The following is a 57,671-nucleotide window of genomic DNA, read 5'->3' on the forward strand; positions in this document are numbered from 1 at the left end:
ACTAGTCCTAAAAAGGTCGATTATGATCGTTTAGCTAAATATAAAAAAGCCATTGCTAAATTAGAAAAAGTAATTAACGAGACAAATAGAACATTGAGTCGGTTACATTAGATTATTAGTAAAAATGGTTATCTTTAACAATATCGGAATCTCGTTTATTTGCCTTTTACGATCAACTTTCGAAAAATTTTTAACATCTTTATAAAAGCGAATATCATGTTAAATTATTTTAATAATTTAACATAAGGTATTATGGAATGAAAGAGCAATTGGATACTTCTATTTCATAAACTTAACATAGTAGTATTTTTCAAATGGCATACTTAGGTAGCCTAAGTATGCCATTTGAAAAATTGATATATTTAGTAACTTATGGGAGAGATTTGTCCATTGAAAGAACTCATATTTACAGGTGTAATAGTGAGCCGTTTATCCCTTAGGATGGATGCATGTGTTGGATCACCGCGGTCCATCGTTTCATATAAAGATAAAAAGAGAGAGTGAAAGTAATTTTAGCCCTTTTTTTAGTTGCGTTTAGCAATAGAGTATTTCCAGACCTTGACTAAATAAAAAACAAATGAAATAATATTCATATGATTATATATTCATATTACAGGAGGAAAAACATGGGAATAGGGACTTTTGCATTAATAGGCGCAGCGCTCTTTTATTTGATTTATCTGATAAAAGGATTATTGTTGAGAAAACAGGGAATTAATGTGAACTTGTTAGGAGATAAAGATCATTCACGAGAGAAGTATTTTGAGATCATTCTAAAGGTTTTGACTGGGATCGGAGGTATTCTTCAGATTGCGACACCATTTCTATTCGATATCAATAAAACAGGCTGGGCCTATGTGGGAGTGGTTCTAATTTATTTTGGCGTGTTGTTGTTTTTAATTGCGGTTAGAGCGATGGGACTAAATTGGCGTGCTGGTTACAATGAAAAACAAAAAACAGAACTGGTTACTTCGGGAATCTATCGTTTCAGTCGCAATCCGGCCTTTGTCGCATTTGATTTATTGTATCTGGGATTTGCAATGCTTTTTCCTAATATCCTAATGCTTTTCATGGCAGTAATCGCGGTAGTCTTGTTTGACCAGCAGATTCGTGGCGAGGAGAAGTTTCTGCTGATGGCATTTGGTGATTGTTATCGTCAGTACCAAGCTGCTGTAAGAAGGTATTTTTAGAAAGATTATTTTAGAGATCAATGACATTTGATGATATGCTTCTACGCAATATTCAGACTTTTGAACAAACGCGGCTCAAAAATATATTTAAATTAAATGATATTTAGATTAGAATGAGGAGTAAATAACAGTTATTTCTAGTTTGTTTGTTCGTGTTGTTTTGAAAGCGGATAAAAAATTAGGTAATTGCTGAAAAGGAGTGTGGTGTCATATGAATGTAGATAAAAACGGACAAGTCGATTTTTTTTCTAAAATTTCTGAATACCAGATAACCGCCCGTGAGTTCTTTAGTTCTACTCTTTTAGAATATATAGAAAAAAACTTTGGTTGGGATCGAGTCCTTATTTCTTATTATGATAAAGAAGGAAAGTTTTTATCATGGACTAATTGGAACGGTCAATTAGTGAATTATAAAAAACACCCTTATCGAAAATTTGTCGAGGATGATGAGATTAAGCAAAAGATTTTTCAGGAGGCTCTAAGGGATCACCTGACTTATTTTAATGTAGTTCCCAGATTATATAAATCCACTGAGGTTCTAGGGATCAAGGACTATGAAAAAACGTCTTATGTTCGATTCATCGAAAAGAATTTTGATCAACGATACAGTGTGACCATGGCTTTTGGGATCAATGCCTATATTCAGGTAACCTTTTTTAAAAGTGCTCAGCTGGGAGATTTTACTGAAAAGGAAATTGAAGATTTAAAGGGAATCTATGTTTATCTAGCTAATTCATATAAGAATTTTAAAAAATATGAGCAGTCTAAAATAATCCAAAAAATTCAGAATGAAATCATTCTTTCTGGAGAAAAAGCATATTTGATTACAGATGATTTTACCCATGTAATGAATTATAGTCAGGCGGCAATCGACTGTTTAAGTGATATTTTGGGTCCTTTAGCATCCGAACAGATCAGTAGTACAGAACCTTGCAGCTGGCTTCCTTTTTTATTAGGTGATGAAAATCAGAATTGCTCTAAGTTAGCTCGGACTAGGATTGTTAAGAACTATATCTTTAGGATTTATACATATGATCGAACATATTCGAATGGAATTATTGATCGATACCACTGGATAACAATTTCAAAAAAAGACAAAGAAAAAAAATCTGAAAAACTTGAGATCAACTTACCATTAACCAGTACAGAGCTTAAAGTAGCAGAGTTATTGCATAAGGGACTGACGTATAAGGACATTGCAGACAAGATGGTCATTAGTTATCACACTGTGAAGAAACATGTTCAGAATATATACAGTAAGTGCAATGTAAATAGTCGATATGAGTTGTCACAACTGTTTGACAATAAAAAATGAATCGCATAATGGGGCCTAGACGGATGTTTAGGCTTTTTTGCTGTCCCCAAAAGGAACTCTATATAGGGAACATTCCCTATATGAAAATACTACTAATACCTAATTCTTATGCAATCTCAACTTTGTTAAACTTTGAACATAAAAACGCTTTCTGTTTAAGCTTAGGGGAGGATATGGTTGTCAAATAAAGGAATTGTGTTTAATATACAACGTTTTACTCTTCACGATGGTCCCGGTTTAAGGACAGAACTCTTCTTAAAGGGTTGCCCGATGACGTGTGATTGGTGTGGAAATCCAGAAAGCTGGTCTACACAAATTGAGCTGGGTGTTTATAAGAAGAAGTGTATCTCTAAAAAGAAATGTGGACTATGCGTGTTGGCGGAACCGAATGAAGAGGCCTTGTCCTTTCGACGAGGAAAATTAGAAGCGATTGATTCCAAAAAGGTTTCTAATCACTCTGGCTGTGCATTAGCTTGTCCAGCAGACGCGATAAAGCAATGGGGTGAGGAGCTGTCTGTTGAAGAGTGCATGGAAATCATTCGTAAGGACAAGGAATACTATGATCAATCTGGCGGAGGCGTTACTGTTTCAGGGGGTGAAGCGCTGCTTCAAAGTGACTTTGTAGCTGAGCTGTTTGTTGAATGCAAAAAAGAAGGGATACAAACATGCTTTGAGACGACTTTTCATTCAAATTGGAAAAAAGTAGAGGTTTTATTGCCTAATACAGATATTTGGATATCAGATATTAAGCACATGGATACGAACATTCATCGTGAGCGCACAGGAGTAGGGAACGAAGTGATTCTGAATAATTTGAAAAAGATAACAGAGCTTGATCGTGAGTTAATTTTGAGGATTCCGGTGATCCCCGAATTTAATGAAGATATGGGAAATATCGAGGCGACGGCAGATTTTATTCTAAGTGAATTGAAAGGCAGGGTGCGAACGCTTCAATTGTTGAGCTTCATGCGATTGGGTGTTGAAAAATACGAAGCTCTAGGGATTCCTTATGGGATGGAGGGAGTAAAGATTAATCGAAAATCTTTTCAAAAGCATGTTGAACGAATTGCTGACTACATGAATGGACGAGGGATTCACTGCCTTGTTGGAACAAAAGAAAAACAATGATTTTTATACAAATAAGGAGGACTTATTAATGAGTAACAAACACACAACAGCAAGAGGAACGGAGCCTTTCGATCAGATATACGGGTTAGGCTATCAGGTGAATCACGAAGACTGGTCACCGTTTCCACGAGTAAACCATTTGAGACAGACTTTTTTAGATCGACCTTATGATGTAGATGTCGAGAGATTACGCTTAATAACAGAGGCTTATCAAAAGCATGAAACCTGTTCGCGCAAATTGAAATGTGCGTATGCTTTTGAAAATATTTTATTAAATACTAGCTTATACATCTATGAGGAGGATTTGATCTTAGGAGAGATCGCGGCACCGGCTAAAGCTTCGCCAATTTATCCCGAATTTTCAGTTAATTGGATCATTGATGAAATCCTGCATTCACCGTTTGAGAAACGTCCAAACGATCAATTCTATATTAGAAATGAGGAGGAACGGCAAGAAATTCTTGAGCTGTGTGCATGGTGGAAGGGCCAGACGATTGATGACATGGTCAATGTGAGACTTGATGAGGATCAAACAAAGGGCTCTGAGGTTGGTGAAAAGATCTTCCAAACTAATCTCTACCATTATGCTGGAGCAGGCCATTTAGCAATTGACTATGCGAAGTTGATGCGTGAAGGCTATGTAGGTTTGATTGATGAAGCCAAAGCGCGTTTGGCCAAGCTTAGTAAACGAGATCCTGAGTATGCGGATAAGCGAGATTTCTATGAAGCAATGATCATTATGCATGAAGCGGCAAGAACGTATATCAAACGTTATGCTGAGCTGGCGGAGGAAATGGCCGCAGTTGAAATCGATGCGAAGCGCAAAGCAGAATTGGAAGAGATGGCGACAAACTGCTATCAGATTGCTTTGGGAGCTCCAAAAACTTTTTGGCAGGCGCTGCAGTTGTTCAATATTGCGACAGCGTTGATCCAAGTAGAAAGTAATGGACATTCAATTTCATATGGTCGGATGGATCAATGGTTGTACCCATTCTACGAAGCAGATATAAAAAATGGCACGATCACTAAAGAATTTGTTCTTGAGCTTCTGGAAGTTGAATACGTGAAGATGAACAACCCGACAAAGCTGAAGGATAAGGGCAGTATGGCTTTGCGAAATGGTCGGGGATTTGGTGGAGAAAGCTTAACGATCGGTGGTGTCGATCGAGATGGTAGCGATGCGACAAATGATCTGACGATGCTCATGCTGGAAGGTTCTGCTCATACACGAATGATGAATCCATGGGTATGTGTCCGTATGCATGAAAATACTCCATATGAATTAAGAGTAAAAACAACAGAATGCATTCGTGCTGGATACGGACATCCAAAGCTATTCAATGATGCACCGACGATCAAAGGAATGATGCGCAAGGGAATGACACTAGAAGAAGCCAGAGATTACTGCGTGGTAGGTTGTGTCGAAATTAGCTTGCCTGGAAAAGAATACGGTTGGCACGACGCGGCATACGTGAATACGCCTAAGATGATGGAAATGGTCGTAAATGGCGGTCGTAGTCTGAATACTGGCAACCAGCTTGGCCCAGATACCGGTAGCTTAGATACTTATCAAAGCTTTGACGAAGTATTGTCAAGTGTCGATCAGCAATTTGAATATTGGACCGATCAAATGTGCAGTAGCCTAAACGTGATTGATACGATCCATCGCGAACTGAAGCCATTACCATATGTATCAGCATTCTTCGAAGACTGCTTAGAATCAGGAAAAGATCTGACTGAAGGCGGAGCAAAATATAACGGTACAGGCCCTCAAGCCAGCGGAATGGCGACTTGTGCAGATTCACTGGCTTCAATCAAGCAACTAGTATTTGAGGAAAAACGTTGTACAGGTGCAGAGCTTCTACAAGCAGTAAAAGATAACTGGAAAGGCCATGAAGTCCTTTATTCATTAGTGAACAGTTCTAAGGTCCATCATTATGGAAATGACGATGACTACGCAGATGATTTATTCAAATACATGTTTGAATGCTATTGCAAGCATGTGGCAGGAAGAAAAAATGTACGCAGCGGAGAATTTAGCCCAGGTGTGTACTCGGTCAATGCCAATGTTGCGATGGGAATGAATACGAACGCTTCAGTAGATGGGCGTAAGAAGGGTGAAGCGATCTCAGACAACATGGGTCCTGTGCATACAGATGCGGGTTCACACGATGTGAGTGGTCCTACTGCCCTAGTAAATTCATTAGCTAAAGTCGATCACAGCTTAGCAACCAATGGGACTTTAATGAATTTACGATTCCCACAAGAAGCAGTAGCAGGTATTGAAGGACGAGACAATTTAATTAGCTTTATCGACGCGTACATGGCGAAAAATCCAATGCACGTTCAATTTAATATCATGAGTTCAGAAACCATGCGCGCAGCTCAGAAAAATCCCGAAAACTATAAAGACATGCTTGTCCGCGTGGCGGGGTACAGCGCGTACTTCGTAGAGCTTGGTAAACCGTTGCAAAAGGATTTGATCCAGCGGACCGAATTGAGTTTCTAAAAAAGAGAATGGGTGGGAAAAATGACATTTGAATTTAACTTTGTCCTCGTGGCATTGATGCAGATCATCGGATTTTTTGTACAGGGGTGTACAGGATTTGGCTGTACCGTTATTGCGGCGGCAGTAACAAATGGTTTGTTGGGAACGGAAGCGGGAGTGCCATATGGTACTCTCATCACCCTTCCTTTCTTATATTATTTAGGCATCAAAGCCTTCAAAGAGGTTTCATGGAAGGATCTCGCAAAGATCATCGGGCTGTGTATTCCTGGGATTTTGGTTGGGAATTACTTGTTTTATGCAATTAGCCCAAATATCGCTAAAATTTGTATCGGTGCGATGGTTACGCTAATCGCTTTAATGAATATCTATAAATATATCATCAAGCCTAAGCTTTCAGGCCAAAGCGAAGCAGATGAAGAAGTGGATACGACCGGAAAGAAAATCTTCCGATACGGTTGTCTAATCTTGGGCGGAATCGTTCACGGCGCCTTCAATATCGGTGGTCCGCTGATCACAGTCTATACAATCGAAGCGGTACAGGAAAAGGAAAAATTCAGAAATACCATGAACATGGTGTGGGTAATCTTGAATACCTGGAATGCCTTCTCGCAGTACCGAAGCGGCGCCTTTACACCATATATGCTGAGCGCGCTGGTCATCGGGCTTCCAATGGCAGCGATTGGATTTTTCTTAGGAATGGGCTTCTTGAAAAAAATCAATCGCGAACAGTTTTTACGGATCGTATATATCGTGTTGCTGTTTGTAGGCGGCAATATGTTAATAACAAGTTTGCTGTCAGTTATTTAGAAAATGGAGGAATTAGTCAATGAAGGATTTTACGTTTAAAGTACCGCAAAGCATAGAATTTGGAATGGGGAGTTTAAAAAAACTACCAGAGATATTAAAGGAGAATCAATCAGAGCATGTTTTCTTGATTTCTGATCGCGGGTTAGAAGGTCTTGGAGTAGTCAAAAAAATTCAGGACATTATTGAAGCTGGCGGAATCAGCTGTACGACCTATCTTGGTACGATTCCCAATCCAACGGTAGCTGTTGTCAATGAGTCTGCAGCTCTTTATAAGGAATGCGGTGCAACAAGTGTCGTTGCGCTTGGCGGCGGGAGCTCGATGGATGTGGCAAAAACGACAGGTGTTTTAGCCAAATACGGTGGAGAGATCACTGATTACGAAGGACTTTACAAAGTTCCTGGACCAATTGTACCGATTATTGCGATTCCAACAACTGCTGGCTCTGGCAGTGAAGTAACGGCCTCAGCGGTGATCACAGATGAAGCAAGAAATTATAAAATGTCCGTCATCAGCTATGAGATGCTGCCAAAATATGCACTTTTGGATCCAGAATTGATTATGACTGCGCCAGCATCAATTGCGGCTTCTTGTGGAATTGATGCATTGATTCATGCGATGGAGGCTTATGTTTCTAGAAATGCCTCACCATTTACCGATGCAATGGCTGAAAAAGCCATGAAATTAATTGGAGGAAATCTACGTCAGTTTGTCGCCAATAGACAAGATGAAGAAGCTGCTTGCGCGATGATGGTCGGCTCTACTTTTGCCGGTATGGCCTTTGCATGGGCGAAGCTAGGAAATGTCCATGCGATGAGTCATCCGTTGAGTGCGTATTTCCACATTGCACATGGAGTGGCGAATGCCATTCTTCTTCCAACGATTGTGGAGTTCAATGCGTTGGCGGATCGCGGACGCTATGAAACCATCTATAACTTTATTAGCGAAAGGAAAGAACCGGCAGCAAATTTTTCTCCTCAGTTGCTGATCGATGAGATTAAAAAGCTCAATACTGATTTAGGCATTCCAAGCTGTCTTTCTGAAATGGGCGTCACTGAGGATAAAATTCCTGAAATGGCCGAAGATGCAATGAAGAGTCCAAACGTAGCAGTTAATCCACGTTTGACGACTATTAAGGATATTATCGACCTGTATCAAAAAGCACTATAAAAAAACGACTAACTGTAGAAGGGAAAGGAAGATGGGGATTAGTGTAGATAAAAAGAGAGTGTTTTATTGGTTCATATGCTTGCTGTTTCCAATGATTATCGCCTTTATCCCAACGTCAGATGGATTCACGGCAAGTTTAAGACTGTTTTTAGTTCTGACCATATTTGTTATCTTGATCATTGCTTTAGAGTTGCTGCCAAGATTGGTCTCAGCGATCCTCTTGCCCTCTCTTTACATGATCACCGGATTGGTTCCTGCCGAGACAGCCTTCGCTTCCTGGACCAGTACCACTGTTTGGATGGTGCTTGGCGGACTGATTTTCAGTAATGTATTGGATGAAACAGGACTGCTGAAACGAATCGCTTATTATGTCATTCGAACATGCGGCGGAACCTACGCTGGGGCAGTATTCGGTTGCTTTTTTATCGGGATTATCTTGAACTTGATCACATTTTGTAATGGCTGGCTAGTAGCGAGCGCCCTTGTTTACGGCGTATGTAAAGCAATGGATATGAAGCCTTCGAAGGAAGCATCGCTGCTTTGCTTTGCCGGAACGATCGGTGCCACCGGTTGTACCGTTTGTCTGTATTATCCGGGCTATTTTTCCATGCTAGAAACAGCGATCAGGGAAGTGATTCCAGATTATCGGATGACGATGTTTACGTCATTTAAGTACAACGGCTTTTTTATCATTTGGTGCATTCTCAGTATTTTGATTCTAATGAAGGTCTACGATACAAAAAATATGAAAATCAATGTCAGCAAAAAGCTGTTTGACGAAAAATATGAACAGCTTGGAAAAATGAGCATTCGGGAAAAGAAAGCTGTCGCGATGGTAATCCTACTTTTAGCCTATTTATTTACTTCGATGTTTCTTGATTTGCCTGCGGCTTATGGATTTATGGCGATTCCGTTTCTAATGTATTTGCCGATCATAGGGATCGGCAAAGAAAAGACCTTGGAAAAGCTTAATTTCTCAATGGTATTCTTTGTTGCGACCTGCTTAGGAATCGGCATCGTAGGAGCCAATGTCGGCTTTGGCGATTATTTAACGGGTATCGCAGTTCCGCTGCTGGCAGGGAAAAGTACTTTAGTCGTCTGTGTATCGTTTCTGTTAATTGGTATGATTGCTAACTTTTTTATGACACCATATGCGATGTTGGGCGGATTAGCACTTCCTTTCGTACAAATCGCCGCGAGCCTTGGTATCAATCCAATTGCCGCGTGTATGTGCTTGCTTTATGCTTGTGAGCTGTTGTTTATGCCCTATGAATCAGCAGGAAATTTGATTATGTACGGATACGGAATGATGCCGATGAAGGATTTTGTAAAGCAAATGAGCTTGAAGGCGGGGATCATGCTTGCTGGATTTGTCTTAGTAATGTATCCGTTATGGAATTTATTTGGCTTGATTTAAAATGACTCTGAAAGGAAATCTTTCCTATGATAAAGCCTTTAGAAGAAAATCAGCGCAGCTCGAATATGAAAAGCTTGGTCAAAACATTAGCGATTCTGTCATCGTTTGATGAACAAAATCCTAGTCAGAGGACCTCTGATATTGCGGAGCGGCTGCAAATGAATATTAGTACGGTGTCGCGTCATTTAAATACAATGCTGGATTGGGGATTTTTGGAGCGGGACGAGTATACTGGTTATTATTTTCCAGGGCCAGAAATTGTTGCATTGGCGGGAAGATCGCTGCAGGCCAATGATGTTTATCGGCATGCCTTTCCAGAAGTTCATCGACTTTCTCACCAGTTTCACGTGTGCGGACACATGGCGGTTCCTCAAGAACGAGAAATCATCCATCTGATCAGTAGCTGTTCCCAAAATTTAACTGATTTATTGATTCCGATGGGGCATCGCCATCCAATGCATTGCTCTGCGATGGGACGAGTGATTCTGGCTTATTTACCACCCATTCAATCACAGGCTATTTTAAAAAGCAGCGACTTTAAAAAATACACCTTTGGGACAAAAAATGATATTAGTGAGATCAATCAGGAGCTGATTCTTACGAGACAAAGAGGGTATTGCAAGCTGATCAATGAGCTTGCGGAAGGTACTGGGTCAATTGCTGCGCCGATATTCAATCGCAATCGTGAACCAGTGGCTTCGGTGAGTGTTTCAATGAGTGCGCGCAGTCTCTGCAAAATAGAACGTGAGGAGGAGCTGGCAAAAGCGGTGATCACCTCTGCGGGACGAATTTCCAGCAAGCTAGGATATTATCCAAAATAATAAACAATTGTGAGATGTTGAACTTTTCGACATCTCTTTTTGTTGCATCCTGTGCAACTGGTTTTTGCAACACGCAAGTGAACTTCAGGCTCTGCAAGCTTATTTTACCAACCGAAACAAGTGGCAAAATGGATTGTGATTCATCAGCACTTCATTAAGATAAAGGAAACAGCAAAAATATTTTTGATTTGTTTAATGAATCAAGCATTCAGGAAGGAGTTATTATGAACACGACACGACGGTTAATTTATATTCTGTTAGGGCCGACCATTTTGGTGGCGAGTATCCTTTCGCTATCCAGCTTTTTAACCCGGCCAGGGGCAGAAGCGGTAGGGGTTTTGCTTTGGATGGTTTTTTGGTGGGTGACAAGACCGGTGCATATGACGGTCACGGCTTTTGTTCCCGTTCTTGTGAATGCGCTTTTAAATATTGTTCCCATGGCATCTCTGACGGCGCAGTATGCCTCGGATAGTATTATTTTGATCCTTGGTTCCAGCCTGTTGACCTTGCCGTGGGCAGCGACTGGTTTGGATCGACGTGTGGCCCTAAAAATTTTATCGATCATTGGTCCATCTATGAGATCTCAAATCACTGTTTGGCTACTTGCAAGTATGCTGGTCTCTAGTATTTTGCCGAATGTCGCAGTATGTGCACTTTATACGCCTATCGCTGTATCAATGCTGGCAGCTGCTGGGATTGAGGATATCGAAAGTAGTGAGCATGCAGTTCCGATCCTGCTCGCAATCGGCTGGGGGGTTGGATTAGGTGGCGTTGGCACACCATTAGGCGGAGCGATGAATATTGCGGCGATCTCTTTTTTAGAGGAATACACAGGACATGAGTTTATGTATGTGGACTGGATTGTTCGAATCGCACCATACTTCATTTTATTAGCCATTTTAAGTCTTATCGGTATGTTGCTGCTTTACGGAAAATCAAGTCCATTAAAGGGAACCAAAGAATATTTTGTAAACAGCTACAGCGAACTGGGACCAATGAAGCGTGATGAAAAAATCTGTGCAGTGCTGTTCTTGGTTGCTCTAGCGGGCGCGTTCACACGACCTTTATATGCGGACCTGCTGCCGGGGCTAGCCCCAGCCTATATCTTCTTGCTGTTTGGAAGTTTATCCTTTGTTATCAATGCAGCCAACAAGAAGCCTATGCTGGTTTGGGAAACAGCTCAAGAGGGTGTCATGTGGGGCATGATGCTTTTGTTCGGTGGAGGATTAGCACTAGGACGTTTAGTCAATGATTCAGGCGCAGGAGCCGCGATCGCTGATATCGTTGCAGATATGTCCTTAGACGGCGGTCTTATGACAATCATTGTCTTCACGATCTTTGCTCGTGTCATTTCGGAGCTGACGAATTCTACGGTTGCTTCGGCCGTAAGTATCCCGATCGTTCTTGGTTTCGCTGTCAAGATGGGCTTAAATCCGATCCCGTATTGGTTTATCACTGTCATGGCATACAATTCTGAATATTTGTTGCCTATCAGTGTACGTGCGATTCCAGTAGCCTATGGGTTAGATGCCAACAAGATGTTAAAAGGCGGGGTTCCAATGACGATCGCAAGTACTATCTTGGTCATTATTTTCGGCTATGTAGTGTTGCAGATCTGGCCTGGTTTTGGAGAGTTGTCTTACTTAACGAATTAAGTGAAAGGGAGCGAAAAAAATGAGTGAATCAATCACAGTAAAAGAATTAGTTGAGCGTTCAAAAGCAGCACAAGAGCAATTTGCTTTTGTCACGCAAGAACAAGCAGATGAAGCAGCTCGAGCGATATGTAAAGTGGTTTATGACAATGCGGAAACATTAGGTGTAATGGCCGCAGAAGAAACACGCATGGGCAGCAAGCAAGACAAAATCACCAAATGTCGAATGAAATCGTCCTTGATTTGGCAAAGTATTAAAAATGAAAAAACGGTAGGAGTAATCAATCGATTAGATGACCGAAAAATGCTTGAGGTAGCAAAGCCTTTGGGAGCAGTGGCTTGTATCATTCCTTCAACAAACCCAGTCGTTACTCCAATGTGTAATGCGGCATTTGCCTTAAAAACCCGCAACTCTGTCATTTTCGCTCCGCACCCTCGAGCTGTTGAATGTACCAAGCTGCTGGTTGAGATGTTTCGTGCTGAGCTGGCAAAGTCTGGTTTTCCTGAGGATCTCGTTTTAGGGCTGGAAAAGGTTTCAATTGATGACAGCAGTGAGCTGATGAGTTTGGCAGATGTAGTGGTAGCTACTGGGGGACCAGGAATGGTCAAAGCGGCTTACTCCAGTGGCAAACCGTCACTTGGTGTTGGTCAAGGGAACGTCCAATGTATCGTTGATCGGGATGTTGATCTGTCCGAAGCAGCAGAAAAAATTTTAATTGGTCGAAGCTTTGACAATGGCTTGATCTGTCTTGGCGAGCAGACGGCCTTTGTACCAGAAGAGAAGTTTGCCAATTTTGTTGAGAAAATCCAAAAACACGGCGGCTATTATGTGGAGTCGCCAGAGCAGGTTGAAAAAGTAAGAGCAGGAGTATTTCCAAACGGTGGTCCAATGAATCGCGAGATCGTCGGCTTGGATGCGAAGCAGGCGGGAAAAATCATCGGTCTGGAGGTTCCAGTGGATACAAAAGCCATTGTTGTAAAAGCAGACGGAACTGGAAGCAAGGATGTCTTATGTCGTGAGAAGCTGTGCCCTGTATTGACCTTGTATCCATACAAGGACTTTGAAGATGGCGTCGCGATGATGGTGGAAAATCTAGATTATGAAGGAAAAGGACACAGTATTGTAGTCCATTCGAACACACCCGAGCATGTAGAATATGCGGCGATTCAGTGTGCTGTCTCACGTGTGATTGTCAATCAACCATCAGGAACGACTGGTGGCGGTTCGCCAACAAATGGATTTGTTGCCACGACTACACTCGGTTGCGGCTCATGGGGAAATAATAGCTTCAGCGGAAATTTGAGCCATAAACACTTCATGAATATAACCTGCGTTGGTTACCCGTATGAAGAATCTTATCTTCCTGATCCAGAAATGGCTTGGGAGTAAAAATAAAACCTCAGTATTTTAAACCTGAAATACTGGCGAGCGGAGAAAGGAAAATCTGATGGATTATTTAGAGATTGAGGGAAAAGCACAATTAGAACGATTTGGAATACCGATTAATGATAGTATTTTGCTGATGGGTGATGAAATTCCAGCAGAGATTCCTTATCCATGTGTACTAAAGGGGCAAATCCTAGCTGGTAAGCGTGGAAAAGCGGGTGCTGTAAAAGTGGTCAAAACGAAGCAGGAATTACTTGAGGCAAAGAAAACCATTGAAAAGATTACCATCAATGATCAAGTGATGGAGGGCGTAATCGCATGCGGTTTTTTGCCAATTGAAGAAGAGTACTATCTTGGAATGACATTAGACGTTAAAAACCGCGCGATGATCATGCTTTTTACCCCATTCGGAGGAATGGATATTGAAGAGTTGGCGGAGACTTCACCAGAAAAGCTGCTGCGCTTTGATTGTACGAATGGATTCAAAGAAGAGGAATTCAAAAAAGCTACTTCTGTTTTTGATTTATCCGAAAAGAGAATAAACCAAGTGTTAGATATTGCCGGAAAGCTGGCTAAGGCTTGCTTCGAGCTAGATGCGACAACGATCGAGATTAATCCATTAGCATTATTAAAAAATGATACCCTAATGGCTATTGATGCGAAGTTGGTCATTGATGATAATGCTCTTTACCGACAAGGTGATTATACGATTTTGTCACGGACAGCGCAGGAAAAGTCTCCTCAGGAAATAGAAGCAGAGAAACATGATCTGACCTATGTAGAGGTAGATTCAGAAGGAACTATAGGAACGATGGCTGGTGGAGCGGGTATCGGTATGGCCACGATGGATACCATTTTCCACTATGGTGGTAGAGTGAACAACTTCCTTGATCTGGGCGGCGGTGTGACCGCTGAAAAGACTTATCAAGCGATGCGCATTTTACTACAAAATGAAAAGACCGATTATATCTTGGTGAACATATTTGGCGGAATCAACAATTGTGCTGATATGGCAGAAGGAATCGACCGTGCCTATAAGGAGTTAGGAATAAATAAGACGGTTGTGGTGAAAAGCCGCGGATTCAATCAAGAACAGGGATGGAGCATATACGAAAAGCTTGGTTTTCCTCAAACAAAATATGGAACGACTGATGAAGCCGTACAGACATTGTTGGCGTTAAAGGGGGCACAATAATATGAGTATTTTGATCGATCAAGAGACAGAGCTTTTAATAATAGGAATCACTGGCAAGCAAGGACGAATCCACGCGAAGCGAACATTAGAGTCTGGGGCAAAGCTGCGTGCAGGTGTCGCACCTGGCAAAGGCGGAGAAGCAGTCGAAGGAATTCCAGTATTTGAGACAGTGGCAGAAGCGCGGGAAGAGTTTCCGCAGATTCGTGCTGCAATGTTGTTGGTGCCGCCGCGATTCGTAAAGGATTCTGCTGTACAGGCGTTACAGGCGGGGATCGAACTATTAGTTGTGATCACTGAATTTGTTCCAGTGATGGATACGCTCGCGATTATTCTGGAGTCTAAGAAAACGGGAGCTAAGGTCGTTGGACCGAACACGATAGGTATTATTGCCCCTGGTAAGTCAAAATTAGGAATCATGCCTGCAGATATTTATGGAAAGGGCCATATCGGGATTATTTCAAGAAGCGGTACCCTGACCCATGAGACGGCTTCGAATCTGACTTTTAAGGGCTACGGCTTATCCACTTGTGTGGGAATCGGCGGTGATTCAGTTGTCGGGATGAATCATGCAGATGTATTAGAAATGTTTGCAAGGGATGAGGAAACAGATGCCATCGTTCTTATTGGAGAGATTGGCGGTACGAGTGAGGAAATGGCAGCTGCTAAGATTAAAGAGCTGAATATTAATAAGCCTATTTGTGCCTATATTGCAGGAATGTACGCACCAGAAAATAAAAAGATGGGGCACGCTGGCGCAATCGTCAGTGGAAATATGGGCACGGTAAAATCGAAAGTAGCAGCATTGGAAGACGCAGGGGTGACTGTTTGTCCCACACTAGGAAAAATAGTCACCTTCATGGAAAAAACAAATTCTCAGACAAACGGAAGGCTGCAATCACTAGAGCCTAAAGTAGATAGTCTGGCTTTGAAAGGATAGTCTTTCAACAAATAATTCAAAAGTAGAGGCTGTTCGCTGTATGAAATAGTCTCTATTTTTTCATTTAGACCCTTGCAAATTACTGAATAAAATCCCTGAAAATGAGATAGTGCTACTATTCAGACTTATCGTTTTTCTTTATCCTAAAAAAGATTTGCCGATTTTTGTTCTTAGAGGGCTAGAGAATAAAGTTAGTGACAGCAATACGAAAAGGATGAGGAAAGTGGAGTTCATTGGTGTTTTAGGTCTTATTTTAGTCATGTCTCACGTCGCTTTGGTATTTCTGTAGTGATCGGACAATTATTTGTCGGGATTTTATTAGGAAATGCCGGGTTAGATTGTTCATCCAGATATTTTAGTTGAGGTACTGAAGGAACTGAACGTGATCAATACCAAGGAAGGATTGACCGTTCTAGGGACCTCCGTTGTCGATGATATTTTGATGGTAGTAATCGTTAGCATGAGCAGGTCATTCTTAGGCGGAAAAAAGTTGGGAATAGTAATACGTTGGGGATCATGCTGATTGAGCAAGTGCTGCTTTTTGTTGCGATCTTCCTTTTGATCTGTTGGGGTGCGCGGTATTTGATGAGACTCAGCAATTTATTGCTGGCTGAATCTTCAGTGATTATTGTTTCACTGATTCTGTGTCTGAGTATGTCTTATATGGCTGATTTTATTGGCTTGAGTTCGGTAATCACCGCTTTTTTCACGGGTGTTGCGATTGGACAGACCAATGTCTGGAAGAAATTGTAGTACAATGTCGATGTGATCGGTTATGCCGTTTTTATCCCTGTCTTCTTTGTTAGTATTGGATTGGAAAAAACGGTCAACGGAATGCTGTCGATTGTGGTCTTGATAATCATTGCTATTGTTTCAAAATTATTAAGCGTTTATTCTGGTGATCCTGTTTACAACATTATCTTCGCCGTTTTTATTGAAGTACTTTACGAAAAAAATCTATCCCTAAGCAGCTACAAAAGAAAAGCACCAAAACCAATGTTACCACATTGGTTTTGGTGCTTCTACTCGTCTAAGAGGCCATATAGTACTTGCGCATTATTGTGTTGTTCATCCTTAGCACCGTAGACTAAAGTTACATTATCGTGCGCTTGGATGACCGTTCTTAATTCTTTCAATGCATCGTGTTGTGTACCGGATTGCAATTCTTCGCGATACTTCATTTGAAATTCTGGATACTTATCGACTTCGTGATTAAACCACTTCCGCAGCTCCGGACTCGGAGCGATCTCCTTCAGCCATAGATCGATTTTTTCCGTCTCTTTTGATTTTCCACGAGGCCACAGACGATCAACTAATACCCGATAACCATCAGAATTATTGGCAGGCAGATAGGCTCTTTTGATTTGCAGCATTTGAACACTTCCTTTGCCTTTTATTTTAGCAGGGGAGAAAAGAGAAACCAAATGAACTGTACAATTTTTTTTATTAGAAACCAAGTTGCCTTACAGGTTTCGTGATAGTAGCCAATAAAATCTGTTAGAATAATCATTGGAAACGACTTATTAATTAGAATTTATTGAATCGGAAAGGCGGCTCTCGTTGCATTTGCATTACTATTCAGAAGCTTATGGCATATCTTAAAGATTTTATTCCGCCAGGATGAACAAAAGGCGATCATGCTGGCAGTTCTGTTTATTCTGACGATCGGAACGATTTTCTATCATAATATTGAGAAAATGAGCTATCTTGATGCTTTGTATTTTTCGGTCATGACTTTAGCTACGGTGGGGTATGGCGACCTGTCTCCGCATACGGCTTTAGGAAAACTTTTTACGATTGTCTATGTCTTGATCGGTGTGGGAATTATTACGGCGGTGATCGCAAATTTCAATCGTGCGTTGGTGGAATATCATAAAAATAAGAAACATAGCGAAGAAAAAGCTGAAAAAAGCCGCAATTAATTGAAAAAAATAAAAGCGAAAAAGGTTATTTACTTAATCATTTTCGCTTTTATTTTGCGTACCTATCGAAAACTTTTTCGTCATTTAAATTACGTATGGCTCGATTTATTTGAAATTTTCTTTAATTCGTTTTATTTATAAATGCACCGCGCTCTTCCCATGTTATCTACACCCAAAACGTTAATTTTTCCGAAAACTTTAGAACGAGCTTTTGCTTTCTTTTTCGTATATTTTATAAAAGAGAAAAGAAATTGGATTCATGATTGAAAAAGGAGCGAATAAGCATGGAAATCAAACAACTGACCAGACGACAACTTTTTACGATGAAGAACAGAAAGAACCTTGAGACAAAAGTACGCAAGTTTTGGGAAGCAACCAAAAATGCGGATCTAGTAGCGGAATATATCGTAGCGATTATTGTAAGGAATGCGCTTGTCGCAAGCGATTTTTCGCTGCCTTGTCAAGATGTTGTGCGGGACCTGCTTTTTCAAGCCGAACCAAGCGAGACACTAAGAAAATTCAGTCCATTTTTCAAGGACTATCTAGATGAGAGCGAATGGATCAGCGTCATCAAGCGGTTGTTCAAAAATGAAAATGCGTATTATAAAGCGACTAAAAAGATGCGAATACACGAAGGTAATCTAAAAAATAGAGGCAGTGCTGCGCTTGCTGATAACTATGATAGCTACACGCTAGTTTCTGTCTTCGAAGATACCAATGGGAAGAAACACACATGGAAATTAAGAGATGCCGACCCGAGCAATACCCTTGAGGAAACTAGAGGCATCCTCAGAATTTTAACGACTTTGACGATTTTTGAAAAGGGTGATGTGCGACAATTTGCCAAATTTTTGGATTGTGAGTTTAAAGGAACCACGACGCTTTATAGTACGAAACAACCGAAAGAGCAGCTGGAGTCTGTCCAAAATTCGATGGCAGAACCATCAAAAATGAAGGCGGATACAAGTATTGAGCGTGTTTTGATAGATGGTTTTGACCTCTCTGCGTTGACTAAGGGAGAACTCATCATGTTACTTAAAGGGATTTTTGAGGAAGCAGAGGCAGCTATGTTGGAGGAATCCTCTGATAAGGCAGAAGAAGGCTTTGAAAAATTGCCGGCAGATCTGCCTATTGGCAATAAGACGAATATAGAATCTAGGATTGTTCCAGAGGAAAAAGAAAATCAGCAACAGGAACCGCTATCGACGTTAGCAAAACCGAAAAACGATCTGATCCCATCTTTGGCAGCAGGAGCTATTCTTGAAGAAGGCGCAGAAAAGCCGCCAAAAGTTGACAAACCTGCTAAACCAAATGGTAAAAAGCTTTCCAAAAAAGATCGGAAACTTTTGGAAAAATATAATCAAGGGAAAAAGAAACATCGAAAATAAAGATTAAATTCTTTGTAAAGCAAGGTTTTATTTGTCATGGATTCAGAACTTGCAAAGAATGCCTCTTATTAGAAGAATGATGTAGGTATTGACTACAATTTAATTATTTATACAAGCAGACCTTTAGAAAAAAAGACGAGTCTTTAGGTCTATTTGTCGTTTGGTCGTGAAAAAAGTCGCTTCAGCAAAATGGAAAAAAGAAAGAACAGCAATATTTAAACTAAAAAGTTTGCAACGAATCAAAAGAGCGTTTACTTTCACTGTGGTTTACGGCAAAATGAACCGTGAGGTGAATGGAATGGCGATTTATTTAGAAATGCCCGAGTTAGATAAGGATTTTCCTTTCCGTATTTTGGTGAATGACGGGGATATTTTGACTACCCCTCATTGGCATCGGGAAGTCGAGCTGATCTATGTGACAAAAGGGACGATCTCTTTAGGAATCGATGACGTACCTTATAAGCTGAGGGAGGGCGAGATTGCCTTTATCGGCGGCGGCTTGATTCACTATGTTTTGGCTTCGCCGGGCAGTGAACGGCTGGTCTATCAATTTGACTTGAATTACTTTACGGCAGGTAATAAAGAAAATTTGGATTTGCAGAAGCTGTTTGCGGAATTACTGCCAATCAGTCCTCGTTGGGAGAAAAAAGATGAAACAGCCGTTAGAAGTCTGCTTGAACAAATGAATCGTGAAATGGAAAATCAGGAAACAGGCTATCAATTTGCGTTGAAGGCGGAGCTGTTCGAACTGATTACCCGTTTGTTGCGAGACATTCCCCAGCAAGCAAAGCAGCCGAAAAAGATCAATAAGCTGGCGACACAGGATGTACTGGAGAAGCTGGATGGTATTTTCAGCTATGTGGAGGCCCATTATCAAGAAGTGCTGACTTTGCAAACTATCGCCGAGATTACGGGGTACAGCTCGTTTTATTTTACGAAGTTCTTTAAGAAGAATACGGGAAAAACTTTTTTGACTTTCTTGAATGAATATCGCATCGACAAAGCCAAATGGCTGCTGATCAATAGTGATCTGCCGGTGTCAGAGATTATCACTCAAACCGGCTTTGAAAGTGATAAAACTTTTTATCGATTGTTTAAGAGTTCAATGGCGATGGCACCGTTAGAATATCGAAGTACGATGAAAATTGAATAAATCGCAGAAAGGCAATTACTGATTTAGTAATTGCCTTTCGACAATATTTGAGAATAATACAACAAAAATGGGGGAATGAAAAAAATATTTCCTGGCTATAATAAGAGTATCAGCACGAATGAAAACGGATACGGTTCAAAAGGGAGCAAAGTAAATGCAAAAAGAAAAACAGTTTTTATGGGGCGGAGCCGTCTCTGCCGCACAAAGTGAAGGGAATTATCTCGCGGATGGACGCAAGCCTTCGAATTTTGACTATCTGCCATTAGACGATCGTCGCCTTAAGGCAGTATATAAGAATCAAGCGGCTTCAATCTTAGATTCAACAGGAGATGAAATCTATCCTGGACGAAATGGGAATGATTTTTATCATCATTATCAAACAGATATCGCTTTGCTAAAGGAATTAGGTGTGAATAGTTTCCGTTTTTCCATTTCTTGGTCGCGAATTTTTCCGACAGGAGAAGAGCAGGAACCGAATGAAGCGGGGCTTCAATTTTACGAAAAGCTTTTAACGGAGCTGAAAAAACATCAGATGGAGCCAATTGTGACCTTGTCACATTTTGAGATTCCAATCCATTTGGTGGAAAAATACAATGGTTGGGAAAGCCGTAAAGTGGTGGATTTGTTCCTGCATTATGCCGAAACAGTGATGAAACGTTTTAAAGGGCAGATCAATTATTGGATTCCATTCAATGAGATGAATATGGTGCTGCATATTCCGTTTATCGGCGGGGGAATCTTGTTTGAAGAAGGAAAAGATAATTTATCGATCCAATACCAAGCCGGACATCATCAATTGCTGGCAAATGCTTTAACGATCAAAGCAGGCAAACAGATCGATCCGGAGAATCAATTCGGTGCGATGCTGGCTGCAGGGAAAACTTATGCCTACACCTGTGATCCGAAAGATGTTTTTGCGGCCTTGCAGCAGGAAAAAGAAAACCTGCTCTTCTCAGATGTTCAAGTCTTTGGTGATTATCCTAAATTCTTTGCTCATTATATGGTGGAAAAGGGTTTGAAATTAACGATTTATCCAGAAGATCGAAGGATTCTAAAGGACAATACAGTCGATTTCGTTTCCTTCAGCTATTATTCCAGTGCCTGTACCGCGGCAGAGGAGAATGGGATCGATCGTGTGGCTACAAATGGGTATACGACCTTACGCAATCCACATTTGCCAAAAGGCAAGAGCGTGTGGCAGGATGATCCATTGGGCTTGAGGATCACGTTGAACCAGCTGCAGGATCGTTACCATAAGCCGTTGTTCATTGTGGAAAATGGAATCGGGACGCAGGATGAGTTCGTTGATGGGAAGGTTCATGATGACTATCGTATCCATTATTTGCAAGAGCACGTTAAAAATATGATGTTGGCGATGGAAGAGGATGGCATTGAGCTGATGGGCTACTTAATGTGGGGGATCATTGATTTGCCGAGTGTTAGTGAAGGAAGAATCAGTAAGCGTTACGGCGTGATCTATGTGGATCAAGATGATGAAAATAATGGTTCGCATCAACGCTTTAAAAAAGACAGTTTTGCATTTTATCAAAAAGTCATTTTGTCAAATGGTGCCGTTGTATTTGAATAGGGAGGAGTAAAAAAATGAGAAAGTATCAACAGTTAGCAAAAGAAATCATTCAAGGACTTGGGGGAGCAGAAAACGTAAATTCCGCAGTTCACTGCGCGACTCGCTTACGTTTTGATCTGAAAAATCCGGAAGCAGCTAATATCGACAGCTTAAAAGAAATCGACGGGGTAGTGGGTGTGAATCCAACACCGACACAGTTGCAGGTGATTATCGGAAGTCACGTCGGTGAAGTTTTTGAAGAAGTTATTCAGCAGGGTGTAACCAACGGCGATGCAGAAGCAGGCAAACAGCCAGCCGCATCAACGACTTCAGCTAAGAAAGAAACGAGTATCTTGAACAAGGTAGTCGATACGATCACGGGCTGTATGACACCGATGATCCCAGCTTTGACCGCTGCCGGGATGATCAAAGTGATTTTATCCTTGTCAACGACCTTCAATTGGATGTCGAATGAATCCAGTACTTATCGTGTGTTAGATTTCATTGGTGATGGAGCTTTCTATTTTATGCCGATTTTATTGGCTGTCTTTGCAGCGAATAAATTCAAAGTCAATACATCGATCGCTATTATTGTTGTAGGTGTTTTCCTGCATCCTAATTTCAGTCAGTGGGTCGCTTCTGGAGATCCGATCTCTTTTATAGGGATGCCGATCCAAGGCGTGATCTATGCAGCTTCTGTTATTCCGGCGTTATTGACGATCTGGGCAATGTCTTATATTGAACGAGGCGTCGATAAGATCACACCGCAATCATTAAAAATTCTATTGAATCCGACATTGACCTTATTGATCACCGCACCATTAGCATTGATCGTGATTGGACCGTTGGGTAACTATGCTGGGCAGGGACTAGCTTGGGTAATTAACTTGATGGAGGGACAATTAGGCTTTATCATGGTGGCTTTATTAGCAGCGGCGATGCCATTTATCGTTATGACTGGTATGCACCATGCCTTGACACCGATCTTCGTTGCTTCTTTTGCGGCAACTGGAACAGAATCTTTGATCTTAGTAGCTCAGGTTTGTGCGAACTTAGCCCAAGGCGGCGCAACATTGGCAGTAGCTTTCAAATCAAAACAAAAAAATGTGAAATCCATCGCAGCGGCAGCAGGTGTTTCTGCCATCATGGGAATTACTGAACCTGCTTTATACGGAATCACAATGAAATACAAAAAACCGTTAGTGGCAGCATGTATCAGTGCCGGAATTTCTGGATGCTTTGCGGGATTAATGCATGTAACTTTATATGTACCGCAAAACAGCTTGATGGCCATCCTAGGTTTCTCAGGAGATAAAGGAACAAGCAATATTATCGCTGGTATAGCGATGATGGTTATGTCTGTCGTCTTATCTTTTGTATTGACGCTTGTTTTACAGAAGGATGAAAAAATCGAAGCTGCACCAACCGAAAAATCTGCTAAAGGTTTAGCAGTCAATTCATAAAATAATCAGAGTAGGATAGAAGCTTCGACTTCTATTCTACTTTTTTAAAGGACAGTTCTTAGGAACTTGATATCTCATGGGAAGAACAAAAGAGTTTTCGGTTTTCTGGAAATTCTATCATTATATAGAAACAAGGTGTATGTATGAAAATCTATTTAAACGATTATCAAACCGAAACGTTAGAAAAAGCCGAGAGTCTTTTCTTTAATGGGAATGGCTCAATCGGTTTACGAGGCAATCTAGAAGAAGGCTATTACGATCACTTTTCGACCAATCGTGAGACCTATATCAATGGTTTTTACGAAACCAAAGACATCCATTATCCTGAAAAAATGTACGGCTTTACGCCAACTGGTGAGACGATGATCAGCGTAATCGATGGACAAACGACCTTGATTACGATCGGCGGCGAGCAATTTTCGATCACAGAAGGGTCGATCAGCGAAAGCCAACGCTATTTAGATATGGAAAAAGGGATGACGGTTCGAAGCTTACTTTGGACTTCGCCGCAAGGACGTCAGACTAAAATCACGATTTCGCGATTGGCTTCTTTTCAATATAAGAATCTTTTTTCCATGAAGATCGATTTTGAACGTGTGAATCATGAGGAAGAGATCGAATTAACGACTCATTTGAACTTTTATCCAGTCCGAACGATCGATAAAAACGATCCGCGAATGAGCCACGATCTGCAAAAAATTTCTATTAAAGACATTGATTTAGCAAAAAATCGCTGTAAATTTGGTACCGAGTATTCGCAGCTAGAAGCAGAGCTGGCTTGGTCGATTGACAATCAAACATTGAGTCAGACGATTGAAGCAGAGCGAATCGTGATTCGCACCAAACTGGAAGGGAACAGCTATCAAAAAAATCTCAGCTATGCTTTTCAACAGCCGGAACATGCAGGGATTGACAGTAATTTTGCCGAGTTAGTTCAGCAGCAAGAACAATTCTTAGCTGAATTTTGGCAAAGCGCCAAAGTTAAAATCAAAAGCACTGAGATGCTGGAGGAAAGTGTCAATTACAGTACCTTCGCGCTGCTGCAATCCCTAGGCAGCAATGGTACTACTAGTATCGCGGCCAAAGGATTGAGCGGCAGCGGCTATGAAGGACATTATTTCTGGGATGCTGAGATGTTTGTGTTCCCGGTCTTTTTACACTTGAATCCGACGTTAGCGAAACAGTTGTTGACTTATCGTTATCACATTTTAGACAAAGCACGGGAGAATCGTCAGCTTTTTGGATACCAAACCGGCGCACTATTCCCGTGGCGGACAATCTCAGGAACAGAATCCTCGCCATTTTTCGAGGGTGGGTCGGCGCAGCATCATATTAACGCCGATATCGCCTATGCCTTTATTCAATATTATCGCTACACGGATGATCTGGCATTTATGGCAGACTGCGGGTTTGAAGTTTTGCTTGAGACAGCACGAGTCTTCAGTGAAATTGGTTATCTGAAAAATGACCAATTCCACATTGATAAAATCACTGGTCCCGATGAATACACCGTATTGGTGAATGATAATTATTACACCAATCAATTAGTTGCCTATCAATTTGAATGGATCAATCGTTTGGCACAGATCTTGAAGGAACAATCTCCTGAGATTTGGGCTGAGCTGACCGAAAGATTACAATTGCAAGAAGAGGAATTACAAGAATTTGCACTCTTTGCAGACAAAATGGCGCTGCCGTTTGATAAAGAGAAAGGGATCATTGCGCAGGATCGCGATTTCTTGAATAAAGGATCTTGGCCGTATTCGCAGGAGGAAACGAACTATCCATTGCTGCTGAATTATCACCCGTTGACGATTTATCGTTACCAGATTTCTAAGCAAGCCGACGCGGTATTGGCGTTGATGTTATTTCCAGCTGCCTTTGATCAGGCGACGATCGCCAAAAGTATTGTTTACTATGATGAAGTGACGACTCATGATTCTTCATTGTCGTACTCGACTTTTTCAACGGTTTATAGCCGTTTAGGTCAAGTGGAAAAGGGCTATGAATACTTCTTGAAAAATGCTCGTACCGATCTGGACAACAGTCATAAGAATACAAAGGACGGTATTCATACGGCTTCGATGGGCGGTACGTTCATGACGATCGTTTATGGTTTTTGCAACTTGCAGGTGATTAATGACGAATTAGTGATCGATCCGCATCTGCCGGCAGAAATCGAAGAAATCGATTTTTATACCTATTATAAAAATAAGAAATATCGGATTTATGCCAATCATCATGAGCATTGGATCGAACAAGACACAGAAGGGGAGTAGTCATGCAGGGATTTGTTTTTGATTTAGATGGCGTGCTCGCCGATACTGCGAAGTACCATTACATTGCTTGGAAGCAATTGGCCGCTGAGATCGGCATTACGATTGATGAAGTGTTCAATGAACAATTAAAGGGTATTAGTCGACAAGAATCATTGGAACGAATTTTGGCTCACGGTAAAAAAAGCAGTACCTTTTCAGCAGCCGAGCTAGCCAAGATGGCGGAAAAAAAGAATCAGCATTATGTCGAATTATTAGAAGAGCTGACGCCAGAGGATGCTTTGCCGGGAGTGAGAGAATTATTAGCAGCAGCTCGCGAACACAATATACCCTGTACAGTCGCTTCGGCATCGAAAAATGCTCCGCTGATTCTAGAAAAATTAGTACTGGCGGATTATTTTGTGGGGATTGTTGATCCTGAGTCGTTAGCTAAGGGCAAACCCGATCCGGAAATCTTTATCAAAGCCGCACAACTGATGGCACTTGATCCAAAAGAAGTGATCGGCTTTGAAGATGCGCAGGCTGGTATCGATGGGATTAAAGGCTGTGGAATGTATGCGATCGGGATCGGAGAGGCAGAGCAGTTAAAAGGTGCGGATCGAGTGATTACTGATTTAACAGAAATAGCTATTGAAGAGTTGCTTCGAATATAGGAAAACGGAACATGTAAAAGTTTGCCAGAGCTGCATCTAGAAGTGATTAATTATTGGGTATATAAACTTGTGAATTAAATATTACATTTTCTTACGACCGTTAGTCACGACTATGCCTTCAAAAAAAGGACGCCATTCCGTACAACAAAAGACATATCCTAGTTCCTATATAAAAATAGTACGCATTTTGTTACTCCAAATCCAAACTTTGCTTGATGGCAGAGGGTGGATTTGGGGTTCTTTTGTTTTATAGAGGAAGCCCATTTATTTTATAAAACGGTAAGAATATGGGTGGATAAAACAACTTATTTCCTAATTTTTCACGGTAAAATAGAGTGAATCGTTATAATCAGTATCTATGTATTACGGATAGAGAAACATCCTTTTTCAGGTTTTCTTGTTCAGTGAATGCCGATAAAGAAAGGTAAGTTGAAAAGAAGGAGAGGAAGAAATTGAAGAAAAATGTAGGGAAATTATTTGTTGTTTTGATGTTACTTTTCCAGTCTATACCGGTCGCTGAATGTGCACAGGCAATAACGACCGAATCAGAACAGCCGCACGGTCAGCAGGTTGCCGTGTCGTCGGAAGCCTTAAAAGAAAGCACGACCGTTTCCGACAACGGCAATTCTACTACACCATCTCAAGCAAGCGTGCTAAAACCAAGTGCGAGCAGTCAATCAAGTACCACTGTTCCAACGGCTAAATCTTCATCCAGTTCGCAGTCATTAGAGCAAACGACAACTTCAACTCATGAAGAGACTAAACAAACAGTTTCGAAAGCGTCAGCACCAACACCTGCGATTACGAAGGGCATCAATACAGATATAGAGCGAGAAGAAACGCCGGAGATACTAATCAATTATGAGGAAGAACTGCTGGAAGGCTTCGACTCAGCAGCTTCTTATGAATTACGCTTTGGTAACAAGAATAAAATCTCTGTTTCAAATGTAGTTAGTTACAAAATTACTGAAGAAATGTTCGGTAAAGTCTGGAAGATCGTTCGTTTGGGAAATGGACATACAACACAAGAAAGTCTGGCACAAGATTTGACGATTGGCTGGCGACAACAATTGCCTGAGAGTTTAATAACGGTTGAAGATGAAACAGAAAAAGATAAAAATGACGGAAAGCTGATTGGTGTTGATGCCAAAATGCAATACCGCAAACAGGGGGAAACGGATTGGCTCCAAGGAGCACTCAACGGTATAGTGGAAAACTTAGATCCGGGTGCTTATGAGGTTCGCTATGCCGCTAATCATGGGGGAGATAAATTTGCCAGCCTGCCTATCAATAAAACCATCAATCCTGGCTTGGAGCGTGAAGAAACACCGACTATCAGAATCAATTACGAAATGGAACTGTTGGAGGGCTTTGATCCAGAGGCTTCTTATGAATTACGCTTTGATACTAACAATATAATCTTTGTCTCAAACGTAGCTAGTTATAAAATTACTGAGAATATGTTCAGCAAGGTCTGGAAGATCGTTCGTTTGGGAGACGGGCTAACAACGCAAGAAAGTAAAGTACAAAATTTGACCATTAAGGACCGCCAACAATTGCCTGAGAATTTGATAAAGGTTGAAGATGAAACAGAAAAAAATAAAAATGACGGAAAGCTGATTGGTGTTGATACCAAAATGCAATACCGCAAACAGGGGGAAACGGATTGGCTCCAAGGAGCACCCAACGATAGAGTGGAAAACTTAGGTCCGGGTACTTACGAGGTTCGCTATGCCGCTAACCAAGAGGGGAATAAATTTGCCAGCTTGTCTATTAAAAAAACCATCAAACCTGGCTTAGAGCGAGAAGAAGCACCTGCGTTTATCATTGATTACGAGAATGAGAAGTTTTTGAAGCTAGATCCAGCTGCTACTTATGAGCTGACAGAAATTCCCGTCTTTCCACTTCGAGAGAAATTGAACAAGTCGCTCGTGATTACTCCCGGACAGTCTACCTATCAACTCACCGAGGAGATGTTAGGAAAAAAATGGCGTATCGTTAGAAAAGCGCGTTCGGCAGAGTTCATGGATAGTCAAGTGCAGGATATTTATTTGGATCAACGCTTTAATATTAGCGCCGAAACATTCACGGCTATCAAAGAAACGAGTCCTGGAGCTGGAGACGGCAAGTTAAAAAATGTCTTCAAAAATACGCAGTATCGAGAAAAAGGTTCTCCTAATTGGCTTGATGGAGAAACTCACGGTACTGTTGAACATCTACCAGAAGCAGTTTATGAGATACGCTACAAAGGCGACACTGGACAACGAATGTTTGCCAGTGAGATCATCGAGGTGGATCTTGCCAATGGGTTGATTCAGAAAATCAAGCCAGAAATCAAAATAGATTATGAACGAGAACTGCTTTACGATTATTTGCTTAATGAGCAGTACAAGACAGCTTCTTATGTCATAGATCATTGGATTTATGCCCCACAGCCAAAAAATCTAGAGGTTCCAATCACGGAAGAAATGTTTGACACATGGACATATATAAACATCGAAGAGCAGATAGGAATATCTGTTGCAAGCGATGTGCAGAAATTTGTCATTCCAAAACGCCAAACTCTTGATGGAAAGACGATATCAGTTGATCATGAGACCTATGGTGGAGCGAAGGATGGTCGTTTGACGGGTATTTTTACTACTATGGAATACCGCAGGACTGGCTCTAATAAATGGCTAAAAGGAACCACAGATGGGACCATCAAAAATCTGTCTCCGGGAACCTATGAGATCCGCCAAGCAGGCAGTAATGCGGAACAAAAGTTTGCGAGCTTACCGATAACAAGAGAGATAAAAGCAGGTGTGCCAAAGGCCAAAACGCCGCAATTAAGCCTTAACTATGAAGGAGAAACGCTCGATGGTCTAGATGTGTCGGCAACATATCAATTAACTCTAGATGGTAAAGAATATTTAGTTAAGGGAATAAAAAGCTATGCGATCCCTCCAGAGATGTTTGGTAAGGACATCACGATTATTCAGGTCGGCGATGGCAAGGATAGTTTGAATAGCGATCCACAAAAGCTAATGATTAAGGCGCGGCCCGTCATAGATACAAAAGTGATTCAAGCCATCAATGTCAGCGGACAGAAGAAGCAAGATGGTCAGTTAAAAGGGATCACAGCGGACATGGAATATCGGATATCAGGCACTTCTGCATGGCACCAAGGAACAAAAGCAGGTGTGATCTCGAATTTATCCGCCGGAACTTACGAGATTCGCTACTCAAGCAGCAATGAAAAACAAAGATTTGCGAGTGCAAGTATCGAAAAAATCATCGGCACTAGCACAGAGAACGTACCAACTGGCCCGTCAGAGAAGCCTTCTGCTGGCAAGCCAGTGCCAAAGCAACCAGCCAATAAGACACAAAACACTAAAGTACAAGCCGGGCAGATATCAAAAGCTGTACGAGTCGAAAAGCCTAGTGTAAAAACACGCCCTAAATCATTACTAAAAGCAGGAGACGAAACCTCTTATAATATGATACTGGTTGGAATAGGGCTGCTAGCAGTATTGACTCTTTATTGGAAGAAAAGGTACAAAAAAAGTTAAAACTTTATCAAAGCTACAGAATTAATGGACCTTCAACCAAACGAGGTGATCGGCTTTGAAGATGCGCAGGCTGGTATCGACGGGATTAAAGGCTGTGGAATGTATGCAATCGGGATCGGAGAGGCAGAGCAATTAAAAGGTGCGGATCGAGTGATTACTGATTTAACAGAAATAGCTATTGAAGAGTTACTTCAAATATAAGAAAACGGAGACTGCCAAACGAATCGGCAGTCTCCGTTTTTGATTCACTGAAGGAAACGATTTATTTACTTGCTTTTCTTGTCTGTCTCATCAAAAGTAATGAGAAAACCAAAAGGATACCTCCAACTACGATCAACAATGGTGAGGTTTGTTCTCCTGTAATAGGATAATTCTTTTTGCCTACTGTTGAGTTGATTTCTTGGAATGTTCCCTTGTTTCCATTTGTTGGCGGGTCATCATTCGATCCTAATGGACCTGGGATCATTTTACTAGAGTCAGTGGTACTAGAGTCAGTGGTACTAGAATCGGTGGTGCTAGAGTCGGTAGTGCTAGAGTCGGTGGTACTAGAATCGGTGGTGCTAGAGTCGGTAGTGCTAGAGTCGGTGGTACTAGAATCGGTGGTGCTAGAGTCAGTGGTACTAGAGTCAGTGGTACTAGAGTCAGTGGTACTAGAGTCAGTGGTACTAGAGTCGGTGGTACTAGAGTCAGTAGTACTTGGTTCAGTAGTACTTGGTGTAGTTGAATCTTCTGTCAAAATAAATTTATTTCCGGTAGCATTTTTACCCTCATCTTTAAGTTCGTCAAAGGGTGATTTCCAGGTTGTTCTGGAAAATGCCAAAGTATAGTTTCCAGAATGACGTGCAATATCGGTTAATCTTCCAACGTTGACCTCTAGTTCTTCTTTTAATGTGGGCGTATCATCTTGAACGATCCAGCCGGTATAACCATCTTTCCGAACCTGAATGCTCAGAGCATTTTGTGTATTTGAAATGGTAAAATTTTCTCCCTCCAAATTAGAAAAACTAAACCCTCCATTTGCATCAGTTTTTGTACTAGCGACAACAATGTCTCCAGAGTCAGTATGTTCAACTAAATCTACCCAAACATCTTCAAAAGCAGTTGATTCGGACCATGCAGGTGAATCTTCGGATGATGAAAGCTCTTGATAGTTTACTTGGCCATCAATTGTTGGCTGAATCACAAAAATATTTTGATAATTCGCAGTTGGAGCATTGTTTGGTCTTTGTGTATCCAACCAACTTGTTAAACCGACTTGTCCAGTAAGCTGTTCAGTAGTCATTTGGCTAAGATCCAAGTTAATTGAACAATTTGTCATTGCATCAAAATCAGATTTAAGTCTTTCACCTGTATCAATTTTTATCATTTCGATTCGATAACCCATAAAGGTTCCTGGAAATTCATAGTAATCCTCAGGATGAGCATGCTGCATCAAAAGCTCCGTCTTATCATCAAAGGTGATACCGTCATCGGTCGTATAGAAATGGAAATCAACGCCTTTATCTCTGAAATCTTCTATTGACGAAATAGTTTGAGGGCTGTCGGGAACATTCGTATCCCGGAATAACAAGATCAGTTTAAAGGAATCTCCTTCAATACTTTGTACAACTGGTTCCTCAGTTGGAGTAAGCATTGTCCATGTAGCAAACAAATCCTCGCGATAAAAATCTCTTACTCGGTTCAAGGAGTCCCGCTCCAATCGACTAGACAACGAGTTTGGAAAATAAAGAACATGTCCGAATTCATTCGTAGCTTCAGGCCCAAAAATAACTGCACTCTGAGTACTCGTAAGTGCTTCAGCCGTAGATTTCCCCAAGAGAGCCGTAAAACCAACAAGAAATACAATAGTTAGTACCTTTCTAAATCTTTTCAAAATAATCACTCCCCTATAAAAATAATTCATTTTTAAACGAATACGGTCTGTTTCAAATTTAATATAACTCGAAAATAATCGATTGGACCATCATAAATCGGTAAGGGATAAATCAATATTTGCTAACGTTTAATAAGTGATAATATTTTTTTGAATTAAATTATATATTTGAATTATAATTACTTTAAAAATATTTTCTGGCAAATATTCGTTCAGCAAAACAGAAGTACTTTTACGTAACCAAAGACGAAATGGCCGCCCTTGGTTTATCAGACAAGCAATTAGGTTTAAGAATGGTTGTTGATAACGGTAAAATAGTCTTAACACCTAAAAAAATCATCCTGAAACAATTGATGAGCTTTTTGCTGACTATGATGGAACAGCTCTGAATGCCGACGATCGATACGAATGGGATGAGCCAGTAGGAAGGGAGCTGCTCTAGTTGGAGAAGGATAAAACATATTTTGAACTACAACAGGGCGATATCCTATTTTTAGATTTTGATCCAACATTAGGACATGAGCAGAGAGGTTACAGACCCTGTATTGTTCTAACAAAATCTATCAAATATTTAAATTATATGTTTGGGGTTGCTCCAATTACCAGTAATTCGAAGGAGTTTCCCTTACACCTGCCTTTACCTAAGGAACTGAATCTCCATGGAAAAGTACTTCTTGAACACCATCGGATACTAGATTTAGAAACATGCAAATTCAAATTCGTTGAGTCAGCTCCTCCAGACTTTACTGAAGAGTGTATCGCAAGGCTAAAAGTACTCTATTAAGTGTTTCGAGAGAGTTCTAGTAAAAAATATTAAGGTAAGTAAGAGGAAAATATTTGTGAGAAAATGATTATAAACAGATTGACAATCCTTATTGATTTATGATAACCTTTCCATAAGTTCTTGATGTTATTACTTCGGGTAAGCATGTGAGAAGCAAATAGAAAATTGTTGGATGTTATCACTTTATGTGAGCAGGACCTATTTACCGCACAGTTGTCGTGTACGTAAATGGGCTTTTTTTGTGGCTAGCGAGGGAAATATTTTATGATCATAAAACGAGTGTTAAATAATAATACCGTCATTTCTTCCAACAGCAAAGGTGTCGATGTGCTGTTGATGGGGAAGGGCATTGCTTTTGGTAAAAAGAAGGGTCAAGCGGTCGACATGGAGCAGATCGAAAAAACCTTTTTACTGAGGGATAAAGAGACTCAAAGTAAATTTACTGAATTATTGATCAATGTGCCGATGGAGCATATTTTGGTCTCGGAAAAGATTATCAATTTTGGCAAAATCAAATTAGGTAAGAATTTGAATGAGATTATCTATGTTAACTTGACTGACCACATTCATTCAGCCATCGATCGATATCAAGAAGGATTGATTTTGAAAAATCCGCTTCGTTGGGACATCGCACGTTTTTATCCCGATGAATATGCCGTTGGCGAGAAGGCTATTGAGGTTGTTCGGAACGATTTGGGAATATCCTTTGAGATTGATGAGGCAGCATTTATCGCAATCCATTTTGTAAATGCGGAGATGGATAAATCTTGGGATCTTGCTTACGAGATCGCAGAGATTACCAAAAGGATCGAGACGATCATCAAAAATCATTATCGGACAGAATTTGATGAGAATTCGTTGGATTATTATCGTTTCATCACCCATGTGAAGTTTTTTGCCCAGCGATTATTGGCAGGAGACCACTATGATGATGAAGACGAGGAATTATTAAACACATTGAAACATAAATATGAAGGTGAATACGCCAGTGCATTAGAAATCAAAAAGTACGTGCAACAGGACTTTGAGTATGAATTAAGTTCAACCGAATTACTTTACTTAACTGCACACATTCGACGAATCACTAAAAATTTGTAACTAGGATTGTTATCCCATCGGAGCATGACCTAGAGCTTGTCATCAAGGCAGCTTTAGGTCTTTTTTTGCGAATTCAAGGTGGTAGCAGATCAGTGATCATATTTAGAAAAGAGGAAAATAAATGAATTATCAACAAACAGCAAAAGAAATCTATAATGCCGTTGGTGGCAGTGAGAACATTCAAACAGTGACTCATTGTGTTACTCGGTTACGCTTAACATTAAAAAACCAAGGACAAGTAGACGATGAGAAAGTCAAAACCATTCCAGGTGTTATGGGCGTAATGAAAAAGGCCGGTCAATATCAGGTGATAATGGGGAATGATGTAGCGAATTATTATCGTGCATTTAGCAAGCTGGGGGATTTTGGCTCAGCACCTGTTGCTTCAACGGAAAAGAAAAATATATTTGAACATTTAGTAGAAACGATTTCCGGCTGCATGTCTCCGTTGATTCCGGCTTTGTTAGGCGGTGGAATGATCAAAGTTTTATTGATTATTTTGCCCTTATTAGGAATATTAAATGAAACATCTTCTACGTATGCAGTTCTTACTTTTTTTGGTGATGCGCCGTTTTACTTTATGCCTGTGATGCTAGCGTTTACCGCTGCACAAAAATTTGGCGTAACTCCGATGTTAGCTGTTGCGGTAGGTGGAATAATGCTGCATCCGAGTTTTGCTACGATGGTCACAGCAGGTGATCCGATAGACATTTTTGGGTTACCAATCACATTGGCGAGTTATGGTTCATCGGTTATTCCGATTTTGATCATGGTTTGGCTGATGAAATACATTGAGGCGTTTTTCAATCGTATTATTCCAGCTGTGATGAAGAATCTTTTGCAGCCTTTACTGGTTTTATTGTTATCAGGTGTAATCGCACTTGTTGTCGTTGGTCCATTAGGCACATTTGCAGGACAAGGTTTATCGGCAGCAGTGATTTGGATTCAAGCAAAGGCTGGTTGGTTAGCCCTAGGTTTAATGGCAGCTTTCATGCCGTTAATTGTTATGACAGGAATGCATTGGGCGTTTGCCCCAATCTTTTTGATTGCCTCTCCAGCCTCACCAGATGTTTTAATTTTACCAGCTATGCTTGCGGCGAATGTCGCTCAAGGTGCGGCAGCATTGGCTGTTTCAATGAAGGCTAAAGATAAAGATTTGAAACAGGTAGCCTTAGGAGCGGGAATTTCAGCTTTATTAGCAGGGGTGACTGAACCAGCTTTGTATGGTGTGACATTAAAATACAAAAAACCATTATACGCAGCGATGATTGCAGGTGGCTTATGCGGAATCTTTATGGGAATTACTGGAGTGGAATCGTACGCCTTTGCGGTGCCATCACTTGTGGCACTTCCGCAGTTTATTAATGGGAGCGTCGATGGAAACTTTATCAATGCGTGTATCGTAGCTGTTGCTTCAATCATTATCACCTTTATGTTTACATGGTTCTTTGGTATTGATGAGGAAGTTACAACAGAAACTGCTGTTTTAGAAGTTGTCGAAAGCGGTAGCGGTGATCCCAAAAAAGTTTTAGCACCTGTGAAGGGCAGAGTTATTCCTTTAGAGAAGGTCAATGACTCAGCATTTTCCAGTAAAGTGATGGGACAAGGAATTGCAATCATCCCTGAAGAAGATACGATCGTTGCGCCTTTTGATGGAACAGTATCTGCTCTTTTCCCAACGAAGCATGCGATTGGCTTGACTAGTGAGGCGAATATGGAACTGCTGATTCATGTCGGAATTGATACGGTGGAATTGAATGGCAAGTATTTTGAAAGTCTTGTTGCAGTTGGCGATAGGGTTAAGGCAGGGCAGCCACTGTTAACCGTTGATTTTGCGGCTGTGAAAGCTGCTGGTTATGACACCGTGATTCCGATCGTGGTGACAAATAGCGATAGCTTTATTGATGTCGTACCAAAGGATGAAATGAAAACAGCAGATTATGAAGAAGCAATTCTGTACGTGATTTAAGTTGGATCAACGACTGGGGGAAGAATAAAATATGAGTAGATTTCCAAATGATTTTTTATGGGGCGGAGCAGTTGCCGCAAATCAATGTGAAGGGGCTTATTTAGAAGATGGAAAAGGTTTAACTGTGCAGGATGTTACGCGAAAAGGCTGGCATGAAGCACCTACTGAAGCACCGATGGAAGACAATTTAAAATTAATCGGCATTGATTTTTATCACCGTTATAAAGAAGATATTCGCCTCTTTGCAGAGATGGGATTCAAAGTATTCCGTTTGTCGATCGCCTGGGCGCGAATTTTTCCGCAAGGGGATGAACAAGAGCCTAATGAAGCTGGGTTGGCTTTTTATGATGCGGTTTTCGATGAATGTTTGAAATATGGAATCGAACCTTTAGTTACGCTGTCTCACTATGAAACCCCGTTACATTTAACACGGACATATGACGGCTGGCGTAACCGGAAAATGATCGATTTCTTTGAACATTATGTTCGAACAGTTTTTAATCGTTACAAAGATAAAGTCAAATACTGGTTAACATTTAATGAAATCAACTCAATTACGCATGTACCATTTCTTAGCGGTGGAATCAATACTCCAAAAGAAAAACTAACGCAACAGGATATTTTTCAAGCAATCCATCATGAGTTAGTTGCTAGTAGCCGCGCAGTCCAAGCATGTCATGAGATCATCCCTAAAGCGCAGATTGGCTGTATGATTTTAGGAGTACCGGTCTATCCGCTAACACCCAAGCCCGAAGACGTTTTAAAGACTTTGGCTACCGAGAGAGAAAACTTTTTCTTCTCAGACGTGCAGGTGCGCGGATACTATCCAAGCTACTCTAAACGTATATTTAAGGAAAACAATATTCAGCTAGATATCCAGCAACAGGATTTGGAAGATTTGAAGCATACCGTTGATTTTGTTTCCTTTAGCTATTACATGAGCATTTGTGAATCGGATGATCCAACCAAGGTAGCTGGTGAAGGGAACATTATTGGTGGGATACCAAATCCATATTTAAAGGCGAGCGAATGGGGGTGGCAGATTGATCCAAAAGGTCTACGCTACTACTTAAACATCTTATATGATCGCTACCAAAAACCTGTTTTCATTGTTGAAAATGGTCTAGGAGCGGTGGATGATCTAGTGACATTGGAAAATGGCGAAAAAACTGTTTTTGATGATTATCGAATCGACTATATGAACGATCACTTGGTTCAGGTCAAAGAAGCGATTGAAGACGGTGTTCCTGTAATGGGCTACACTTCTTGGGGCTGCATCGATTTAATCAGTTTCACCACAGCAGAAATTAAAAAACGCTATGGTATGATTTACGTGGATCGAAACAGCGATGGTACAGGCACACTGAAACGCTACAAAAAGAAGAGCTTTGACTGGTTCAAAGAAGTAATCGCCTCAAATGGGGATTCATTAATTAAATAATTGAAGAAAAGGAATTCATCCTCTTGAGATATGAGAGGTGGATTCTTTTTTCCATTTTTCCGATAGACTTCCGTCATGTAAACGAATACAATTGCATTAACGCTAGTTTTTAGTTTGCGATTGTGGAGGCGAAGAGATGGAGTTTATTGGTGTTTTGTGTCTGATTTTAGTGAGTGTCACTGTTGCGAGCCATTTTTCGCGAAGAATCGGTATACCAGCGGTGATCGGGCAGCTGCTCGTGGGTATTCTGCTGGGAAATGGGGGACTGAAAATCGTCCATCCGGATATTCTGGTGACGGATTTTTCTGAGATCGGAGTCATTTTACTGATGTTTCTTGCAGGGATCGAAAGTAACTTGCCGCTGCTGCGAAAGTATTTTCGGCCGGGGGTGTACGTGGCTTTGCTGGGGATTCTATTCCCGTTGTTACTGGGAACCGGCAGTGGCAATCTCTTTGATATCCCATTTAACCAGTCCTTTTTCTTTGGGTTGATTTTGGCGGCAACGTCTGTCAGTATTTCGGTCGAAGTTCTGAAGGAATTAAAAGCAGTCAACACGAAGGAAGGTTCGACGATTCTAGGAGCCGCAGTCGTTGATGACATTTTGGTGGTCTTGATCGTTAGTCTGTGTATGCCCTTATTGGGAGTTGAAAGTACCAGCGACCGATCTCTTGGCTTCATGCTGATCGCGCAGGTTCTCTTTTTCATCGCGGTCTTCTTCTTGATTCGCTGGGGGGCGCCTTATTTGATGGAGTTGAGTAAAAAAATATTTGCTCAGTCTTCTGTGATTATCGTTTCTTTGACGTTGTGTCTGAGTATGTCCTATTTGGCTGATTTCATCGGACTAAGTTCAGTGATCGGAGCGTTTTCTTGCGGGATTGCGATTGGTCAGACGAATGTCTGGAAAGATGTGCGTTACAATATTGAGGCGATCGGTTATGCCGTGTTTATTCCAGTCTTTTTTATCAGTATCGGTTTGGAAGTGACCTTTGATGGTCTGACTAAGCAGCTGCTGTTTATCATTGTTTTTACCGCTATCGCCATTTTTTCAAAGCTTTTGGGCGGATTTCTCGGTGGAAAGCTGTCGGGCTTTGGGAATCAAAGCAGTTTAATGGTGGGTTCAGGGATGGTTTCTCGCGGAGAAATGGCTCTGATCATTGTGCAACTGGGCTTTCAGGCGCATTTAGTAGTTGGAAAACACTATTCTTCTATTATTTTGGTCATCCTGTTTACGACCTTATCGTCGCCATTTTTACTAAAATATTTTACGAAAAAACTGTATTCATAAAAAAGGCCTGTCACGTTTAAAGCGTGGCAGGCTATTTCTTTAGTCTTTGGCTAAAGAGATCACGGGGGACAATAAGAGAAAGCTGATCACCGTACCTTCTCGCACCATCAGGGTCAAATGGAAGATAAAAGTCAGCAGCAAAGCGATCGCGATACAGAATAGATCAATGCTGTAGCGGTAAAACTTGAAGCTATGAGTGGTTCGTTCGGCTAAAAATAAACAAAAGGTCTCGATCGGGAATTTAAGCAGCTGATACTTCAAAACTTTTCCTGTCCCGATCCCGGCGATGATCGTCCCCAAAATGAACAGCAGGCATTTTAACAGATAGGAATGGAGCGTAAAAAGCGGGAAAACAAAATAGGTAAACAGATTGATTGCTGAGCCGAAAAACAATAAAGCAATACTCATCGTCAGATAGTTTTTCAGCTTAGGCTGCCGATCTAGCAGCAAACAGGCAATCAAAAATAAGAAATTCAAGATAGCAGTGATAGTCCCGATTTTGATCTGGCTAAATTCAGCCAATGTAGCATTCAGCGAGTTGAAGCTGCTGACGCCGATGCTGGCTTTCAATGTCAAGCTGATCCCAAAAGCACTCAGCAGATAGTAAAAAAAGGAAAGAGTTAAATTTTTTCGATTCATCATGATTGTTCCTCCGATAACTAATTGATAGGATGAGTATGCCGGAAATAAAAAATGACAACTAGGAGATATAGCCTAATTAGGAGAAAAAATGAAAAAAGAAAACTATGATGAATCAAACAAGCACAGCTTGAACCACCTGCAGCTGCCATTTTTGACTAAGTCGATCTTAAAGCAAAGCTTCGTAATCGACTATGACCGCAACGAAAAAATCGTTAGTCAGACGACTAAACTTGATTATCTCTATATTATATTGGAAGGAAAAGCCCGCATCATTCAACAGGAACCGAATGGAAAGAACCTGATCCTGCAGTTTCTTGAGACTGGTGATTTTATTGGGGAGCTGACGCTGGTGAAGGCAGAAGCAACGCCTAAAGATGTGATCGCGATCGATTCTGTTCGCTGTTTGGCGATTCCGCTGGGAGTGGTGGAAAGTACTTTAATGAAGCAGCCCGAATTTCCGACCTTTATCGCTCAGTACATCGGAAAAAAACTTCTGCTGCGAATGACGCATTTTTCAAATGCTCAAACCTTTGAGTTAAAATATCGTCTAGCGGCATTATTAGTAGAAGTTGCCGTAAACGATCAATACAGCGAAAACAATACACAGATCGCCGATTATTTAGGCGTCAGCTACCGCCATTTAACACACACTTTCAAATACCTGCGGGACAATGAGTATATTGAAAAAAATAAAGGCGGATATTTAATCGATCAAAAGAAGCTTCATGAGCTGATTCGAGCGGGGAATGATGCTTAAAAAACATGAAGAATAGACACTTGGTTTGTGAAAGAGACGGACTCGTCTCATGAACAAACAACCACAAAACAAAAGCCGAACGACTTTGCAGCTATCAAGAATGATAGTACAAGGTCGTTCGGCTATTTAGCTTTTTATAAAGATTACCAGCAGGTCGCTTAAAGAAGATGCAGATTGTTAAATGAAGCACAATAACTTCAGTCTTCCATGAAATTGTTGATCTTAAAAAAAACTATTTCTCCGTATACTTAAGATATCAAATGAATAATAAAAAAATTATAAAATGGATTGAACTTTCAATCGAATTGGTTAAAAACTTTTTAAAAACTTAAAATTTTTGTTTTTTAAAAATTAGCAGGTATTAGTTTTGGTCTACATGTCTTAATTCATCCAATAGATTAAAACCAAACAAAAGACGGTGTTATTTAAGCGTTATATTTCTGTTAGTAGAAGCATAACTCTTATCGAACACAATTGTAATGTAACGCTCATTATCTATTAAATTAAAATTATCAATGTATTGCTTTGGTTTCGTAAAAAACGTATTAATAATCGGTTTATTATAAGTTAATTATCAAATTTTTTAAAAATAATTATAAAAAATGGGTTTTTGATGTGTTAGGATTTTGAATGTGAAGGAGGTGAGAAAAAGATGAAGCGACGGAGAATATTTTTTTTATTATTAATCATTCTGCTTCCGAATAGCAACATTTTTATCGCAGAGGCTAAAGAGGCGTCAACTTCTTCGTCAAATATGACTGACAAAATAGAGCAGAGTAATAAACAAAACATAGAAGCGACTACCAATACCACTTCAACGGAAGAAAATATTCAAGAAAGCTACAATTCTGAGTCAAAATTTGAAAGTGAACAAACGGAAAAAACAAAAAGCATGACAGAAAGTTCATCCGCCAAAGATCAAGAAAGCGAAAGCTCAGAAACGAAGGATGATGTGCAAAAGGCTATGAAGACCGATGCTGAGTTGCTGGCTGCTAATGAGGCTGAGGTGAGTAATTGGACAGATTTTGTGAATGCGATTCTAAACGAGGATATTACCAAAATTACGCTAACCGCTAGTTTTGATAATCCCAACGCCTCGGATGTTAGACTCTCCACTTATGCAAGGAAAAATGATTTAGAAATTGACGGGCAAGGCTATCGCGTTAATTTTAAGGATTCCTCGATCTATCTTGCTTCGCCGAAAAATGCTATAGGATATTTCCAAATGCATGATATCATTTTAAACCAAAATTATGCTGGTGCTTATTCTGAAGATATCGTTGGTACACGTTTGATTACTGCAAATGGTGTTAAGTGGAAATATCGCTTTGGAAACATCACTACAGAATCGGGTGTACAGCGGTTAGCTAGGGCTTCTCATTCAGAAGTAAGAGTTTATGGAAATATGAATATCAATACTCGTGCAGAAAACTTCTATTTGGGCAGTCTCATTATGGAAGACGGAACAATTTATAAAGGAAACGTAAACTATTATGATTTTTCAGTTTTTTGGTATAACGAAGCAGCTAATGCTGGTTCTACTGGGGCTTCCAGAGAATTTACGATAGGAAAAAATTGTCGTGTTGATGTTGGTCAAACACAAACCTCTGGTCGAACATATCCCGCTGTGTATCACCATTATCTTTCGTTGACTGTTGGGGAAAATAGTACCTACAACGTTGATATGCCAGGAAATGCGGTACGTTTTGACGATGCGGGCGCCGGTATGACGATTAAAAAGGGCGCAATCGTGAATTTGACGAGTAAACAAACATCAGGTTCGGTAGTAGCCTTTAGTAACAATAATACCTATTTAAATGCGGAACCAGGCAGCTATTTCTATGTCATCGGAACAAGTAATCAACCATTGATAAATATCTCGGCTGATGGGCTTGGAACGGGGAGCGTAGTTCGCACAGGAAATTCATTTATTTTAAACAGTCCCGCTCAATATGACTTGCGAAATTTGAATAATAGTCAGACCGCTGTGAATGTTGCTTATATCAATTATTCAGCTAACACTTTCGCGATTTCCGATTCAGATATCGATTTATGGAAGGTCGGTATTCCTGTTTTAGGACCTTCTAGTGAAACATATGCGAAAGTTCCTAATTTGAATGTTGTGGGAAGCGGTACGAGAGAGGTCGTTACGACACCGGTTGCTGGATTAGACCAGTTTAAGCAAGCGAATTATCGACGGATTTCGGGGATGAATCAGAATCCAAAGATCGAATGGACGGCGGTGACTGATGCGGATAAGACGATCAAAGGGCGCGTGATTATTGGGGAGGTTCCTGATAACAACGGCTTGGTCGCAGGGGAGATCAAGTATATTCCAGTCTATGCCTCAGAAAATCAGGCGAAGGTCACGTTGACGGACACTCATGGAAACGTTAGAGCCGATTTATCAACAGATGCCAACGGCTATGTATCCTATTCAGATACAAATGATCCGATCCAGTTTCAAAAAGCCGGAGAAAAAATTTCTGGTATTGCTGAACGAGGACCGTGGATCACGCCAGATCCAATCGAAACAACTGTTATTGATGCAACACCACCAGAACCCGCTAAAGTAGACCATTCGGACGCCATCCAAAGTACTACTAAAAAACTAACGGGAACTGGGGAGCCTAACAGTATTATAACATTAACCGTTAATGATCAGCCATCGGGAATTGCCGGTCAGCTGGTCGGCGCGGATGGAAAATGGGAGATCGATATCTCCAGCTTGAACCTTGTAAAAGATGATGTACTCCAATTCTTCTTACAAGATCAAAGCGGCTTGATTACAGGCCTCAGTGAAGCCGAGCGACCAAGCACGAATAACGCAATCGGGAATATCAATCCTAAAAATGATATGACCTATCGTGACGCAACCTTCAAAGCAGCAACAAAAGCTACTGTGGTCGGTTACCTGTCTTTAGCTTCGGTTCCAGACGGTCTTGAGTTTGGAGACAATCAAGTATCGAACAAGACCGAAAACTATCGGCCAACGATCAGTGGTGAGCTGGTCGTTTCAGATACCCGCGGCGGGGCGAAAAAACCATGGCGATTGACCTTGAACCAATCAGAAGAATTAAAAAACGGCACGATTTCACTTGGGGATGCGCTTTACTACACGTCTCAATTAGGCGAAAAGCAGATCACGACAGCGACGCAAATCGTTGAGTCGGGAGAATTTACTGCTGACGGGTCGAAGAATATCTCGGCCGATTGGCAAGGCAGCAACGGATTTAAGCTGACGGTCCCAGTCGAAAAACAACGTGTAGGCGATTATTCAGGAAAATTGTCATGGAAACTAGAAGATGTCCCAGGAAATTAGGTGAGTAGATGAGACGATTCGTGATAAATAGTTTATTGATGATGCTGGTGCTCTTTACTACTGTGCCTGTCTTTGCGGCAGAAGCTAATTATGATAGTAACGGAGTCACAGCGTTTTATGGAAAATATGAATACCCAAAAGAAGAACCTGAAAAGGAAAAGCCGGCTGAAAAAACAGAAGCTGATAGTGAAGCGGCAAATGAGACGGTCCAACCAGCAGCACCTGCTGCGTCAAGCAGGTTGGCAAGTACATTACCTGTTTATAAAGGTGAGGGAGCCATTCTTCCGGTGACGGGAGATACCTCTAGTGGGCTGACTTCATTGCTTGGTGTTGCCTTATTGGCACTTCTCTTTTTCAAACTGAAGGAGGTGGAGAACACTGAAAAAAATACGATTTGTTAGTTTTCTCCTCCTATTTTCAACCTTTGCCGGCGGAATCATGGCGCAGGCCGAGGATACAAACACGCATATGAACTATCAAAGCGGCGGCGGGTCAGCAATCAAACCGCTTGATCCACTGCTGCCAGATCCCACCAAACCGGTGATACCCGTTGATCCTACTGATCCAACAGGGCCGCCTGCCGGAACTGGCGGAAGCCTTTCGCTCGATTTTGCCTCCGGTTTTCAATTTGGCAATCAAGCGATTTCTACTAAAAATGAAACCTACTATGCTCTTCCGCAAGAATATACCGACTTTGACGGGACAAAGAAAAAAGGTCCCAATTATGTTCAGATGACGGATGTTCGAGGAACCGGAGCCGGGTGGCAATTGAGTGTGAAGCAGAATGGACAGTTTCAAACGTCAGAAGCACAAAAGCTTGAAGGTGCCGAATTGCAATTCAAAAATGGCGAAATGATTTCAAATCTTTCAAGTACTTATGCGCCGACTGCCAGCACAACGATCGAAATGCCGTTGGATGCGGAGATCGATGTCGTGACTGCCAACAGTGAAAAAGGGATCGGCACATGGCTCTATCGCTTTGGCTCAGATGAGTCCAGTGGCGGGCGCTCGGTTCAACTGACCGTTCCCGGCAGTTCAGTAAAATATGCAAAAAAATATCAAACTTCCTTGACTTGGAGTTTAAAAAACGTACCTTAAATAAAACATTATTGTGAGGAGAGAAATTATGAAAAAAGTAAGACTTATGACAGTTGCCACTTTAGCAGCACTGTCGCTATCAACCGTTGGAGCACTGACTTCACATGCAGCATCTGTAGATTATGATTCAAACGGCGTGGTGGAGTTCATTCCCAATACGGACCCGACTCAACCCGTTGATCCGACCGATCCTGACCCAACAAATCCAGTGGAGCCAGTCGATCCAACCGATCCTACTGGACCAAACCCAGGAACAGATGGACCGTTATCCATCGACTATGCCTCTTCATTAGACTTTGGGGTAAATAAAATCACGAATAAAGACGAAGTTTACTATGCAAGAGCGCAGCAGTTCAAAGACGGCCGCGCGGCAACACCAAACTATGTTCAAGTTTCGGACAACCGCGGGAATAACGCAGGTTGGACATTGAAGGTTAAACAAAATGGTCAATTCAAGGCAACAGGTACTTTGAATGATACTTTGACAGGCTCAGAAGTAAAACTTGTCAGCCCAACAGTTAACAGCAACTCAACCGCAGTATTTCCAACAGCCGCTGCAACGATTGAATTAGATCCTGCAGGAACCGAAAGCTTAGTAATGTCGGCGAAAGTTGATCAAGGGGCTGGAACCTATTCAGATCGTTGGGGAACAGTTGAAACAGTCAAAGAAACGGATAAAGACGGAAACGAAGTCGATGCTGAAGTGACGAAAGCAGTTACCTTGTCAGTGCCCGGCAGCACACCTAAGGATGCTGTGAAATACAGCACATCATTGACATGGAGCTTGTCTGACGTACCAGGAAATTAATATAAATTAGGGGGATTACTTAACATGAAAAAATTTGGTTCTTTATTTTTAGCAGCAGCTATTTTAGCAGGAGTAACATTAGGTACAACAACAACATTTGCGGCAGACGGCGGCGATTATGATTCAAATGGTGTGATTACCTTTACACCAAATACTGATCCGACGAATCCGGTCGATCCCGTTGACCCAACCAATCCGGTTGATCCAGTCGATCCAACTGATCCAACGGGTCCAAAACCAGGGACATCAGGACCATTATCGATCGATTACGCGTCAAGTTTAGACTTTGGTACACAAAAAATCACGTCTAAAGATGAAGTCTATAAAGCAAAGGCCCAAAAATACATCGATAAAGATGGTGTAGAGAAGACGGGACCGAACTTTGTCCAAGTAACAGATAATCGCGGAACAGAAAAAGGCTGGACCTTACAAATGAAACAAAACAGTCAGTTCCAAACAGCGGATGCTGATGAATTAACTGGTGCTGAGATTACCTTCAAAAACGGAAATGTCGTGACGGCTTCTGACTCAGAAAAACCAACTGGACAAGCAACAATCGTGGCAGATCCATCAGGTGATTTGAAGGATGTTATGGCAGCTAAAGATGGACAAGGCTCTGGGACTTACTTGCTTGATTGGGGTACCGATGCGGCGACAGCGGCTGACAGTATTGAATTAAGCGTGCCAGGTTCAACTACGAAATATGCTAAAAAATATTCAACAACATTTACTTGGGTACTTAGCGACACACCAGGAAACTAATTAATAAGAAGGAAAAAAAGGGATGCTGGAAACATCCCTTTCTTTCACTGAGAGGATAACGAGACGATGAAATTTAGAAAAATGGCGATACTGGCGGCAACTGTTTTTAGTAGTTTAATGATGACGACACCAAGTTTTGCTTCGGAATTCAATTTTGCGGTAACACCTAAGCCGTCAGAGAACCAAATCGACAAGCAAAAAACGTACTTTGATTTACTACTGGCCCCAAATCAAGAGGAGACATTGACCGTCGATCTGCGAAATGATACCGATAAAGAAGTAGTCGTAGAGGCTCAAATCAATAGTGCGACAACCAATGGCAACGGTGTAGTCGAGTACAGCAAAAATGCGATTAAAGCGGATAAAACACTAAAATACGATATAAAAAATTATGTCGAGGCACCAGAAGAAATCACCTTAAAACCGCAATCTGCGGCCGAATACAAAGTAAAAATACATATGCCGAATGAAAAATTTGCTGGTGTGATTGCTGGCGGTATCACCTTTAAAGAAAAACCAACCGACAAAACAAGCGCTTCTTCGGATAAAAATGACAAGGGTCTAGCGATCAAAAACGAATATTCCTATGTCGTAGCCCTGTTGATGCGCCAAACAACTGATAATGGCGCTCCAGACTTGAAGCTGCAAAACGTGAGTCCAAATCAGCGCAATGCCCGCAATGTCATCCAAGGGAATCTGCAAAATCCCAACGCGACTTATTTGAATCAATTAGCGACTAAAACGACGATCACTAAAAAGGGCAGCACTGAAGCACTTTATACAGATGAGCAGTCTGACATGCAGATGGCGCCGAATTCTAACTTCAATCTATCTGTTCCGTTAAAAGGGGATCGCCTAAAGGCTGGGAAATACACGATGAAAATCGAAGCCTACGGTCAACAAGATCCAGCGGGAAGCTATCAATTCCAAGCAAAGGGCAGTTCAAAGGAAGAGAGCTACCAATACCATTGGTCATTGGAAAAGGATTTCGAGATTAAGGCCGAGGTAGCGAAGAAATTGAACGATTCAGATGTCACAATCAAAAAAGATTACACATGGCTGTATATCCTGATCGGGGTTCTGTTATTAGTGGTGATCATCCTATTCATCGTTTGGCGTAAGAAGAAAAATGACAAAAAAGATCCGGTTTAGCCTCATTTTGATTTATTGTGTGGCAATCACGCTGTTGTTTCTGCCGTTTATGAAACAAGTATTAATTATTTATCGAACCCAAACCGTTTCGATCAAACCAATCGAAACGGGGGATGTTTCGGAAAATGTTCCTTTAGAAGCGGTTCAGCCGCCCGATTTGACAGATGTATTAGGTTTTGAAAATAAGCAAACTTTTTATTCAACCGGTCAGATTATTATTCCCAAAGTCGAGATCAGCCTGCCGCTTTTTTCAGGTGTGACGAATGAGCAGCTTTTGGTTGGCGCAGGGATGCTTTTTCCAGAACGAAAAGCGGAAAAGCAAAATATCGTTGTGATCGGACATCATTTAGGACAAAACAATCTGCTGTTTGGCAAGTTGCTGAATGCTGCAGTTGGCGATCCGATTTATTTGGAATATCAAAATCAATTTTATCAATATAAAGTTAGTCAAACCAAGCTCATCCAACAAACCGAGCTAGAGGTGTTGGAAAACAGAAACAAAGCGGAAATCACACTAATCACCTGTGACAAACCAACCCATACCGAACAGCGGTTTGTGGTTAAAGGAGAATTAGTTCAGCAACCAACGAAGAAAAGCAGGCAAAAACTATTGCAGCAGAAGCAGCTGATCCAGAAAAGAAATCAGCAAAAAAATCTGATCTACTGTATCGGTGTAGTGCTTCTGTTTCTGGTCAGTTTGTTAATCGGAATAAGACTCATTACTAAGATCAGCAAGTAAATTACAAAAGGAGTGATGGGATGAAGAAAAAATGGACCCGTTCATTGTTGGTCGCCATTGGAGCATCGATCTTTTTATATTCAGAAGATGTTTTTGCAAGCACGGCCATCTATGACCCGCTGGACCCGCAGAATACGATTACTCCAATACCTAATGAAGAGCACGATATGAGTGATTATTTAGTGGAAAATGACTCAACTACACAATCAGCTGACTCGAATTCTTCAGAAGAATCTAAATCCGAAGTGACCATGCAAAACAAGGAAGAGGACGATACTCAAAATGATCCTGCTCAAAGTGAAGGGCAGCCAGCCAACTTGCTGCCTAAAAATGGCTTGAAGCAAGCGGACAAAGACAATGATTTCTCAATCCCAAATCCCTATCTGCCAAAGTTCAAGGAACATCCTAAGAACCAAGTTCTGATGTTAGACGATGAATTCTTTTTTTCGCAGAATACAACCATCCTTCCTCCTGATAGTGGCGGCGGATCGGGCGGTGCGCCCAATGACTTTGCGGATATTGCTCAAAGTGCTTATCTGCTGTCAGGTGTTGTCTTGTACGGTAAATCCAATGGAAATTTAACATCAAGGGTGAGTGAACACTTTGCTTGAAAATTTACTAGCAAAAGAAGAATGGCGGAAATACCAGCTTTTAAAGCAATTAGAACGCAGCTCCTATTTTGCGCTATCCAAAAAAGAAATCATGGATCATTTGGCGATATCAAATTTTGTGCTTAAAAGTACCATTGAACAATTAATCCAGGATCTGGAAAAATATGGGTTGACCCAGGAGATCCATGTGTTTTTAGAGGAACCCTTTGTGCAGCTGGAGATCACCGGAACGGCCAGCTCAGAAACCCTTCTAGAAAACTATGTAGCAGAATCAACCGGCTTTAATATTTTACTAGGAGCTGTTTTAGGCAAGTTCAAATCACTGAATGATTTCTCAGAAAAGACACTGCTTAGTTATCCGATCGCCTACAATAATTACAAGCTGTTAAATAAATACCTTGCAGCCTATGAGCTTTCGATCGATAAAAAATTTCGCCTCATTGGTGAAAGTGAAAAGAATGTTCGCTTATTCTTGACGGAGCTGTTTTCTCGTATCTATAAATGCAATTTCCAAATTTTTGATCAAACAAGGAGCTTTGTTCAGGCTAAGCAAATGAAATTGAAGGACACGAAGCTGACCGTTCATCAAAAAACGGCTTTAGAGCACTATTTATACGTAACCGATCTAAGAATTCGCCAACAAAAATTTGTCGAAGAGGATCATAAAAATGTCCTATCAGTGGAAGACATTAAAGAAGAATTAACGGATAGTTTCTTTGTTCGTGTTCCTGCTGAGGCGCGGGAAGCAGAAGTCTGCGCTTTCTTGAGTTTCTATTATTCTCGGTCAGAAGAGCTGGGGAAAAAATTGAAGCTGCGTCAAAACAAGCAGATCCTGAACTGGAGCCAAAATTTATTGACGAAGCTGATCGAGTCTTTTCCCAAATTAATGGAGATGCCTGAAAAGCACGAGCAGTTCTTGGAGCAAAGCAATTTTTTGCATTTTCAATTTTTGGAAACAAGTCAAGCAAGCGAAACCATTCAACCGGAAATTAATATCATCTATTTCCAGCAAAATTATCCTGCTGTCTTAGAATTTTGTCGTGTGTATATATCCGGGCTGCAACAAAGCGAACCAGAATTATTTTGTAAGAAGAAGCAGGTCCTTTTCCAATACTTATTTTTGATTTTAGATTCCTTTTCAAAAGATACACTCGTTGAGGTGATCAATGTCTATGTTGATTTTTCCTTAGGTAATTTATACAACCAATTCATTACGGAAAATCTAAACTTTTTCCATTTAGTCGGAGCTAGAATCATTACCGATATTGCAACCGCCGATATTTTATTGACTGACTCAAGAGATATAGGGATTGCTTACAATATTGACTGCGTCGTTTGGTTATCACCTCCGCGCCCGTTAGATTGGGCAAATCTCGGACAAAAAATCATTCAAAAAAGAAACGAAAAAACGAAGAAAGTGTAGAAGCTGTTTCATTCTATGCTTTTTTTGTTGCTGAATAATTTGTTGCATTTGCAACAAAAATAAATTATGATAAGCATGACTTGGATAAGGAGGATTAAAATGACCGATGTTCTTAGAGAGATTGGCAAGATCGCCAGAGCCTTGGATTCTATCGCCAATATTGAATTTAAAGAGTATCAGCTTTCCAAAGGACAATACCTGTATCTGACCCGGATTTTCGAGAATCCCGGCATCATTCCAGATAAATTAGCCGAGATGATCAAAGTTGATCGAACCACTGCGGCTCGAGCCATTAAAAAGCTGGAGGAGAAAGGCTTTATTGAAAAGAAGCCTGATTCGAAAAACAAAAAAATCCGTCGTCTATTTGTTACCGCCGAAGGAGCAGAGCTCGCTCCAATTATCCAATTGGAAAACGAATATTCGAATCAAATCGCGCTGCAAAATTTATCCGCACAGGAAGTAGAGGCATTTACTAAAACCTTGAAAACCCTGACCGCTAATATCGATGAAGAATGGCTATCCGTCAAAAAGGGCAATAAGAGGCCTTATTTAAAACAAACAAAGGAGTAATCATATGACAACATTTATCGCAGAACCTTCATTCTGGGAAATTTTTCCCGAGGCACAAATTAACCTATTGATCGTAAAAGGCATTAAAGATAACCAAACACAGGAAACCGATCCCTATTTGATTGATCTATTAGCGCAAGGAAAAGAAGCTGCGAAGGGATTTCTGCCGGAAGAAACCTTCAGCCAAAATCCGGTAATTGCAGATTGGCGCGGCGCTTTTAGCCAATTCAAAACAAAAAAGGGTGCCCGTTCTTCAATCGAAGCGTTGTTAAAAAGGGTTAGTCAAGATCGTGAGTTTTCCCCAATCAACCCGCTGGTAGACATTTATAATAGTATTTCATTGGAATTTGCAGTGCCATGTGGGGGCGAGGACTTGCAAAAGGTAGCTGGAGATATTCGTTTAGGTCAAGCTGTCGGCGGAGAAGCCTTCTTACCATTAGGCGCTGATGCCGATGCGCCAGCCTTGCCTGGTGAGATCATTTATTACGATGATGAAGGAGCCATTTGTCGCTGCCTGAACTGGAGGGAAGCGCAACGAACGATGCTGACAGAAACAACGAAAGATGTCATTTTCTTTATGGAATCAGTCAATGCCCAGCAAGCCCAACGTGCTGACCAAGCGATGCAGGAGTTAAAGAAACGATTTACTGAGTATTTTGGAGTCGAAGGGATGGAGTATGTGGTGATGAAGGAGCAATCACGGGTAGTGTTTTAAAGTGAAACAAAGTTTATATCCGTATTTGAGATCTTTCTTGATAGTATGCGATTATATTTAGTGGCCTTTCAAGAAATCTGTTTTAACGATACTCCAGATTAGTTTAAAATCGCTGACTTCTTTTGAAAACTAACTAGGTTTTATTGAAGAAATCTAATTCTGAAATGAATTTTTGAGTAACACTTATTTATACAGGAGTCCTTTTTTATTAGTTTTGGATGAGTCATCCTTGACTAAAATAAAGGGATTTTTTTGTTTGATTTGTGATGATTCAAAGGATCGGTGAGTTATGGAATCTTTGTTATACTAATGAAATACCAACTATCTTTATTATGAAAGATTGTTGGTATTTTTTTACTATTTTTCAATTTTAAAAAGTAGGTGATAGCGATGGTATTTTAGCCCAATCAATTTTTGTCCACATTATGTAGACAGACAATGATGAAGAAAACGCCTTCATAGAAGATAGAATATAGACAAGAGGTGGGGGAAATGATTTTTAGTTCGAATGAAAATATGATGATCAATATTTTGAATTTCGACGAATATGTGTCGGCGAAGTATCTTGCTGAAACATTGTATGTCTCGACCAAGACAGTTTATCGAATGATCAAAAAAAACAATGAACTGTTCATTGAGGAAAAAAAGGTGCCTCTAATAATCTCAGAGCATGGAAAAGGGTACAGGTTAAGTTCAAGGTTTCGCAACAGTGACGTGCACTCGATGGTCGAGTTTGCTGAGGAAAATACGTTGAACGAAGTTGCACTTGCTTTACTGTTTAAATATCCCAACAAGGTCAAGCGTACAGTGATGAACACCGACTATCTGAGCGACAGTTCCATTGAACGTCGGTTGAAAAAAATCGCTGAGATTATAAATAAATATGCTATTCAACTTCATTATGATCGTGAGTATCTATGGCTTAGCGGAAAAGAAGTAACGATTCGAAAAGCTATTAACCATCTTTTTTTAGAGATGAACAAACTCAACAGCCTAAGTGAGATCGGTATAACAATAAATGCAATTGATAAGTATTTTATCGATCAACAGATCGTATTGATCGAAGAAATGCTCAATGAATATATTAATTATCCTTACGATATTACGATTTACACACACATTTATATGGTCATGAAGCGTTACCGGGAGGGCGAGGTACATTACTTAGGAAATCAAGAACCGCTGGAAAAAGAAGAACGATTACTAATGGAGTCAAATCCACAATTGCTAGAAGTCGCAACTAAAATTATTCGAAACATAGAAAACTATCTTTCGATTCAAATGGATTCCTTGGAAATCTATTTTGTTTTTCAAAATATTTATTCCATCAATAGCCAAAAACGAGAAAGCAGCAATGTTGATAAAAAACTAGCAGAGGAGATCACAAAAAAATTTATTACCGACTATTTTATGATTTCGGATGTGACCCTTTTACCAGAGAGCCGATCGCTATATGAGGATTTGTATCAGCATATTTTGCCAATGCTTAGTCGCCTTCGTTCAGGTATCAGGGTGGAAAATAATTTGTTAGATGAACTGCTTTTAGAATATCGATCGACTTTTTTGAAGGTAAAGACATTAGCGGAAGAGATCAATCAGGAGTTGATGTTTGATACGAAGATGAATGATGCCGAAATCGGGTATCTAACGCTCTATTTTGAAAAATATAAGATTCATCGTCAAGAAGATAAAAATATCCTTCTCATTTGTTCAACTGGAGTAGGAACTTCCGAGCTGCTTAAAGTTCGAATCCAACAAAATTTTCCAACGATGAATATTATCGCGACAATGAGCCAAAGGCAGGTTAAAAAGAATCTTGATTTTATAAAGGAGAACGTGGATCTGATTTTTTCAACGATTCGAGTACCCATGGAAATTGAGAATATCCCTATATTGTTAATCAGTCCGCTGTTAATTGACAAGGACATCCAAAATATAAACCACACAATGAAGGAGATAGAGCAATGGAAAAAATAGAATTAAATAAGGTGATCCATGAAGAATTGCTGAAGGTTAGATCAGTGGCAACAACTAAAGCAGAGGTCATCAATGAGTTGGGGGAGTTGTTACAAGAAAAAGGTTTTATCAACTCAACTTCTGAGTTTATCAAAGATGTGTATTTACGAGAGGAGGAAGGTGAAACGGGCATTGGTCAAGGTGTGGCCATTCCCCATGGAAAATCAACAGCTGTTTTAGAGACAACAGTCGCAATCGCAGTGTTGGAACAAGAGATTGAGTGGGAAACCTTAGATGGAGAGGGGGTAAAGGTTGTTATTATGTTTGCGGTCAAAGATTCTGACGTAAACACCACTCACGTTTTGCTCTTGCAGCAAGTCGCGATATTACTGGCAAACAATACATTTATCGAAGCAGTCAAGAATGTTGAGTCAGCCGATGCGTTGTATAAATTGATTACAGAATTTCAATAAAAAGCCATTATAAAGGAGAAGATCAAATGTTAGTAACAGGTAAAGAAATTTTAAGTATTGCAAAGGAACAAGGGTTTGCGGTACCAGCTTTCAATGCAGGTTCAGGTCAACTATTAAATGCGGTGATGGAGGCTTGCGAAGAAGCACAATCACCAGTGATGATCGCGATTCATCCAGATGAGTTAAGTTTTTTGACTGACAGCTTTGTTGCACAGGTAACGTATCTTGCCAACCATTCGAAGATTCCGGTTTGTATCCATTTGGATCACGGTGCTAGCTTTGAGCAAGTCATCCACGCTATTAGTATCGGATTTACATCAGTGATGATCGATGCGTCTCATTTATCATTTGAAGACAATATCGCTGTTTCTAAGAAAGTAGTAGAAGCTGCTCATGCTGCAGGTGTGTCCGTCGAAGCGGAGCTGGGAACGATCGGTGATACTGGAAATACTGTTGAAGGCGGTGTGAGTGAAATTATTTATACTGATCCTAAAGTCGCACAAGATTTTATCGAACAAACTGGCGTAGATAGTTTAGCCGTTGCCATTGGCACTGCGCATGGTATTTATCCGAAAGATGTTGATCCAAAATTGCGTTTAGATATCTTAGAAGAAATCGAAGCTTTGACAGATATTCCACTCGTTCTTCACGGCGGATCAAGCAATCCAGATAACGAAATCAGCAAGGCAGTAACGATGGGTGTGAACAAAATCAATATTTCTAGCGATATCAAAATTGTTTTCGCCAACAAATTACGCGAGGTATTAAATGCAGGAAATAATGAAATCCGCGAACCCAATGTTTTATTCCCGGAATGCATGGAAGAAACTAAGCAAGTCGCATTAGAAAAGATTCACCTATTCAAATCAAATGATAAGGTGAAATATTATTAGAACAAAAGGAGAGATGGTAAATGAAAATTGTTGGAATTGCAGCATGTACTGCCGGCATTGCCCACACCTATATTGCCAAGGAAAAGCTGATTCAAGCAGGTATTGATCGCGGTCACGACATTCACATCGAAACTCAAGGATTAGCAGGAACACAAGATGGCTTGACTCAACAACAGATTGATGAAGCGGATGTAGTTATCATTGCAGCAGATATCAAGGTAAATGGCCGAGATCGCTTTAAAAATAAAAAAATCGTTGAAGTACCGACTGGATTAGTTGTTAAATCGCCAAATAAATTAGTTGAGAAGTTGGAAGAGGTTAAAGCATAGGAGGAAAAAAATGGAAAAGGTGAAACAGATTGGATTCAAAAAACATTTAATGACGGCCATTTCTTTTTTCTTGCCAATTATTGTTGCTTCGGGGTTTTTGTTAGCGATCGGAAACATGATGGGTGGCGCGTCGATTGAGAATTTTCGCGATGGATTTAGCTTTGCTGATACCATGACTACGATGGGTGGTTATGGTTTAGGTTTCCTGCCTATGATCGTATCAACAGCAATCGCGTATTCAATCGCTGATAAACCGGGGATTGCGCCTGGTTTGATCGTAGGATTTGTCGCACATGGTATAGGTACTGGCTTTTTAGGTGGCGTCGTGGGCGGCTATGTTGCAGGTTATATCGTTGTCTTGTTAATGGCGATTATTAAGGTTCCTAAATGGATGGAGGGCTTGCTACCCACGTTGGTTTTGCCGTTTTTAAGTTCGTTTATCGCTGGGATGGTAATGTATTATGTCGTTGGCACACCAATTATTTGGTTCACAGATTTAATCACAGCATATCTTGGGAACTTGAATACTTCGTCGCTGTTTCTATACGGAGCAATTATTGGTGTACTTGCTTCGATTGATTACGGCGGAGCGATCAATAAAGTGGTCTTCGCTTTTGTCTTTGCTCTCTTTTCAGAAGGAATCTATGAACCGATTACCGTTTTGATCTTGGTTTCCATGACAACGCCGTTTGGCTTAACAATGGCTTATTTTATCGGCAAACTGATTAAGAAAAACATTTTCAATAAACAAGAAATTGAAACGTTGAAAACCGCTTTTCCAATGGGGATTTGTCAGATTACAGAAGGCTGTTTCCCTATTGTACTGAACGACCTGGTGCGAAACGTTATTGCGACAGGGGTAGGTGGTGCGATCGGTGGCGGGTTGAGTATGCTTTGGGGTGCAGATAGCCATATCCCAGCTTCTGGGATGTTTGCAATTCCTACAATGACTCGCCCTTGGGCATTTGTGGCAGCCTTACTTATCGGCTCCCTAGCAACAGCGATTACGATTCTATTGTTGAAAAAACGAGTTGACCCGAATGCCGAAGTTATTGCTGAGGAAAAAGAGGAAGAAGATGTATCTTGGGATGATTTGAAAATTTCATAAAGAGAGGAAAGTAAACATGGATTATCACAAACGTGTAGTCAAAATGTTTCAGGATTCTGGTATTGCATTTACTAAAGAAGAAATAGCAGGGATAGATTATGCTGATTTCGGTTTGGATAGAATAGAGATAGAAGGACTCAACTTAATTGTCTATGAAAATAATGACCGGTACTGTGCAAAGGAAATGGTACTATTACCGGGACAGACTTGTCCTGAACACCTTCATCCGCCACGCAATGGAGAGGAAGGAAAAAGAGAAACATTTCGTTGTCGAAAAGGAACAGTCTATCTTTATGTCGAAGGTGAAAAGACTCCTTCTGTTCACAGCACATTGCCAAAAGGTCAGGAGAAATACTATACAGTGATGCATGAAGTTGTATTGCATGCTGGAGAACAGTACACAATTGAACCAAATACTAAGCATTGGTTTCAGGCTGGATCAGAAGGTGCAGTGATTTCTGAATTTTCGTCACCGAGTGATGATGCGAGTGATATTTTTACGAATCCAGAGATTCAGCGAGTGATAAAATAATGGTTGATTCAGACTAGGTGCGCGATGCCCTAGTCTGTTTTTGAAAGGATAATGATGGAAAAATTTAAATTGGAAAACGCGCAAGTACTGGTGGAATTTCTAAGCTTTGGCGGCATACTAACTAAAATGATCAATAAAAAAACAGGACAAAACTATGTATTGGCTTATGAAAAGGATACTGATTATTTATCTAATCCATACTTTTTTGGAGCAACGATTGGACGAAATGCTGGCAGAACCTTTCCGTCTTTTTATCGGGATTATTCTGGTAAGAAAATCATGTTGGATACAAATGAAGGCAGAGTCCATCTTCATGGCGGAAAAAATGGGTTTCATCAAGTTGAATGGCAAGTAGAAATATCGGATCAAACCAGCTGTAAACTATCCTATTTTGACAGTCATTCTTTGTACGACCCAATGAACATAGAGCTAATCTACAGTCTAGAAAAAAATCGTTTTTCAATCAAAGCCAAAGGTACATCGCTGGTTCCAACAGTGTGTAATGTAACTAATCATAGTTATTTCAATTTGAACGAGCAATTAACGATTAAGGACCACCATTTACAGATGGCTGCGGCTGAGATTCAGTTGATCGATGAACAGTTTATTCCAACGACGAAGTATTCTGCAATGCATGAACCTATCTATGCGCCATTTGGTTTTGAACAAGAAAAACCGATTGGTCAAGCACTAGAGTTACAAACAGAGCTTTCAAAAATTTGTGCAGATGGGATCGATTTAGCCTATCGCTTTACTGAAAACGATACGACTAAACCGAGAATTGTCTTGACCGATCCGCAAGAAAAGAATAAGCTAACCGTTTACTCTGATCAAGAAGCTTGTGTTGTATATACCTTAAATAAAATATCCGACAAGGTTAAAACGGATCGTGGGTATCAGGTTGAAAAATTTGGCGGAATAACTTTTGAGATGCAGCGTACCCCCAATTATGTTCAAACTGAAGAAGATATTTTAGCAACTGATTATTCAGCGGTGACAATTTATGAAATTGGATAGGAGGAAGGATGATGAACTATTTTTTAGGTGTCGATCTGGGTACGAGTTCATTAAAAATCATTTTAGGCGATGAAAAAGGTAAGCTGCTTGGGAGCAGCAGTAGCTCATTTTCGATTACTTCGACACAAAATGGCTATAGTGAACAAAATCCTAAGGACTGGTTGAGTGCCTTTGAGCTTGCGCTGACAGAGATTATCCAACAGTTTCCAGAGATAAAAAAGTCGCCTTTGACCATTGGATTTTCTGGGCAAATGCACACTTTGATATTGTTAGATTCGTATGGTGAGGTTCTACGTCCGGCAATTTTATGGAATGATGGGCGAACAACTGAAGAAGTGAAGGAGCTGAAACAGCTAGTAGGTGATCATTTATTGGAAATAGAAAAGAACATTCCATTAGAAGGGTTCACTTTGCCAAAAATAAGATGGATTCAGAAAAATGAGCCCGATTTGTGGGAGCAAACATGGAAATTCATGCTACCAAAGGATTATTTAGTTTATTCATTAACCGGTAATGCTTATACTGAACTTTCCGATGGAGCTGGGACTATTATGGTTGATATTCAGAACCACTGCTGGGATGAAGCACTTTTAAACAAACTTTCTATTCCGCTAGATAAATGTCCTGAAATAAAAGCTTCGACAGCTATTATTGGTGAGATGAAAGACGAGCTGAAAGAAGAATATGGGTTGACCGGAACTGTCAGTTTCGTATTGGGAGGGGCGGATAATGCTTGTGGCGCTTTTGCAACGATTTCTGATCGCCAAGCTCAAGGACTGATTTCAGTAGGAACATCGGGTGTAGTTTTAGCTTAC

49 protein-coding genes and 1 pseudogene (1 of these 50 running past the window's edge) are annotated in these 57,671 nt (G+C 40.8%); 47 read left to right on the forward strand and 3 right to left on the reverse strand.

Annotated elements, in window-relative coordinates; translation table 11 throughout:
• Positions 1-626 precede the first annotated feature (626 nt).
• The 13 genes and pseudogenes from FFR60_RS00005 to FFR60_RS00065 form a co-directional block, all read left to right on the forward strand.
• The gene (locus FFR60_RS00005; RefSeq protein WP_137662454.1) at positions 627-1,190 is read left to right on the forward strand and encodes a methyltransferase family protein; all 564 of its coding nucleotides are present in this window, start codon (positions 627-629) and stop codon (positions 1,188-1,190) included.
• A gap of 211 nt (positions 1,191-1,401) precedes the next feature.
• Entirely contained in the window at positions 1,402-2,505 is a 1,104-nt protein-coding gene (locus FFR60_RS00010) for a response regulator transcription factor (protein WP_137662455.1), read from the forward strand.
• 177 nt (positions 2,506-2,682) lie between these two features.
• Positions 2,683-3,633, forward strand: a complete 951-nt coding sequence (gene hpfH / locus FFR60_RS00015; protein ID WP_137662456.1) for a (2S)-3-sulfopropanediol dehydratase activating enzyme — start codon at positions 2,683-2,685, stop codon at positions 3,631-3,633.
• Positions 3,634-3,661: 28 nt separating this feature from the next.
• On the forward strand, positions 3,662-6,142 hold the full coding sequence (gene hpfG / locus FFR60_RS00020; protein WP_137662457.1) for a (2S)-3-sulfopropanediol dehydratase: 2,481 nt from the start codon (positions 3,662-3,664) through the stop codon (positions 6,140-6,142).
• 21 nt (positions 6,143-6,163) lie between these two features.
• A complete protein-coding gene (locus FFR60_RS00025; RefSeq protein ID WP_137662458.1) occupies positions 6,164-6,949 on the forward strand; it encodes a sulfite exporter TauE/SafE family protein in 786 nt (261 codons plus the stop codon).
• A 19-nt stretch (positions 6,950-6,968) separates the two neighbouring features.
• Positions 6,969-8,117, forward strand: a complete 1,149-nt coding sequence (locus FFR60_RS00030) for an iron-containing alcohol dehydrogenase (protein ID WP_137662459.1) — start codon at positions 6,969-6,971, stop codon at positions 8,115-8,117.
• 31 nt (positions 8,118-8,148) lie between these two features.
• On the forward strand, positions 8,149-9,534 hold the full coding sequence (locus FFR60_RS00035; protein ID WP_137662460.1) for an SLC13 family permease: 1,386 nt from the start codon (positions 8,149-8,151) through the stop codon (positions 9,532-9,534).
• A 26-nt stretch (positions 9,535-9,560) separates the two neighbouring features.
• A complete protein-coding gene (locus tag FFR60_RS00040) occupies positions 9,561-10,355 on the forward strand; it encodes an IclR family transcriptional regulator (protein ID WP_137662461.1) in 795 nt (264 codons plus the stop codon).
• Between the two features lie 224 nt (positions 10,356-10,579).
• Positions 10,580-12,010: an SLC13 family permease gene (locus FFR60_RS00045; RefSeq protein WP_137662462.1), complete on the forward strand. Its 1,431-nt coding sequence runs from the start codon at positions 10,580-10,582 to the stop codon at positions 12,008-12,010.
• A gap of 19 nt (positions 12,011-12,029) precedes the next feature.
• A complete protein-coding gene (locus FFR60_RS00050) occupies positions 12,030-13,397 on the forward strand; it encodes an aldehyde dehydrogenase family protein (RefSeq protein WP_137662463.1) in 1,368 nt (455 codons plus the stop codon).
• A gap of 58 nt (positions 13,398-13,455) precedes the next feature.
• Entirely contained in the window at positions 13,456-14,589 is a 1,134-nt protein-coding gene (locus FFR60_RS00055; RefSeq protein WP_137662464.1) for an ATP-grasp domain-containing protein, read from the forward strand.
• Between the two features lies 1 nt (position 14,590).
• On the forward strand, positions 14,591-15,526 hold the full coding sequence (sucD, locus tag FFR60_RS00060; protein WP_137662465.1) for a succinate--CoA ligase subunit alpha: 936 nt from the start codon (positions 14,591-14,593) through the stop codon (positions 15,524-15,526).
• A 255-nt stretch (positions 15,527-15,781) separates the two neighbouring features.
• Positions 15,782-16,493 (forward strand): annotated as a pseudogene (locus FFR60_RS00065) (cation:proton antiporter); the annotation flags it as partial.
• Positions 16,494-16,548: 55 nt separating this feature from the next.
• Here the strand turns inward: FFR60_RS00065 and FFR60_RS00070 are convergent.
• Positions 16,549-16,899: a DUF488 domain-containing protein gene (locus tag FFR60_RS00070; RefSeq protein WP_137662466.1), complete on the reverse strand. Its 351-nt coding sequence runs from the start codon at positions 16,897-16,899 to the stop codon at positions 16,549-16,551.
• A gap of 264 nt (positions 16,900-17,163) precedes the next feature.
• Here FFR60_RS00070 and FFR60_RS00075 point away from each other — a divergent pair, with 264 nt between their 5' ends.
• The 9 genes from FFR60_RS00075 (at position 17,164) to FFR60_RS00115 (ending at position 29,700) form a co-directional block, all read left to right on the forward strand.
• On the forward strand, positions 17,164-17,448 hold the full coding sequence (locus tag FFR60_RS00075) for a potassium channel family protein (RefSeq protein WP_249354913.1): 285 nt from the start codon (positions 17,164-17,166) through the stop codon (positions 17,446-17,448).
• Positions 17,449-17,732: 284 nt separating this feature from the next.
• Positions 17,733-18,836, forward strand: coding sequence for a hypothetical protein (locus FFR60_RS00080; protein ID WP_137662468.1), 1,104 nt, complete (start codon positions 17,733-17,735; stop codon positions 18,834-18,836).
• Positions 18,837-19,134: 298 nt separating this feature from the next.
• On the forward strand, positions 19,135-19,989 hold the full coding sequence (locus tag FFR60_RS00085; protein WP_137662469.1) for a helix-turn-helix transcriptional regulator: 855 nt from the start codon (positions 19,135-19,137) through the stop codon (positions 19,987-19,989).
• Positions 19,990-20,143: 154 nt separating this feature from the next.
• Positions 20,144-21,577 (forward strand): family 1 glycosylhydrolase, encoded by a 1,434-nt coding sequence (locus tag FFR60_RS00090; protein WP_137662470.1) that lies wholly within the window; start codon positions 20,144-20,146, stop codon positions 21,575-21,577.
• 14 nt (positions 21,578-21,591) lie between these two features.
• A complete protein-coding gene (locus FFR60_RS00095; RefSeq protein WP_137662471.1) occupies positions 21,592-23,019 on the forward strand; it encodes a PTS transporter subunit EIIC in 1,428 nt (475 codons plus the stop codon).
• A 143-nt stretch (positions 23,020-23,162) separates the two neighbouring features.
• Positions 23,163-25,298, forward strand: coding sequence for a glycoside hydrolase family 65 protein (locus FFR60_RS00100; protein ID WP_137662472.1), 2,136 nt, complete (start codon positions 23,163-23,165; stop codon positions 25,296-25,298).
• Positions 25,299-25,300: 2 nt separating this feature from the next.
• Positions 25,301-25,948: a beta-phosphoglucomutase gene (pgmB, locus tag FFR60_RS00105; protein WP_137662473.1), complete on the forward strand. Its 648-nt coding sequence runs from the start codon at positions 25,301-25,303 to the stop codon at positions 25,946-25,948.
• A 452-nt stretch (positions 25,949-26,400) separates the two neighbouring features.
• A complete protein-coding gene (locus FFR60_RS00110; RefSeq protein WP_137662474.1) occupies positions 26,401-29,499 on the forward strand; it encodes a hypothetical protein in 3,099 nt (1,032 codons plus the stop codon).
• Between the two features lie 24 nt (positions 29,500-29,523).
• Complete coding sequence (locus FFR60_RS00115) at positions 29,524-29,700, forward strand: HAD family hydrolase (protein ID WP_212741890.1); 177 nt, start codon at positions 29,524-29,526, stop codon at positions 29,698-29,700.
• A gap of 61 nt (positions 29,701-29,761) precedes the next feature.
• Here the strand turns inward: FFR60_RS00115 and FFR60_RS00120 are convergent, their stop codons facing one another.
• Positions 29,762-31,372, reverse strand: coding sequence for a carboxypeptidase-like regulatory domain-containing protein (locus FFR60_RS00120; protein WP_137662475.1), 1,611 nt, complete (start codon positions 31,370-31,372; stop codon positions 29,762-29,764).
• Between the two features lie 442 nt (positions 31,373-31,814).
• Between FFR60_RS00120 and FFR60_RS00125 the strand changes: the two genes are divergently transcribed.
• The 5 genes from FFR60_RS00125 (at position 31,815) to FFR60_RS00145 (ending at position 37,949) form a co-directional block, all read left to right on the forward strand.
• A complete protein-coding gene (locus FFR60_RS00125) occupies positions 31,815-32,156 on the forward strand; it encodes a type II toxin-antitoxin system PemK/MazF family toxin (RefSeq protein ID WP_137662476.1) in 342 nt (113 codons plus the stop codon).
• Positions 32,157-32,420: 264 nt separating this feature from the next.
• Complete coding sequence (licT, locus tag FFR60_RS00130; protein WP_137662477.1) at positions 32,421-33,254, forward strand: BglG family transcription antiterminator LicT; 834 nt, start codon at positions 32,421-32,423, stop codon at positions 33,252-33,254.
• A 121-nt stretch (positions 33,255-33,375) separates the two neighbouring features.
• Entirely contained in the window at positions 33,376-35,223 is a 1,848-nt protein-coding gene (locus FFR60_RS00135) for a beta-glucoside-specific PTS transporter subunit IIABC (RefSeq protein WP_137662478.1), read from the forward strand.
• A 31-nt stretch (positions 35,224-35,254) separates the two neighbouring features.
• On the forward strand, positions 35,255-36,664 hold the full coding sequence (locus tag FFR60_RS00140) for a glycoside hydrolase family 1 protein (protein WP_137662479.1): 1,410 nt from the start codon (positions 35,255-35,257) through the stop codon (positions 36,662-36,664).
• Between the two features lie 136 nt (positions 36,665-36,800).
• Positions 36,801-37,949: a cation:proton antiporter gene (locus FFR60_RS00145; RefSeq protein ID WP_137662480.1), complete on the forward strand. Its 1,149-nt coding sequence runs from the start codon at positions 36,801-36,803 to the stop codon at positions 37,947-37,949.
• A 39-nt stretch (positions 37,950-37,988) separates the two neighbouring features.
• Here FFR60_RS00145 and FFR60_RS00150 read toward each other — a convergent pair whose 3' ends face one another.
• Entirely contained in the window at positions 37,989-38,588 is a 600-nt protein-coding gene (locus tag FFR60_RS00150) for a YczE/YyaS/YitT family protein (RefSeq protein ID WP_137662891.1), read from the reverse strand.
• 91 nt (positions 38,589-38,679) lie between these two features.
• Here FFR60_RS00150 and FFR60_RS00155 point away from each other — a divergent pair, with 91 nt between their 5' ends.
• The 20 genes from FFR60_RS00155 to xylB form a co-directional block, all read left to right on the forward strand.
• Complete coding sequence (locus tag FFR60_RS00155; protein ID WP_137662481.1) at positions 38,680-39,348, forward strand: cyclic nucleotide-binding domain-containing protein; 669 nt, start codon at positions 38,680-38,682, stop codon at positions 39,346-39,348.
• Positions 39,349-40,000: 652 nt separating this feature from the next.
• Complete coding sequence (locus tag FFR60_RS00160) at positions 40,001-42,670, forward strand: pectate lyase-like adhesive domain-containing protein (RefSeq protein ID WP_137662482.1); 2,670 nt, start codon at positions 40,001-40,003, stop codon at positions 42,668-42,670.
• An 8-nt stretch (positions 42,671-42,678) separates the two neighbouring features.
• The gene (locus FFR60_RS00165; protein WP_137662483.1) at positions 42,679-43,071 is read left to right on the forward strand and encodes an EF2685/EF0750 family sortase-dependent surface protein; all 393 of its coding nucleotides are present in this window, start codon (positions 42,679-42,681) and stop codon (positions 43,069-43,071) included.
• Between the two features lie 37 nt (positions 43,072-43,108).
• Entirely contained in the window at positions 43,109-43,768 is a 660-nt protein-coding gene (locus tag FFR60_RS00170) for a WxL domain-containing protein (RefSeq protein ID WP_137662484.1), read from the forward strand.
• 28 nt (positions 43,769-43,796) lie between these two features.
• Positions 43,797-44,576, forward strand: a complete 780-nt coding sequence (locus FFR60_RS00175; protein ID WP_088935820.1) for a WxL domain-containing protein — start codon at positions 43,797-43,799, stop codon at positions 44,574-44,576.
• A gap of 24 nt (positions 44,577-44,600) precedes the next feature.
• Entirely contained in the window at positions 44,601-45,338 is a 738-nt protein-coding gene (locus FFR60_RS00180; protein WP_137662485.1) for a WxL domain-containing protein, read from the forward strand.
• Positions 45,339-45,404: 66 nt separating this feature from the next.
• The gene (locus tag FFR60_RS00185) at positions 45,405-46,490 is read left to right on the forward strand and encodes a WxLIP family cell surface protein (RefSeq protein ID WP_137662486.1); all 1,086 of its coding nucleotides are present in this window, start codon (positions 45,405-45,407) and stop codon (positions 46,488-46,490) included.
• A complete protein-coding gene (locus FFR60_RS00190; protein WP_137662487.1) occupies positions 46,468-47,229 on the forward strand; it encodes a class A sortase in 762 nt (253 codons plus the stop codon). Before FFR60_RS00185 ends, FFR60_RS00190 begins: the two co-directional genes overlap by 23 nt.
• 20 nt (positions 47,230-47,249) lie before the next feature.
• A complete protein-coding gene (locus tag FFR60_RS00195) occupies positions 47,250-47,840 on the forward strand; it encodes a hypothetical protein (protein WP_137662488.1) in 591 nt (196 codons plus the stop codon).
• A complete protein-coding gene (locus FFR60_RS00200) occupies positions 47,833-49,263 on the forward strand; it encodes a helix-turn-helix domain-containing protein (RefSeq protein ID WP_137662489.1) in 1,431 nt (476 codons plus the stop codon). Before FFR60_RS00195 ends, FFR60_RS00200 begins: the two co-directional genes overlap by 8 nt.
• A gap of 99 nt (positions 49,264-49,362) precedes the next feature.
• Positions 49,363-49,833 (forward strand): MarR family winged helix-turn-helix transcriptional regulator, encoded by a 471-nt coding sequence (locus tag FFR60_RS00205; RefSeq protein ID WP_137662490.1) that lies wholly within the window; start codon positions 49,363-49,365, stop codon positions 49,831-49,833.
• A 4-nt stretch (positions 49,834-49,837) separates the two neighbouring features.
• Positions 49,838-50,548 carry a B3/B4 domain-containing protein gene (locus tag FFR60_RS00210; RefSeq protein WP_137662491.1) on the forward strand — a complete coding sequence of 237 codons (711 nt, stop codon included), beginning with the start codon at positions 49,838-49,840 and terminating at the stop codon, positions 50,546-50,548.
• Positions 50,549-51,040: 492 nt separating this feature from the next.
• The gene (locus tag FFR60_RS00215) at positions 51,041-52,525 is read left to right on the forward strand and encodes a BglG family transcription antiterminator (protein ID WP_137662492.1); all 1,485 of its coding nucleotides are present in this window, start codon (positions 51,041-51,043) and stop codon (positions 52,523-52,525) included.
• On the forward strand, positions 52,513-52,977 hold the full coding sequence (locus FFR60_RS00220) for a PTS sugar transporter subunit IIA (protein ID WP_137662493.1): 465 nt from the start codon (positions 52,513-52,515) through the stop codon (positions 52,975-52,977). The genes FFR60_RS00215 and FFR60_RS00220 overlap by 13 nt, the downstream gene beginning before the upstream one ends.
• A gap of 26 nt (positions 52,978-53,003) precedes the next feature.
• Positions 53,004-53,870, forward strand: a complete 867-nt coding sequence (locus tag FFR60_RS00225) for a ketose-bisphosphate aldolase (protein ID WP_137662494.1) — start codon at positions 53,004-53,006, stop codon at positions 53,868-53,870.
• Between the two features lie 20 nt (positions 53,871-53,890).
• On the forward strand, positions 53,891-54,199 hold the full coding sequence (locus FFR60_RS00230; protein ID WP_137662495.1) for a PTS fructose transporter subunit IIB: 309 nt from the start codon (positions 53,891-53,893) through the stop codon (positions 54,197-54,199).
• Positions 54,200-54,209: 10 nt separating this feature from the next.
• Positions 54,210-55,307, forward strand: coding sequence for a PTS fructose transporter subunit IIC (locus FFR60_RS00235; protein WP_137662496.1), 1,098 nt, complete (start codon positions 54,210-54,212; stop codon positions 55,305-55,307).
• 16 nt (positions 55,308-55,323) lie between these two features.
• Positions 55,324-55,839 (forward strand): D-lyxose/D-mannose family sugar isomerase, encoded by a 516-nt coding sequence (locus FFR60_RS00240; RefSeq protein ID WP_137662497.1) that lies wholly within the window; start codon positions 55,324-55,326, stop codon positions 55,837-55,839.
• A gap of 54 nt (positions 55,840-55,893) precedes the next feature.
• Positions 55,894-56,856, forward strand: a complete 963-nt coding sequence (locus FFR60_RS00245) for an aldose epimerase family protein (protein ID WP_171004834.1) — start codon at positions 55,894-55,896, stop codon at positions 56,854-56,856.
• An 8-nt stretch (positions 56,857-56,864) separates the two neighbouring features.
• Positions 56,865-57,671: the 5' portion of a xylulokinase gene (gene xylB, locus FFR60_RS00250; protein WP_249354916.1), read on the forward strand. It continues 666 nt past the right edge of the window; only the first 807 of its 1,473 coding nucleotides appear in the window; its start codon is at positions 56,865-56,867; its stop codon lies off the right edge, out of view.

It is taken from the genome of Enterococcus hulanensis (assembly GCF_005405485.1).
Taxonomy (GTDB): Bacteria; Bacillota; Bacilli; order Lactobacillales; family Enterococcaceae; genus Enterococcus_A; species Enterococcus_A hulanensis.

Bases quoted from the DNA above. Each gene is read 5' to 3' on its own strand.
- FFR60_RS00005 (WP_137662454.1), top strand. From the start codon at position 627: ATGGGAATAGGGACTTTTGCATTAATAGGCGCAGCGCTCTTTTATTTG.
- FFR60_RS00030 (WP_137662459.1), top strand. From the start codon at position 6,969: ATGAAGGATTTTACGTTTAAAGTACCGCAAAGCATAGAATTTGGAATG.
- FFR60_RS00050 (WP_137662463.1), top strand. From the start codon at position 12,030: ATGAGTGAATCAATCACAGTAAAAGAATTAGTTGAGCGTTCAAAAGCA.
- FFR60_RS00025 (WP_137662458.1), top strand. From the start codon at position 6,164: ATGACATTTGAATTTAACTTTGTCCTCGTGGCATTGATGCAGATCATC.
- FFR60_RS00195 (WP_137662488.1), top strand. From the start codon at position 47,250: ATGAAGAAAAAATGGACCCGTTCATTGTTGGTCGCCATTGGAGCATCG.
- FFR60_RS00210 (WP_137662491.1), top strand. From the start codon at position 49,838: ATGACAACATTTATCGCAGAACCTTCATTCTGGGAAATTTTTCCCGAG.
- FFR60_RS00165 (WP_137662483.1), top strand. From the start codon at position 42,679: ATGAGACGATTCGTGATAAATAGTTTATTGATGATGCTGGTGCTCTTT.
- FFR60_RS00170 (WP_137662484.1), top strand. From the start codon at position 43,109: ATGGCGCAGGCCGAGGATACAAACACGCATATGAACTATCAAAGCGGC.
- FFR60_RS00225 (WP_137662494.1), top strand. From the start codon at position 53,004: ATGTTAGTAACAGGTAAAGAAATTTTAAGTATTGCAAAGGAACAAGGG.
- FFR60_RS00150 (WP_137662891.1), bottom strand. From the start codon at position 38,588: ATGAATCGAAAAAATTTAACTCTTTCCTTTTTTTACTATCTGCTGAGT.
- FFR60_RS00040 (WP_137662461.1), top strand. From the start codon at position 9,561: ATGATAAAGCCTTTAGAAGAAAATCAGCGCAGCTCGAATATGAAAAGC.
- FFR60_RS00010 (WP_137662455.1), top strand. From the start codon at position 1,402: ATGAATGTAGATAAAAACGGACAAGTCGATTTTTTTTCTAAAATTTCT.
- FFR60_RS00055 (WP_137662464.1), top strand. From the start codon at position 13,456: ATGGATTATTTAGAGATTGAGGGAAAAGCACAATTAGAACGATTTGGA.
- FFR60_RS00245 (WP_171004834.1), top strand. From the start codon at position 55,894: ATGGAAAAATTTAAATTGGAAAACGCGCAAGTACTGGTGGAATTTCTA.
- sucD (WP_137662465.1), top strand. From the start codon at position 14,591: ATGAGTATTTTGATCGATCAAGAGACAGAGCTTTTAATAATAGGAATC.
- FFR60_RS00155 (WP_137662481.1), top strand. From the start codon at position 38,680: ATGAAAAAAGAAAACTATGATGAATCAAACAAGCACAGCTTGAACCAC.
- FFR60_RS00075 (WP_249354913.1), top strand. From the start codon at position 17,164: ATGCTGGCAGTTCTGTTTATTCTGACGATCGGAACGATTTTCTATCAT.
- FFR60_RS00145 (WP_137662480.1), top strand. From the start codon at position 36,801: ATGGAGTTTATTGGTGTTTTGTGTCTGATTTTAGTGAGTGTCACTGTT.
- FFR60_RS00095 (WP_137662471.1), top strand. From the start codon at position 21,592: ATGAGAAAGTATCAACAGTTAGCAAAAGAAATCATTCAAGGACTTGGG.
- FFR60_RS00160 (WP_137662482.1), top strand. From the start codon at position 40,001: ATGAAGCGACGGAGAATATTTTTTTTATTATTAATCATTCTGCTTCCG.
- FFR60_RS00140 (WP_137662479.1), top strand. From the start codon at position 35,255: ATGAGTAGATTTCCAAATGATTTTTTATGGGGCGGAGCAGTTGCCGCA.
- FFR60_RS00205 (WP_137662490.1), top strand. From the start codon at position 49,363: ATGACCGATGTTCTTAGAGAGATTGGCAAGATCGCCAGAGCCTTGGAT.
- pgmB (WP_137662473.1), top strand. From the start codon at position 25,301: ATGCAGGGATTTGTTTTTGATTTAGATGGCGTGCTCGCCGATACTGCG.
- FFR60_RS00100 (WP_137662472.1), top strand. From the start codon at position 23,163: ATGAAAATCTATTTAAACGATTATCAAACCGAAACGTTAGAAAAAGCC.
- FFR60_RS00175 (WP_088935820.1), top strand. From the start codon at position 43,797: ATGAAAAAAGTAAGACTTATGACAGTTGCCACTTTAGCAGCACTGTCG.
- FFR60_RS00180 (WP_137662485.1), top strand. From the start codon at position 44,601: ATGAAAAAATTTGGTTCTTTATTTTTAGCAGCAGCTATTTTAGCAGGA.
- licT (WP_137662477.1), top strand. From the start codon at position 32,421: ATGATCATAAAACGAGTGTTAAATAATAATACCGTCATTTCTTCCAAC.
- FFR60_RS00045 (WP_137662462.1), top strand. From the start codon at position 10,580: ATGAACACGACACGACGGTTAATTTATATTCTGTTAGGGCCGACCATT.
- FFR60_RS00115 (WP_212741890.1), top strand. From the start codon at position 29,524: ATGGACCTTCAACCAAACGAGGTGATCGGCTTTGAAGATGCGCAGGCT.
- FFR60_RS00230 (WP_137662495.1), top strand. From the start codon at position 53,891: ATGAAAATTGTTGGAATTGCAGCATGTACTGCCGGCATTGCCCACACC.
- FFR60_RS00085 (WP_137662469.1), top strand. From the start codon at position 19,135: ATGGCGATTTATTTAGAAATGCCCGAGTTAGATAAGGATTTTCCTTTC.
- FFR60_RS00070 (WP_137662466.1), bottom strand. From the start codon at position 16,899: ATGCTGCAAATCAAAAGAGCCTATCTGCCTGCCAATAATTCTGATGGT.
- FFR60_RS00220 (WP_137662493.1), top strand. From the start codon at position 52,513: ATGGAAAAAATAGAATTAAATAAGGTGATCCATGAAGAATTGCTGAAG.
- hpfG (WP_137662457.1), top strand. From the start codon at position 3,662: ATGAGTAACAAACACACAACAGCAAGAGGAACGGAGCCTTTCGATCAG.
- FFR60_RS00185 (WP_137662486.1), top strand. From the start codon at position 45,405: ATGAAATTTAGAAAAATGGCGATACTGGCGGCAACTGTTTTTAGTAGT.
- FFR60_RS00135 (WP_137662478.1), top strand. From the start codon at position 33,376: ATGAATTATCAACAAACAGCAAAAGAAATCTATAATGCCGTTGGTGGC.
- FFR60_RS00240 (WP_137662497.1), top strand. From the start codon at position 55,324: ATGGATTATCACAAACGTGTAGTCAAAATGTTTCAGGATTCTGGTATT.
- FFR60_RS00080 (WP_137662468.1), top strand. From the start codon at position 17,733: ATGGAAATCAAACAACTGACCAGACGACAACTTTTTACGATGAAGAAC.
- FFR60_RS00190 (WP_137662487.1), top strand. From the start codon at position 46,468: ATGACAAAAAAGATCCGGTTTAGCCTCATTTTGATTTATTGTGTGGCA.
- FFR60_RS00090 (WP_137662470.1), top strand. From the start codon at position 20,144: ATGCAAAAAGAAAAACAGTTTTTATGGGGCGGAGCCGTCTCTGCCGCA.
- FFR60_RS00235 (WP_137662496.1), top strand. From the start codon at position 54,210: ATGGAAAAGGTGAAACAGATTGGATTCAAAAAACATTTAATGACGGCC.
- FFR60_RS00035 (WP_137662460.1), top strand. From the start codon at position 8,149: ATGGGGATTAGTGTAGATAAAAAGAGAGTGTTTTATTGGTTCATATGC.
- FFR60_RS00215 (WP_137662492.1), top strand. From the start codon at position 51,041: ATGATTTTTAGTTCGAATGAAAATATGATGATCAATATTTTGAATTTC.